Raw genomic sequence first — 57,671 nt, forward strand, 5'->3', positions numbered from 1 at the left:
TGAACCTGTTCTTGCCATGTGTAATAACCGCCTTTTTCTTTAATGTTATCACACTAAAGTATATTTGACAACTAGATGCTACACTAGTATCTACTACGCCGCAGAGACTCATAAATCACACCCCGGATTCGTGTGATGCAGGAAGCTGTCGATACGTAGCGGGTGAGTGGAATGGGGATGGGGGCGATGGATGCATCTACAGGGGCGTGCAGGTCTTAGCCTGTGGGAATCGGTGCTAAGAGTCTGGCGCCTTTGTCTGAACCCAGTAACAAAATTGTTGGATAAGACAAGGCGTGAGTTTGGCAGCCAGACTCTTGTCCAGCGCCGATTCCCACAGGCTTAGACATGCTAGCCCCGCAGCCGTATCCATGGCCCCCATCCCCATTCCACTCACGGACGGATGCACCTTCGCCCTCATCCCACAAATCCTCACCCCTCATAAATACAAAACGCATTCTCATCCAAATTATTCTCAAACAAATACTGCTCGATTGTATTTCCCACCTTTTTAAGTACATCTTTTATCAACACAGCTTTTTCTTCCGTGTCCCGGAAGGCAGGAACGCTGATGGACAGGCTGGCAATGGTTTTCTGGTTGCAGCAGATAGGGACTGCGTAGCAGCAGATGTCCAGGGCGGTTTCCTTTTTTTCGTGGGCGAATTTGCTGGCGTTAATCTCTTCCCACTCTTTTTCCAGTGTTTCAAAATCCGTGATGGTATATTCGGTGAACTTTTCCAGGCCGTTAGGGTATAAGTCCCTTACCTTTTCAAAGGGGAGCTGGTACAGCAGGGCTTTACCAAGGGCAGTACAGTAGAGGGGCAGACGTTTCCCGACGCTGGATACAAGGCGTATGGCTTCCTTTGAGTCCACCTTTGCTATGTAAAGCACGCTGTTATCGGAACGGATTCCGAATTGGCAGATTTCGTTTGTTTCATTGACCGCATATTCCATTTCTGATTTGATGAACTGCATGATGCTCTTTTCACCATAATAGGAACTGCCCGCCAGGTAGGCGCCGATGCCTATGGTGTAAAGGCTGCTGTCCCTGTGGAATGCGATGAAGTTCCGGCTGGCCATGGTGTGCAGGATAGGGGCCACGGTTGTTTTGGGGGAACCGATATGTTTGGCTATATCAGAAAGGCTGAGGCCGGATGGGGTGGTTCCCAGCAGCTCCAGTATGTTTAAAACGCGCTCTGTTGGTTTATGTTCTGTATTTGGCATGGTCTGCTCCTTTTAACTTGCTGAGTCTATTATACCAGACGGGATTTTGAGAAAGCCACTAGTAAAAATATACAATATAAAATGTATTCGTTTGTGTGATATGTCGAAATGTTAAATTAATATTGACTTTTCTTTGAATCAGATATATTCTTTTTATGTGACGTACGAGAATGCGCATATCGTACGAATATACGTACAAAAAGAAAAGAGGGGTAAAACTATGATAATGAATTTCCTAAAAAAGGTTCCTGCCGGAATGATGATTGTACCGCTTCTGATTGGCGCGGTCTTAAACACCTTTTTCCCCCAGGCGCTGCAGCTTGGCTCCCTGACAACAGCAACATTTTCCAATGCAGGCGCCGCAACCGCCATGGGAATCCAGCTTGTATGCCTGGGAACCACGCTGCAGCTGGGCGATATCGGAAGGGTGCTGAAGCGGGGCGGAATCCTGCTGCTTTCAAAGTTTTGTATCGGCTCACTGATTGGAATCGCTGCGGGTAAGATATTCGGTCCGGCCGGGGTCCTGGGATTATCCGCACTGGCAATCATCAGCGCCGTAACCAACAGCAACGGCTCCGTTTACCTGGCCCTGATGCAGACATACGGAGATGATGTGGACGGAGGCGCCATGGCGCTGCTGGCGCTGAATGACGGACCATTCATGACCATGATTGCCATGGGGGTATCCGGTCTTGCCAATATTCCAATCCAGGCACTGATTGCAACCGTGACCCCTATCCTGGTAGGTATGATCCTGGGCAATATGGATAAAAAATTTGCGGATTTCGTTTCCCCTGCAGGGGCTGTGATGATTCCTTTTGTGGGATTGACGCTGGGAGCAGGAATCAATCTTATGAATGTGCTTAAGGGTGGTATACCTGGCGTAATCCTGGGGCTTATCTCTGTATTCGTGGGCGGCGCGTTCATCGTGTTCTGCGACCGTGTGATTGGCAAGCGTCCCGGATATGCCGGATGGGCAGTTGCCACAACCGCAGGCAATGCGGTGGCAGTTCCGGCCGTTGTGGCCATGGCGGACCCGGCTCTTGAGCCGTACGTATCCGGTGCAACCACCCAGGTGGCGGCGGCCGTGGTGGTAACGGCAATCATCGCTCCTTTGATGACAAGCTACTGGGCCAAGAAGTATGGCTGCCCCAAAATGCCGCTGGAAACTGAATAAATAATAGGACAAATGGTGGAGGATGATTAGAATGAGCGAAATAATTACGAATGCAATGATTATTGATGAAAAAGACACGGTAGCCGTTGCCATTGAACCGGTTAAGGCAGGCCAGACAGCGGCCTGGCTGGATAAGAACGGCGGGCTTTGGGAAGTTACGGCTGTTACGGACATACCCATTTACCACAAGTTTGCAATCAGGGACATGCAAAAGGGAGAGCCGGTTGTCAAGTATGGGGAACATATCGGGCTGGCTGCCAGGGATATCCAGGCAGGCGAACACGTACATACGCACAATGTTGAGAACCACAGGGAACAATTATAAAAGGGGGCTGACGCAATGGATAAGAAAGCAATGAAGGAAATGACATTTATGGGATACAGGAGACCGGATGGAAGGGTAGGGATACGCAATAAGGTGTTAATCCTCCCGGCCAGCGTATGTGCTTCGGATACAACAAGGATCATCGCTTCCCAGGTGGAAAATGCTGTTACATTTAACAATCAGAATGGATGCTCCCAGGTCCCCTCGGACCAGCAGTTTACCATGGACGTGATGGCTGGTTATGCAGCCAATCCCAATGTATATGGGACCGTGGTCATTTCCCTGGGATGTGAGAACTGCCAGATGGATCTGGTGCTGGATGCAATCAGGGAACGCACGAACAAGCCACTGGAGCATTTTATCATCCAGGAAAACGGCGGCACCATTGCCACCATCGAGAAGGCGGTGCGCTCCGCCAGGAAAATGACAATGGACGCGTCCATGCTTCCCCGCGAGGAATTCGGCATGTCCGAACTGATCATCGGAACGGAATGCGGCGGTTCGGACCCCACCTCAGGTCTTGCCTCCAATGTCCTTATTGGCGAGATCAGCGACCGCATGGCGGAAATCGGAGGGACCTCCATCCTGTCCGAGACAACCGAGTTCATCGGCGCCGAACACATACTGGCAAAGCGCGGCAAGGATGAGAGGGTCAGCCAGAGGATTTACCAGATCGTACATGATTATGAAAATGCAATCCGCCTTGTGGGCCATGATGTGCGGGAAGGAAACCCGTCCCCCGGCAACATGGAAGGCGGACTGACGACCCTGGAGGAAAAGTCCCTGGGCTGCATCCATAAGGGCGGCCATGTGCCGGTCAACGAGGTTTACGATTATGCAAAACAGGTGGAGAAAAACATGGGCCTGGTCATTATGGACACACCTGGAAATGACCCCTCTTCCGTTGCCGGGATGGCTGCAGGAGGCTGTCAGATATGCCTGTTCTCCACTGGCCGCGGAACCCCTACCGGCAACCCCATTGTCCCTGTCATCAAGATAACGGGCAATAAAGTAACCTATGCGAACATGTCCGACAATATCGACATTGATGCAAGCCCCTATATCTACGGCAAGAAGACCCTGGAGCAATTAGGGGATGAACTGTTTACGGAAATGAAGCAGGTGGCCGACGGAAAACTGACCAAGGCAGAAGCCCTGGGCTACACGGAAATGGCCATTGCCAGGGTATGTAATTATATGTAACCATATAAGGGTGGCACGATATAAAAAGAGGTGTATCATGAAATACATAAGGTTTATTGCCCCTGGAAAGGAAGCAGAGGTTGGCATCCTTTTGGAGGGGGACCGGGTAATCCCGGTGTCATCCCTTGTTCCCGGACTGAAGAAGGGGGATATGATGGATCTCATTAAATATGCCGGTATCTCCGGCGGCTTGCCGGAGCCGCCGGTTTCCGGATGTTTGGGGCAACAGTCATATGACCTGGATTCAGTGAGGCTTCTTGCGCCCATTGAACGGCCAATCCACGATATCCTGTGCGTGGGTGTGAATTATGAAGACCATCTGAGGGAAACAGAGGAACATCTTGGAAAAGAGAGCTTTAAAAAACCGCCCAAGGCAGTATATTTCTCCAAACGGGCACTGCGGCTTATGGGTCCCGGGGGACGGATTGAGGGCAGGCTGGATGTGGATGAAGCGCTGGATTATGAGGTGGAGCTGGCGGTCATCATTGGCAAGGATGGAAAGAAGATACCGCCCTGCCAGGCAGAGGAATATATCTTCGGATATTCTGTATTTAATGACATTTCATCCAGGAACCTGCAGACAGGGCATGGACAGTGGTTTTATGGAAAGAGCCTGGACACATACGCATCCATGGGGCCGGTAATCGTGGGCCGGGAGGAACTGCCGTTCCCCGTGGAGCTGGAAGTAAGTAGCTTTGTCAACGGACAGCTGCGCCAGCACTCCAATACGCGCAATTTCATCCATGACATTCCATGGCTCATATCCGAATTATCCCAGTGCATCACTCTGGAGTGCGGGGACATCATTGCCACGGGAACCCCCTCCGGCGTCGGCATGGGGTATGACCCGCCCCGTTATATGAAAAAGGGCGACCAGGTAACATGCGAGATAGAAAAGATAGGTAAACTGACAAATATAATTGACTAGGGAGGAAACATATGAAAGTAAACTTTTACACTCCGGTTGTAACTGCATTTGATGAGAATGGAGAACTGGATTTACAGGGCAATAAGAACATATACGACCATTTGATTGGAGGCGGCATCGGAGGCCTGCTGATACTTGGGAGCAGCGGTGAATTTTATGCACTGGGCATGGAACAGAAAAAGACGCTGATTGACATGGCGGTCCCATATATTAACAAAAGGGCAAAGGTTTTCTTTGGAACCGCATGCGACAGCATGGAGGAGACCGTGGAGCTGAGCAACTATGCCCTTAAGGCGGGTGCGGACGGCGTGATGTTAATCAGCCCCTACTACTTTACCATTGACGATGCTTCCATTGAAGCGTTTTATGATGAGGCGGCGGAGAAGATTGACGGGCCGCTGTACATCTATAACTTTCCAGCCAGGACCGGATATGACGTGAAACCTGAAATCGTCCTGAACCTGCTGCGCAGACACCGGAATATCGTGGGCCTGAAGGACTCGGTATCGGAGATGGGGCATACCAGGAGCATCCTTACAACGGTGCGGGAAGAATTTCCTGAGTTTGAGGTGTACTGCGGATTTGATGAGAACCTGATCCACAATGCTGCCTGCGGCGGCGCGGGCTGTATCGGCGCCCTGTCCAATGTGTATCCGGAGCTGCTGGTAAGCTGGCAGGATGCCGTGAACCGGAAGGACTGGGATGCTGCCTTCGCACTTCAGAAAAAGGTGGATATATTAATGGGTATCTATGATATCAACCCATTCTTCATAGGCACCATTAAAAAGGCAATGATCCTCAGGGGCGTCCAGATGAAGGACTGCTGCAAGAAACCGGTGCTCAGCGCCACGGAGCCGGAAACCGGGCGTTTAAAGGCAATCATGGAACGTGTGGGATAATTGAAGATAAGTGGATAGATGTTCTGGACAGGGGCTGCGTTTGCGGCCCCTGTTCCTGATTGCTGACAGAAAGCAAAGTGATTTTCAAACACGCCCTAAGGAGCGTACCAGCACCTCCTTTGCATTTTCAGTGCGAAGTGCAATAAGGGTGCCGCGTATGAGATAGGCAGACATGGAATCCCTGTGGCCGCCAAGGATGCAGGTTATATGCTCCTTGAAGGAAAAACCCAGGGAATCCAGCCTGTCAGACATATAGGGGTCGCTGATGATCCAGACCACCTCAGCTGTTTCTCCTGGATTGAGTTCATTTAAAGGATAGACCATAATAAATCACCGGTTCAGGTTTGTTACTATATTATATGCAGGGCGCTTATCCGGGGGGAAGGGGTAGCCTGTCACACATTCTGTACATGCCCATATAATAGAGTACAACCAAATTGAAAGGAGATTTTAAAATATGAATTATAGTGAATGTAGTGAATGCGGGAGCGGGGTTAATTTTGGCGGGGTAGCCGTGAATGCAGGCGCAGCAGGTGCTGCCAACGGTACCTGTTATGAGAATGCAAATTATTATGGAAATGCAGCTTATTATGGGAACACAACCTGTGGAAACACCGCCGGGAACACCGCCAGCACAGCATCTGCTGGTGGCGGCTGTCGCAACTGCAATTTGTACTGGCAGGGATATATGGCAGGTTTCTATGCCAATAACCAGTGCAACCAGTCATCCGTTGCAAGGACGGCCGCCCAGGCGGCAGGACGTACGGCTTCTGCCGCAGCAGCAGGAAACTGCGGATGCAGCTCCTGTAATACCGGCTGTGGATGTAACAGATGCAATACCGGCTGTGGGTGTGGCAGATGCAATACCGGCTGCGGATGCAGCAGATGCAGCTCCGGTTGCGGATGCCGCATGTGAAGGTCTGACTGCAGCACATGTAATTTGAGGTTATGATGCAGTGAATATAATCCGGAGGATATGATTCGAAGGATAGGATTCGGGGAATCCGGATTATATGACCGGGGCTTCCATGGATGTGGAAGCCCCGGCTTCTGCCTGGTGCCAGTCTCCTGTCCGTTTCCAGCCTCCCATCCGTTTCCAGCCTCCAGTCCACGTTCCGTCTCCATACCGCATCCAACCCTATTCATGGCTCAGTTCCCTGGTACCTGAATCATTCCAGGATTACAGCTACCGGAGCATCAACCGTCATGGTATCCGGCGTTATGGTGCAGTCATATGCCAGCACATGGACACCGGCCCTGGCTGCGGCCCGCAGCGCATCGCCAAATGCGGGGTGGGTGGTGTCATTGGGTCTGAATCCGTGGACTCCTTTCATCTGGATGACAAACAGTACATAGGCCTCATAACCTTCCTGCACCGCCTTCGCCAATCCGTGAAGATGCTTAATCCCCCGCTCAGTGGGCGCGTCCGGGAACATGGCCATGCCATCTGTTTCCAGGGTCACCCCCTTTACCTCCATGAAGGCAGGCCGGGTCCCGCTGCCATTTATCTCATTAAGGGTAAATGCCAGGTCAAACCGGGAATCACCGTGGGTCACCTCGCGCTGCAGACTGTCAGGTGCCCAGCCAGGCAGTCCCGGAATGCTTTCCAGCGTATCCAGCCATTCCCAGGCAGCCCGGTTGGGCGCCTGGGAGTCCATGTTAATCAGGATGCCGCCCTTATATACCCCAATCAGGTCATATTCTGTCTTACGTCCGGCGGCCGCGGCATCCGGATGGTATTCAAGGATTACCTTTACGCCGGGAATTAACAGCTCCCTGCACCGCCCTGTATTTTTCACATGGCAGACAACAGTCTGCCCTTCCAGCTCCACATGGGCTATGAAACGGTTGGGGCGGCTTATGAAGGTTCCGTTTTTTATATGTTGGTAAATCATGGAAGGTTCCTCCTGGTCAAAGTGTATGGATAGCCATCCGGATATGGATCAGGATGGATATCAATTCCTGTAATCCACACATATGTGGTAAAACAGGCGATACTCAATTATATAGAAACCAGCCGGAGGAATCAAGCTGAATCTGCATGAAAGCAGCCATGCCTCATATTAATCTTTTGGAATATATTCAGCCAGATACTTCCCGGCTTCCTCCTGGCTCAGGGAAAATCTCTTTACCAGTTTTGCCAGTATCTGTTCCTCTGTCTTATGCTCTTCCAGGTTATCCAGGATGAATGCGGCTATTCCCGCCGCCATTCCCTCTGCTTTCCCTTCTGCCCGTTCCCTATCAAGGATATCACACATAATATCAATTCCCTCCTTCTTCTCCTTCAGCAGCCTGACCCTTGCAGCTAAATGCGGAAATGTCCCAGTCTCATAGTCAGCAGCCGAGTGTACCATATAATCCAGCAGCTCCCTTTGTTCCGGCGTGTCTGCCGCGCCTTCAAAATTAACATATAACTCATGGACCCCATTATTTAAAACGGTTCCGGTTCCATCCACAACCCGGATTATTTCGTTAATTCCTCTGTTCCTTCCAATAAAATCCTTTTTCGTAATATAAATCAGATAAACCTCTGGAATGGATTCAAAATCCGTTCCCTTTTCAAGATAGCTCATGTCAAGGCTGCTTAGGTGATAGCGGACCCGCCGGACATGGTCTTCATCCTCCTGGGGGTGCATTTCCACATTTACCAGACAGCCATTCCTGTCCTCAGCCAGCACATCTAATACCACGGAGCGGTTTTCCACATTGCGGATGGAATATTGGGTTTTCACTGATTTAATCTTCAGCTCCTTCCTGGTAAGGATCTGCACCACTTCCTGGCAGGCATCTATATCCTCTACTGTTTTACCAAAGAATATATCGCTTGTCAGATTGAACTGGCTGACCTTTTGCCGCTTTTCCTCATAGCTTTCCAGCCTGCTTTCACTGCGTCCTACTTTTTCCTGCATAAATTCCTCTCTTTCGTTCTTATGCAGGAACAGGTCTGCCTCCTATCCTGCATGTTTGTCATAAATGGGTTTTAAAGCAAGATACGGGTTTAACCTAGATAGGCCATATAGAATAATTAAGATGTATTGCTTTGGCTTTATTGTAGCATATCTCCCCGATGGCTGCAAGCGTTCCGAATTTCAGTTGCGCCAGCCAGTGAAATGTGTTAATATTTCAATAATAAATGTGAACATAATATAAAAGCGAGGACAAGAGTATGGGATTAACCTATCAGAGTACAAGGGGCGGTGAAGCAGGTGTGCCGGCATCCATGGCCATCCTGAAGGGACTGGCAAAGGACGGCGGCCTGTTCATGCCCACAGAGATACCAAAGCTTGACGTGCCAATGGAGAAGCTTGGGACCATGACCTACCAGGAAACAGCCTACGAGGTCATGAAGCTGTTCCTTACGGATTACAGTCCCGGGGAACTTAAGGACTGCATAGCAAAGGCCTACGACAGCAAATTCGACACAGAAGAGATTGCGCCCCTGGCAAAGGCCGACGGCGCATATTTCCTGGAGCTATATCACGGAAGCACCATAGCCTTTAAGGACATGGCCCTTTCCATCCTGCCCCATCTCATGACAACGGCGGCTAAGAAGAACCAGGTGGACAAGGAAATCGTGATACTGACAGCCACCTCCGGCGACACGGGAAAGGCGGCCATGGCTGGCTTTGCCGACGTGCCTGGCACCCGTATCATTGTATTTTATCCAAAGGACGGGGTCAGCAAGGTACAGGAACTCCAGATGCGCACCCAGAAGGGAGCCAACACCAGCGTGGTGGCAATCCACGGCAACTTTGACGATGCCCAGACCGGTGTGAAGAAGCTGTTTGGGGACAAGTCCCTGGAGGCTTTACTGGATTCCAGGGGCTTCCAGTTCTCGTCCGCCAATTCCATCAATATCGGCAGGCTGGTCCCGCAGATTGTTTATTATGTATATGCTTATGCCAGGCTTCTGGCCAATGAGGAGATTACAGACGGCGAGCAGATTAATGTGGTGGTCCCGACAGGCAACTTCGGCAATATCCTGGCAGCCTACTTTGCAAAACGCATGGGCGTCCCGGTTAAGACACTGATCTGCGCGTCCAATGACAATAAGGTGCTGTATGATTTCTTTACAACGGGAACCTATGACAGGAAGAGGGATTTCATCCTCACCAATTCCCCGTCCATGGATATCCTGATTTCCAGCAATCTGGAGCGCCTGATTTATCTGAGCACCGGCTGTGACGCCGGGGCCAGCGCGGCTTTGATGCAGGATTTATCCGAGAAGGGGAGCTATACCGTCACAGAGGATATGAAGGCATTCATGTCCGATTTCGCAGGCGGCTTTGCAACCCAGGAGGAAAATGCTGCCACCATCAAGAGGATATTTGACAGCACCGGTTACCTGATTGACACCCATACGGGCGTTGCGGCCACGGTATATGAAGCCTACAGGGCGGAAAGCGGCGACACGGCAAAGACCGTCATCGCCTCCACGGCAAGTCCCTACAAGTTCTCTGACAGCGTAATGGAAGCAATTGCCGGACCTGACAGCATCAGGGGCAAAGACGGATTTGAGGTGGTAGACGCCTTAAGCAGCCTGTCCGGAGTGGATGTCCCGGCCGCGGTTGAGGAAATCCGCCACGCGCCGATCCGCCACAACACAGAGTGCGATGTGGATAAAATGGAAGAAGCGGTAAAAGCTATCCTTGGAATCTGATTCATGGTTCCGATGCGGCACGAATCATAAATTACAAAAAAACATCTTCCTTTTTGTTCGCAGCTGCGATATAATAGGTGAGATAGTTAATAAAATAACAAACTTTATAAGGAGGGTATCAAATGTTAGTTTCAGCAAAAGAGATGCTTGACAAGGCTAGGGAAGGCAAGTATGCAGTTGGACAGTTTAACATCAATAACCTTGAGTGGACCAAGTCCGTGCTGCTGACAGCAGAAGAACTCAAATCTCCGGTTATCCTGGGCGTATCCGAGGGCGCAGGAAAGTATATGACAGGCTTTAAGACAGTATCTGCCATGGTGAAGGCCATGATGGAAGAACTGAACATCACGGTTCCGGTTGCCCTGCATCTGGACCACGGCTCATACGAGGGCTGCTATAAATGTATCAAGGCAGGCTTTACCTCCATCATGTTCGATGGCTCCCATTATCCAATTGAGGAGAACATTGAGAAGACCAAGGAACTGGTTAAGATTGCACATAACATGGGACTGTCCCTGGAAGCTGAGGTGGGCTCCATCGGCGGTGAGGAAGACGGCGTTGTGGGTCTTGGCGAGTGCGCGGATCCCAATGAGTGCAAGGCCATTGCTGACCTGGGAATCGACTTCCTGGCAGCAGGCATCGGCAATATCCACGGCAAATATCCGGAGAACTGGCCAGGCCTGCGCTTCGACGTGCTGGAGAATGTGAAAGCGGCTGTAGGCGACATGCCTCTGGTCCTTCACGGCGGAACCGGCATCCCTGAGGATATGATTAAGAAGGCAATCAGCCTGGGCGTTGCCAAGATTAATGTTAACACGGAGTGCCAGTTAACCTTTGCGGCAGCTACCAGGGAGTACATCGAGGCCGGTAAGGACCAGAGCGGCAAGGGCTTTGACCCAAGGAAGCTGCTGGCTCCGGGCGCAGATGCAATCAAGGCAACTGTAAAAGAAAAGATGGAATTATTCGGTTCTGTTGGCAAGGCTTAATTCCTGAGATATTAAGACAGCTTAATAATGCTTATTAGAATAAAAATCATGTTTTCCTGAAAAACTGCTTGCAATTTCAAAGGAAATGGTTTATTTTAATAAAGAACAAAGGTGTTCTCTCTCAAGGGGAGAGCACCTTTTTGTTATATATCCGGCCGGATTGAATAAAATTACGGGAAATGGTATCTGGATTTAGACAGGATGACAGGATTTTGGAAAAAGGAAGCGGAAGCCCGGAAAAAGGAAGAACCCAAAAGGAAGAATCAAAAAGGAAGAATCAAAGAGAGGATGGAAGAATCTATGAGCGATGTATTGAATGTATCTGAGATATTCGGGAAAAATGTGTTCAATGATGCGGTGATGAAGGACCGTCTGCCTAAAAATGTTTATAAGAAGCTGAAAAAGACAGTGGAAGACGGTGCGGAACTGGATCCCAGTATTGCGGATGTGGTGGCGCACGCCATGAAGGACTGGGCAATTGAGAGGGGGGCCACCCACTATACCCACTGGTTCCAGCCTCTGACCGGCGTGACGGCTGAGAAGCATGATTCCTTTATCTCTGCCCCAAGCGATGGCAAGGTAATCATGGAATTCTCCGGCAAGGAGCTGATTAAGGGCGAGCCGGATGCATCCTCCTTCCCATCAGGCGGCCTGCGCGCCACCTTTGAGGCCAGGGGGTACACGGTCTGGGATTGTACCTCCCCTGCGTTCTTAAGGGAAGACGCCATCGGCGTCACCCTTTGCATCCCCACCTCCTTCTGTTCTTATAAAGGCGAGTCCCTGGATAAAAAGACGCCCCTGCTGCGTTCCATGCAGGCGGTGAACGAGCAGGCCTTAAGGATCCTCAGACTTTTTGGCAACACAACCGCCAAAAGGGTTGCGCCGTCCGTGGGAGCGGAGCAGGAATACTTCCTGGTTGACCGTGAAAAATATTTACAGCGCAAGGACCTGATTTACACCGGACGCACCCTGTTCGGCGCCATGCCTCCCAAGGGGCAGGAGCTGGAGGACCATTACTTTGGCGCCATCCGCGAGAGGATCGGTTCCTACATGAACGATGTGAATAAAGAGCTTTGGAAGCTGGGCGTCCCGGCCAAGACGCAGCACAACGAGGTTGCGCCTGCACAGCACGAACTGGCCCCCATATATGAGGGCGTGAACCAGGCAGTGGACCACAACCAGATTGTGATGGAGACACTAAAAAAGGTGGCTGGCCGCCATGGCATGGCATGCCTTCTCCATGAGAAGCCATTTGCAGGCGTCAACGGTTCAGGAAAGCATAACAACTGGTCCCTGACAGCGGATGACGGCACCAACCTTTTAAACCCGGGCGACACGCCTCATGAGAACATCCAGTTCCTTCTGGTGCTGGCATGTATCATCAAGGCAGTGGACCTCCACGCAGACCTTTTGCGGGAATCAGCGGCCGATGTGGGCAATGACCACAGGCTGGGTGCCAACGAAGCGCCGCCTGCCATCATTTCCATCTTCCTGGGAGAGCAGCTGGAGGACGTGATTGACCAGCTGTGCAGCACAGGAGAAGCAACCCACTCCAAGAAGGGCGGCACCTTAAGGACCGGGGTTGACATCCTTCCTGACCTGGATAAGGATGCCACGGACAGGAACAGGACCTCGCCCTTTGCATTTACAGGCAACAAGTTTGAGTTCCGTATGGTGGGTTCCTCGGATTCCATCGCAAGCCCCAACACCGTGCTGAACACCATTGTGGCGGAAGCGTTCAAGGAAGCTGCCGATAAGCTGGAAAAGGCCGATGACTTCGACATGGCGGTCCATGACATGATTAAGGAAATGCTGGCAGCCCACAGAAGGGTCATCTTCAATGGAAACGGCTACTCTGACGAATGGGTTGCAGAGGCAGAGAAGAGAGGACTTCCAAACATCAGGTCCATGGTGGAGGCCATCCCTGCCCTGACAACGGATAAGGCGGTGAAGCTGTTCGAGGCCTTCGGCGTGTTCACCAGGGCGGAGCTTGAATCCAGGGCTGAGGTTGAATATGAGAACTTTTCCAAGGCCATCAACATAGAAGCCAGGACCATGTACGATATGGCAAGCAAGTCCATTATCCCGGCTGTCATCAGGTACACCACACAGCTGGCGGCATCCATTTCAGCGGTCAAGGGCGCCTGCCCAGAGGCGGATGTGAGCACACAGACAGGACTTCTCATGGAGACCTCCGGCCTGCTGTCCGATATGAAGGCGGCGGTATCCAGGCTGGCTGAGGTGACGGAGAAGGCAGCCTGCGCGGATGGCGGGATTGCCCAGGCAACCGCCTATCACAGCGAGGTGGTTCCGGCCATGGAGGCTTTAAGGGCGCCGGTAGATAAGCTGGAGATGATTGTGGATAAGGAACTGTGGCCCATGCCCAGCTACGGCGATCTGATTTTTGAAGTATAGGCTGGCTGCCGCTGCATCCTGTATGTGGCAGATTGGCAGCATAGGCTGGCCGCTGCAGCATCAGGCATGTGACAGATTGGCAGCATAGGCTGGCCGCCGCAGTATCAGATATGTGGCAGATTGGCAGCTGTCAGGTTAAGGGGAAATGAGTATTAGGATATATTATTCATTTGAAAATGGGGTCTTCTGTCATGGAACGGAGGCCCCTTTTTCATGCCCTTTCCATGTAGTCCTGATCCGGCTTGCATTTTCCGGTAGATGTGCTATAATGTTCATATATTTTGATTAAATACATATTTTGAACATAAATGGGACGGAAGCGAGGATTTGTATTGATGGACAGACATGGACTTGTGTGCAGGACAGTGCTGGAGCAGCCGGATATCACCCAGAGGGAGATGGCGCAAAAGCTTAAGGTATCCCTGGGGACCGTTAACGGGCTTATTAAGGAGTGCATCGGAAAGGGATACATTGCGGAGCGCACGGACGGCGGGGGCGGCTCCGGGTGGGAGCTTACAGGGGAAGGACGGCGTCTTTTGGAAGGGTATAAGGTGGACGGTGCATTAATCATAGCGGCCGGGTTTGGCTCCAGGTTCGTTCCCCTGACATTTGAAACCCCCAAGGGGCTTCTGGAGGTATTCGGGGAGCGCATGATAGAACGCCAGATATGCCAGCTCCATGAGGTGGGAATCACGGATATCACCATAGCGGTGGGGTATCTGAAGGAAAAGTTTGAATATCTTATGGATAAATATGATGTAAAGCTTCTATATAATCCTGAGTATTCGGACAAGAACACCTTGGCAACCATCTACAGGTCCAGGAAGGTCTTAAAAGGGCGGAACATATATGTGCTGGCCTCCGACAACTGGATGAGGGAGAACATGTACCACGCATATGAATGCGGGGCATGGTACAGCGCTGCCTATCAGGACGGCGAGACCAAGGAGTGGTGCCTTTCCTTTAACAAGAGGGGGCGCATCACGGACGTGAAGATAGGCGGACGGGACCAGTGGGTCATGTACGGGCCGGCCTATTTTTCCAGGGAGTTCTCCGCGCGGTTCCTTCCTGTGCTGGAGGCCTATTACAAAAGCCCGGGCACGGAACAGTTCTACTGGGAACAGGTATACGTGGACATGCTCTCAGGCGAGGCCAGGCGCCGCCTGGAACAGGAGGATGGGGAGCTGCTTAACGAGGCCGTGAGGGCCAGCGGCCTGTCCCCCGCCCATTGGGATGAGATTGAAATGGATGCAAACCGCCAGCCCGACAATCAGGTGTATGAGTTCGAGAACCTGGAAGAACTGCGCTTATTCGACCCCAGGTATCAGAACCACTCCGACAACGCGGCCATGAAGCTGGTGGCCGAGGTATTTAAGGTGCCTGAATCCCAGATTAAGGATATACGCTGCCTGAAGTCCGGCATGACCAATAAGTCCTTCCTGTTCAAGGTAGGGGAGCGCCACTGTATCTGCCGCATCCCTGGTCCGGGCACAGAGCTTCTTATTAACAGGAAGCAGGAAAAACAGGTTTATGACGCCGTGGCCTGCCTTGGTATTACCGAGCATGTGATTTATATGAACGACCGGACCGGTTACAAGATAGCCGAGTATTACGAGGGGGCCAGGAATGCAGACGCCTCGGACTGGTCCGACATGGACCGGTGCATGGAAATGGTGCGCAGGCTCCATCAGTCAGGCATCACGGTGGGACATGATTTTGACATCCGGGAACGGATTGATTTTTATGAAAAGCTGTGCAGCAGCCATGGCGGCATCCTGTTCGAGGACTACCAGGAGGTGCGGGGGTGGATGGACTGGCTCATGGACCGCATGGACGCCATGGACCGCCCCAAATGCCTGAGCCATATTGACGCCAATGTGGATAACTTCCTGTTCCTCGGGGACGGCGGTGTAAAACTTCTGGACTGGGAGTATGCCGGCATGTGCGATCCCATCATGGATGTGTCCATGTGCGCTATCTACTCTTACTATGATGAGGCGGACATGGAGAAGCTTCTGGCCATTTACCTTCAGAGGGAACCTACAAAAGACGAGTATTTTGCCGTCTATGCATATGCTGCCCTGGGCGGTTTCCTGTGGAGCCTGTGGGCTGTATACAAGAGTGCGCTGGGAGATGAATTCGGAGAGTACACCATCATCATGTACCGGTACGCAAAGAAATATTATAGGAAATTACGGAAATTGTAATAAAAATGTTATCAAAAGCATATGGGATTGTGCTATAATCAAAAATATGTGGAAAACTGGGGAATATTGTCCCCAACTGGATATAAGAGGCGAGGAGGATGACACATGGGACATAAAAGGTACTGGACAGCTGTCGCAGCAGCCGGTATGATTGGGGCCATGGCATTGGGGAGCGCATTTACCAGCTATGCCGCCGGCAGCTGGACAAAATCAAATGACAACTGGACCTATGTCGACAACGGCCAGGTATACACAGGATGGCTGCAGACCAGTGAGGGATGGTATTACATGGACCCGTCCACTGGTTATATGACAAAGGATTTCAAACAGATTGACGGTAAGTGGTATTTCTTTAAGCCCAGCGGCATCATGGCAACGGGCTGGGTGAACCCGGAAGAAGGCAAGTGGTACTACCTGCTGAATGACGGAACCATGGTAACCGGCTGGCTGAAAATCAGCAATGGAACCACCAGCGACTTTTATTTCATGCGCGGTAACGGGACCATGGCAACGGGCTGGCGCGAGATGGACGGGGCCTGGTACTATTTCCAGAGCAACGGCAAGTGCGTCGTGAATTCCTGGGCACAGATTAAGGACAATTGGTACCTGTTCGGCACGGACGGCAAGATGATGACCGGATGGGCCAAGGTGGACAAGGATTATTTCTACCTGAACACGGACGGGCGCATGCTGATTGGATGGCTCAGTGACAGCGACGGCAACAAGTACTACATGGATATGAGTAATGGTAAGATGTCCACGGGCTGGAAGCAGATTGATGGCTCATGGTATTATTTTAACAGCAACGGCCATATGATGACTGGCTGGATTCAGCTGGACGGCAAGTATTACTATCTGAACCCTGCCAATGAAGGAAGGATGATTGCAGGCACCACGGCAACCATCAACGGAACGCAGTACACCTTTGACGCCAGCGGCATATGCCAGAACGCCGGCGGTGTATCGGCCCAGACTCCGGGTACTGTTAACAACAGTTCCATCGGCACAAGCGGCGGTCCGGGCGCGTCAGGCGGTTCCTCAGGCATCAGCAGCAACGGACCTGGCGGCACGTCCGGTGGGACTCCCGGAAGCAGTTCCGGAAATAATTCCACAAGCAACTCGCCTGGCGGAAGCTCCTCAGGGAGCCTGCAGGCCGGAAGGACAGACGGACCAGGCTGACGGTAAATCAGATCATGATACGGGGGATGTCACAGCGGACGGCTGAGCATCCCCCGTATTTTTATATAAGGAGAAATGTATGAAAAACAAGATGCACATGATAAGACGCTGCCAGGCACTTGCCATGGCGGGAATCATAAGCGCGGGCACCATTCTTCCCGCGGGCACCGCACTGGCCATCGGACCGGGCGAGACATCGGCCCCGGTTGTCTCATCACCAGGCCCCGGAGGCCCCGGGCAGCCCGCCGCGGGTACCACCGGAAGCACGGGAAATACGGGAGCGGCTTCCTCAGGCTCTTCCACGACCAACCCCAATGCCTGGAAAAAGGTAAATGGCACATACCAGATGCCGGACGGCACATCCATCAGCAGCGTGTTGTTCAGGGGAATCGACGTATCCAGGTGGCAGGGGGATATTAACTGGGGCCAGGTGGCTGCGGACGATGTGTCCTTTGTCATGCTGGGAACCCGCTCCAAGGGCGCGGTGGACCCATATTTCCACAGGAACATACAGCAGGCCAGCGCGGCAGGGGTTAAGGTGGGGGTCTATATCTATTCCCTTGCCACCACGCCGGAGATGGCGGTGGACGAGGCGAATTTTGTCCTGGACCTGATCCACGATTATCCGGTATCCTATCCGGTTGCATTTGACATGGAGGACTCCACCCAGGGCGCCCTGTCAAAGGATGAACTGGCGGCAATCGCCAATGCGTTCTGCGGGCGTATATCCGAAGCAGGCTATTATCCTATCATTTATGCCAATGACAACTGGCTGGCCAACAAATTAGACATGGGCAAGATGAATTATCCTGTTTGGGTTGCCCGTTACTCCGCAAAACCGGCATATCAGAACCCGGTCATGTGGCAGGCCACCAGTACGGGCGCGGTCAACGGAATCAGCGGGAATGTGGACATTGATTTCCAGTTTAAGGATTTTACAACGGTGATTCCAGGCAATACCTGGAGGACCATCCAGGGAAAGACCTATTATTACCAGAACTACGTAAAACAGAAGAACAGCTGGATTGACGACGGCACGGGCTGGTTCTACATGGATGGGGACGGCCTTGCATCCAGGGGCTGGCTTACCCTTTCAGATAAGAGATATTACCTGGATGACAGTACGGGCCGCATGATAACGGGCTGGAAGTCCGACAACAGCAAGTGGTATTACTTTGGCAGTTCAGGCGCCCTGTCCAAGGGCTGGATAGATGATAAGGGAACCTGGTACTATGCTGACAGCCAGGGCGTGATGCAGACCGGATGGCTGGACGACAACGGAAGAAGATACTTCCTGGAGAACTCAGGAGCCATGGCCAAGGGCTGGACCAACCAGAACGGAACGTGGTATTATCTGGATAACACAGGCGTCCTGTCCAAGGGCTGGATTAACGACAACGGAACCTGGTACTATGCCGACGGTCAGGGGGCCATGCAGACCGGATGGCTGGAGGATGCCGGGGAGAAATACTACCTCAGGGGTTCAGGCGCCATGGCAACCGGCTGGCGCGAGATGGACGGCGCATGGTATTACTTTGAAGGCTCAGGCCGTATGGCAAAGGGCATGATTGATGTAAACGGCCTCCATTACTATATGGATCCATCCACCGGCAGGATGGCGGCAAACACCGTGGTTGACATCAATGGGACCAGCTATCAGGCCGGCCCTGACGGTGTGCTGGGCCAGGTACAGGAAAATGCAGGCGGCCAGGACGGCGCCGGGGGCCAGCCGGGAGATGGTGCCCAGGGCGGCGGAAGCGCCCAGCCGGGAGATAGTGCCCAGGGTGGCAATTCCCAGGCAGGAAGCGCTCAGCCAGGAAGCGCCCAGCCAGGAAGCGTCCAGCCGGGCAGCACACAGCCGGGCAGTGCCCAACCGGGCGGCAGCGCCCAGTCCGGCAATGCCCAGGCCGGTACCGCACCGGGCGAAAGCCAGTCCGGCCAGACGCAGGGCAGTTCCCCCAGCGGGAAATCCGGCGGCCCAGGGGTAGTCATTACTCCGGTGGGATAGGGATACGGTGACATACACATGAAATGACTCGAAAAGCAGTGTCCGTGAAGGACGCCATGACGGGGTGGATTCTTGCTATGATGCAGGAATCCACCCCGTTTCAGAATCCCATGCATTTTTCCTTCCACTCCTGACATATACTGGATAGATAAAGGGCATCAGGTGAAAGAGGGCATAAGGTGAAACTGGGAAATAAAGTAAAACTTCTGGCTGTTGTCTGTGCGGCGGACGTGATTCTTCTTGGGGGACTGTGCCGTACTGTCCTGGGAAACCGGCCGGTCCATGCCGCGGCAGGGAATGGGGCGTGGGTCCAGGAGGGCGGGGAGACCATGGAGCGGGCCAAAGGGCTTGAGGGCAAATGCGTGGCCCTTACATTTGACGACGGTCCCCATAAGGAGTATACCGCCCAGCTGCTGGACGGTCTGAAGGAAAGGGGCGTCAGGGCCACATTTTTCCTGATGGGACAGAACATAGAGGGCAATGAAGAGCTGGTGAAGCGGATGCATGATGACGGCCATCTGATTGGAAACCACAGCTTCAGCCATGTCCAGCTGACCAAGGCCGGGGCCAGGTCCGTGTGCCAGGCCGTGGACAGGACCAGCATGATGATAGAGGACATAACCGGGGAACGGCCGCAATACATGAGGCCGCCCTTTGGGGACTGGAATGAGGAACTGGAGTGCGACGTGGGCATGACCACGGTGCTGTGGTCCGTGGATTCCCTGGACTGGAAACTGAGGAATAAGAATAAGATTGTGAAACGGGTCTTGAAAGATGTGGAGGATGGGGATATTATATTAATGCATGATATTTTTCCCACTTCGGTACAGGCTGCGCTGGAACTGGTTGACACGCTTACCAGGCAGGGATATACTTTTGTTACGGTTGATGAACTGCTGATTGATTGAGATAGGACACGGCAGAAAGGGTAAGACGATGGATTTATTTGATTATATGAGAGAGAACACCATGGAGACAGAATCCCCGCTGGCTTCCAGGCTCAGGCCCAGGACCCTGGATGAGGTGGTGGGGCAGCAGCATATAGTGGGCGTGGATAAACTGCTTTACCGGGCAATCAAGGCGGATAAGCTGGGATCCATTATTTTCTATGGCCCTCCCGGCACGGGAAAGACCACCCTGGCCAAGGTGATTGCCAATACCACCAGCGCGGATTTCAAGCAGATCAATGCCACGGTTGCCGGCAAGAAGGACATGGAGGAAGTGGTTAAGGGCGCCAAGGATAATATGGGCATGTATGGCAGGAAGACCATATTGTTCGTGGATGAGATCCACCGCTTTAATAAGGGGCAGCAGGATTATCTCCTGCCCTTTGTGGAGGACGGCACACTGATCCTTATCGGGGCCACCACGGAGAATCCGTATTTTGAGGTGAATGGGGCCTTGCTGTCGCGTTCCAGGATTTTTGAACTTAAGCCGCTGGAGAAGGAGGATATCAGGGAGCTGATACACAGGGCGGTGTATGATAAGGAACGGGGCATGGGGGCTTACGACCCGGTGATTGATGAGGATGCCGCTGATTTCCTGGCAGATACGGCCAACGGGGACGCCAGGGCGGCGCTTAACGCAGTGGAACTTGGCGTCCTGACAACGGAACGCGCAGAAGACGGTAAGATACATATTAATCTGGCAGTGGCCCAGGAATGCATCCAGAAGCGGGTGGTGCGGTATGATAAGAATGGGGACAACCACTATGACACGGTTTCTGCATTCATCAAGAGCATGCGCGGTTCGGACCCGGATGCGGCTGTCTATTACCTGGCCCGGATGCTCTATGCAGGGGAGGATATCAAATTCATTGCCAGAAGGATAATGATATGCGCGTCAGAGGATGTGGGCAACGCGGATCCCCAGGCATTGGTGGTGGCTGTGAATGCGGCCCAGGCCGTGGAGCGGATCGGGCTTCCGGAAGCCCAGATCATCCTGTCCCAGGCAGTGACCTATGTTGCCACCGCGCCAAAGAGCAATGCGGCCTGCATGGCTGTATTCAAGGCCATGGATGCAATCAGGGACCAGAGGACCATGCCGGTTCCGGTCCATCTGCAGGATAAGCATTATAAGGGAGCTGAGAAGCTGGGGCACGGGGCAGGATATAAGTATGCGCATGATTATCCCAAGCACTATGTAAAACAGCAGTACCTGCCTGACGGTATGGAGGGGGCGGTGTTCTATGAACCTTCAGATAATGGCTATGAAGCCCGTATAAAAACCCATATGAGCTGGCTGACAAACTAAAATTATTTCAATTTTCACTTTACATTCCGTAATATTCGTGTATATAATAGGGCTATACATAGATTGGCTGACAGTTTTCTTATGCTGTCAGCAGTCTGTTAGTCCCAAGCAATTCGCAAATCTGGAATAAACCCCGAATTTGATTGAACATAAGATAATACCCCCGAGTGTTGGAAATAGACCATCAGTCTGTCTTGACGGATGAGTTGATTAATATTGGATAAGGAGAGATACTATGCGGGAAAAATTGCAGACACTTCCTCTTGCAGAATTAAAGGAAATGGCTAGAAACCAGGGTATCAAAGGAATCAGCAGCCTGCGCAAGGCTGAGATCATCGACCTGCTCTGCGAGGCGGCAGAGAAGAACCCGGAAGTAAAGCCAACTGAAATCAGAAAAGAGGAAAGACGCCAGGCGCCGGACAATGCCCAGCCCAGGCAGGAGACTGTGAAGCCCAGACAGGATAATGCCCAGACCAGGCAGGATAACATCCAGTCCAGACAGGACAATGCCCAGTCCAGACAGGACAATGCCCAGTCCAGGCAGGATAACATCCAGCCCAGACAGGATAATACCCAGTCCAGGCAGGACACCATCCAGTCCAGGCCCCAGGAATCCCAGGACAGACAGGAAAGCCGTAACCAGGAGCCAAGACGTAACACCAACCGGTCTTACGAGAATAATAAATATTCAGCTAACAAGTCCCAGCAGAACAGGCCCCATACCAATTACAGCCAGAACCAGGGGGCGAACCAGCAGTCAGAAGGCGGCGAGCGCGCTTCCAGGAATGACTCCAGGACCGATTCCAGGGCGGAGGGCAGGAGCGATACGACGGGTCTGTCCAACCAGGATATGGCAGAACTGGACAGCGGGATTGAAGCCAATGGTATCCTGGAGGTAATGCCTGATGGATTCGGATTCATCCGGTGTGAGAACTTCCTGCCGGGTGAGAACGACGTGTATGTGGCGCCGTCGCAGATCCGCCGCTTTAATTTGAAGACCGGTGATATCATTGCAGGCAACAGAAGGGTCAAATCAGCCACTGAAAAGTTTGCAGCCCTTCTTTATATCAAGACGGTGAACGGATATCCTTTAAGCGCTACGGAGACAAGACCTAATTTTGAGGATTTAACGCCCATCTTCCCTAACCAGCGCCTGCATATGGAGATGCCTGGCGTGAAGACATCCGTTGCCATGCGCGTACTGGACCTTCTGTCACCCATCGGTAAGGGACAGCGCGGAATGATCGTATCCCCGCCAAAGGCAGGTAAGACCACCCTGTTAAAGCAGGTGGCCAAGGCCATTACCACCAACCATCCGGACATGCATCTGATGATCCTCCTGATTGACGAGCGCCCGGAGGAAGTGACGGACATCAGGGAGGCGATTGTAGGCCCCAATGTGGAAGTAATCTACTCCACCTTTGACGAACTGCCAGAGCGCCATAAAAGGGTTTCGGAGATGGTGGCGGAGCGCGCCAAACGCCTGGTGGAACACGGCCGGGATGTCATCATACTCTTAGACAGCATCACACGCCTTGCAAGGGCATATAACCTGACGGTTGCGCCCAGCGGCCGTACCCTTTCCGGCGGTCTTGACCCGGCGGCCCTTCATATGCCCAAGCGGTTTTTCGGCGCTGCCCGCAACATGCGTGAAGGCGGAAGCCTGACCGTGCTGGCAACTGCGCTGGTGGATACCGGAAGCCGTATGGATGATGTTGTATACGAGGAATTTAAGGGAACCGGCAACATGGAGCTGGTCCTGGACAGGAAGCTGTCAGAGAAACGTATCTTCCCTGCCATTGACATCCTTAAGTCAGGTACGAGAAGGGATGACCTTCTGCTGACCAGGGAAGAGGCAGAGGCGGTGGATATCATACACAAAGCAACAAACTCCATGAAGCCCGAGGACGCCGTGGAAAAGATACTGGATCTGTTCGCAAGGACCAGGAACAACAGGGAGTTTGTGGAGAACGCCAAGAGAATCAGGTTTTATTAGGGCGTGTTTGAAAATTCATTCCCGCCATCTGCACGCCCCACTTCGTGGCAAATCTGGCCCCAATTCGGTCAACGTAGCCCGCTACGCCTCCCTCATCGGGACCAGATTTCCCACAAAGTGGGACGTACATCTGACGGAAAGCAATTTTCAAACACACCCGGGCGTATTTGTGCCGCAGCGTCAGGCGGAAGCATTTTTCTCTTTTAACAGGTCGCGGATTTCGGCCAGAAGTTCCTCCTGGGTGGGACCGGCAGGCGCGGGCGCCTCTTCCTTTTTCTCTTCCTCATGGCGAAGGCGTGAACTGATGGCGGCAACGGTCTTGATCATGAAGAACATGCAGGCCCCGATGATAATAAAATCAAGGACATTTTGAAGGAAGCTGCCATACAGTATGGCGGCTTCTGCTTTTACCACCTCGCCGCCAGCCTTTACTTCCGGGCTGAGCACGTATTTGAGCGTATTGAAGCTGGCCCCGCCCGTGAGGGCGCCGAGGATTGGCATCAGGATGTCATTTACAAGGGATGTGACAATCTTGCTGAACGCGCCGCCTATGATGACGCCCACAGCCATGTCGATGATGTTGCCTTTCAGTATGAACGCTTTGAATTCTTTCATTACATTGTTCAGGTTACTCATTTTGTAATCCTCCTATCATTTGTAGTTTCATGTGTTCTATTGTAGTGCTCCATCCAGCCGGCAAATTGTTAATAATTTATCATTCTTAATCCATATCCTTCCCCGTGTAAGGCGCGGTCATTTCTAAAATCCTATGACTCCAGGTCTGACTTGAGAAGTTCGTTGTATTTATCAATAATCCTGTAAAATGCATCCACATCCGCCTGGCCGCATTGTTCAATCAGATAAGATGTGGTCTGGGTGATGTCGGCCACGTCATATGCCTTGTGGACACTGGAAAGCCTCTGGCCTTTATCCGTCACATAGAGGCAGACGGATTTCTCGTTGTTCTCCTTGAAGCGCTTCTCAACGTATCCGGAATCCACCAGCCGTTTGATGACCTGTGAGATGGCGCTTTTGCTTTTGTGCCACAGCTTTGACAGTTCCGTGGCAGTGATTCCCGGGCAGTCGTCGATGTATGTAAGGGTGTGTATCTCCATCATATTAAAATGTTCATTCTCATAGGTGTGATGGGCATAGATGTAATTGTGATATAGAATGACGAATTCATACAATGTATTCGCCCTTACATTCAGCTTCTGGTACGCGCTGTTGATATCTGTAAGATGGCTCATATGGGTATTGGCTCCTGTTCTTATATAATGTCTGTACATGTTATAGTAACATATCTGGAAAAGGGCTTCAATGCTTTATTTTAACCAAAACAGGAAAAATAGTAAAGTTATAGAACAATATTGAAAAAATATAGTCGTTTTAATGTGCAGAATGCCCTTGTTATTAAAAAAAATACAAAGTATATTGACATTATGCACCAAGTATTTTATAATATAGTTTATCAAGTGAACAATATTTAAAAGCTTGCTTACGCTTGGGAAAGGATGGTATGAAAGATGGACTTTGAGAAGTTCTGTAGGGAGAATTGTGTGGAACGCCGGGGTACCGGTACACTGAAGTGGGATTCACTCCAGGAGATTTTTGGGGATGCAGACCTGCTTCCGCTGTGGGTGGCTGATATGGAGATACAGTCCCCGGCTGTTGTCAGGGAGGCGCTGACAGAGCGTGTGAAGCACGGTGTTTTTGGCTATGGGAAGGTGGAGGATGAATACTTTGATTCTTTCTTTGCATGGCAGAAGAAGCATCATAATGTAGAACTTGCCAAGGAGAACGTCCGCTTTGCCACTGGGGTTGTGGGTTCCCTGTACGCGGCGGTAAGGGCCTATACCAAGGAGGAGGCATCTGTAATCATCTGTCCTCCTGTGTATTATCCATTCTATGATGCTATTTTAAATACAGGAAGGAAGCTTGTGACATGCGAGCTTGACAACGACCATGGATATTACAGCCTGGATTTTGAGAAGTTTGAAAAGGAAATCGTTGATAACAAGGTAGAGATGTTCATCCTGTGCTCCCCTCATAACCCGGTAAGCCGCGTATGGTCTGAGGAAGAACTGGATACCATGTTCTCCATCTGCCGTAAGCATGGGGTGCTGGTTGTTTCGGATGAAATCCATCAGGACTTTACATACGAAGGGAAGCCTTTTGTGTCCTCTGCATGTGTGAAGGGCGGGGAATACAAGGATATCCTGATTACCCTGAACTCCGGCTCCAAGACCTTTAACCTGGCCGGACTCATCCATTCCCATGTCATTATTTTTGACGGGAAGCTGATGGAAGCGTATGATGCCTACATTAAGGGTATCGGCTCCCCTGAAGTGAACCTGATGGGTATCACCGGTATGGGCGCTGCTTTCAGGGGCGGGGAAGAGTGGCTTTCGGATGTCAAGGCCCTGATCCTTCACAACTACGATTATATGAAGCAGGAATTTGCCAGGGAACTGCCTGAGGTCATTGTTACGCCTCTGGAGGGAACCTATCTGTCATGGATTGATCTTAAGGGCTATGTGCCGGGAGATGAGACAGCCAGGTTCATCCAGGATAAGTGCAGGCTGGCCTGTGATGTGGGTGAGTGGTTCAGCGTCATGGCACAGGGATACATCCGTATCAACCTTGCCACAGATACAAAGAATATTAAAACTGCAGTTGCAAGCATCATCAATAACATCAAAGAAAGGTTGGGGGAATAAATGGCTGTCACTATCAGTGTAATCTGTTTTTTGGCGTATCTGGGATTCTTGTTTTATTTAGGAAAAAAAGGAAAATCTTTTAATGTGCGTGTTGTGGCCGGTCTGTTCGGCGGTATTATATTTGGCGCAATCTTAAAGTCAGTGGCTGACGATGCGGCTGTTTCCGAGAGCCTGCGCTGGATCAGCCTGGTGGGGACCGCATATACCAAGCTTTTGAAAATGATGGTCATCCCGTTGATTTTCGTATCCATCGTGTGTGCCATCATCAACCAGAAGTCTGGTAAGAACCTTGGTAAGATTACAGCCCTTGTGCTGGTAATCCTTCTGTCAACAGCGGCAGTCGCAGCGGTTGTGGGCGGCGTTACGGCCCAGACCTTCGGCGTCAGCGCAGAGGGACTGGAGATTGGCGAGGCCGAGACACAGAAGACGGCCCAGCTGGAGGAAAAGGCCCAGGAGGGACTTTCCATTGAGAATACCATCATTGATATCATTCCGTCCAACCCAATCTATGCCCTGACCGGACAGGGAAGCAATGCAACCCTTTCCGTGGTGCTGTTCGCGGCATTCCTTGGAATCGGCGTCATCGGGGTGCGGACCTATGCCCCGGAACAGGCGGAGTTCTTCAGTAAAATGATGAACTCGCTAAATACCCTGGTGGTGGAAGTGGTCATGATGATCATCATGCTGACTCCGTTCGGCATCTTCTCATTGATGACCAAGACCATTGCGGGAAGTGATTATACCAGTATACTGCGGCTTGTGACCTTTGTGCTTGCTTCCTACACGGCCATCATCATCATGTTCGTAATCCACGGACTGATACTGGCCTTTGCAGGACTCAGCCCATTTGTATACTTTAAGAAGGCCATGACCACCCTGGTATTTGCATTTACCTCCCGTACCAGCGCCGGCACCCTTCCACTGACCATCCGTACCCTGACCGATGAGATGGGCGTGGACAATGGCGTTTCCAACCTGGCAGGTTCCCTGAGCACCTCCATCGGACAGAACGGATGCGCTGCGATTTATCCGGCCATGCTGGTAGTGATGGTGGCGCCTGCCGTAGGACAGCCCATCACACCATCCTTCTTCATCCTGATGGTGGTTGTCATCACTTTTGCTTCCATCGGTATTGCCGGAGTGGGCGGCGGAGCGACATTTGCCGGAATCACGGTATTATCCGCACTTGGGCTTCCTGTTGGAATCGCAGGACTGTTAGTTGGTATTGAGCCTGTCATCGATATGGCAAGGACCGCGCTGAATGTAAGCGACGGCATGGTTACGGCCCTGGTATCCGCCAAGATGACCAAGAACATTGATATGGATGCATATAATGATAAATCCAGGAATCTGGATAAGAAGCCTGCAGCGAAAGCTTAATGGCAATAGGCCGGAAAAGGCTGAGAGTTAAAATAGACTGTAAAGGATGTGTGAACATGGGAAAACGTGTGCTCATTGTAGGAGGAGTTGCCGGAGGCGCTTCCGCGGCAGCCAGGGTAAGGCGCCTGGATGCGGACGCATCAATCACCATATTTGAACGGGGAGAGCATGTATCATTCTCCAATTGCTCCCTTCCCTATTATTTAAGCAGGACAGTGGAAGATAAGGACTGGCTTGTGCTTATGACGCCGGAGGGATTTAAGGCGTCCTATGATATTGAGGTAAGGGTTAACAATGAGGTGTATGGCATTGACCGGGAGCGCCAGGTCATCCTGGTCCGGGACAGTGTGTCCGGCCGGGAATACGAAGAGGCTTATGATGAGCTGGTCCTTTCACCTGGATCATATCCAATCCGCCCCAGGTCAATCGAGGGAGTATCCCTTCCCCATGTCTTTACGGTGCGCAATGTGAATGACATCGCAAAGCTGGACCAGTACGTGTCCAGGGAGGAAATCCGCAATGTGGTTGTGATCGGCGGAGGCTTCATCGGGCTTGAGGTGGCTGAGAACCTTAAGACAGCCGGGAAACATGTGGCTGTGGCGGAAGCCGCGGACCAGATCATGATGCCATTTGATTATGATATGGCCCAGATCCTGCAGAAGGAACTTCATGACAAGGGCGTACAACTGGCTGTGGGGGATGGCGTAAAGGCAATTGCCGGGGATAAGGTCACCTTGAATTCTGGAAAGGAGCTGCCCTGCGACGCGGTGGTGCTCTCCATCGGCGTGCTGCCTGAGACGGAACTGGCTAGACAGGCAGGGCTGGAACTTGGGGAAACCGGGGCCATCAGGGTTTCGGCTGATTACCGCACAAGCGACCCGCATATCTACGCGGTGGGCGATGCCATTGAAGTTTACAACCAGCTGACCCGCAGGCCGGTGAAGCTGCCCCTGGCCGGCCCGGCCCTGCGCCAGGCAAGGGCTGCCGCCGATGCCATGTACGGCATACCAAACAGGAACAGGGGTGTCATCGGTTCCTGCGCGGTAAGGCTGTTTGAACTGAACGCCGCTGCCACAGGGCTTAACGAGAGGACGGCCCGGGCCAGCAATATCCCATGCGATTCTGTGTACACCATGTCCATGGATAAGGTGGGGCTGATGCCGGGAAGCGCGCCCATGCATTTCAAGCTTGTATTTGAGGTGCCCACGGGAAGGATCCTGGGAGCCCAGGCCATTGGAAAGGGCAATGTGGATAAGAGGATTGACGTGGTTGCAACCCTGATAGCCATGAACGGCACCCTGGAGGACTTAAAGGATCTGGAGCTGTGTTATTCACCTGTGTTCGGAACTGCCAGGGACGTGGTCAATCTGGCGGCCCTGGTGGGACTGAACGTGCTTCACGGCGTGTTTAAGCAGGTCCATGTTGGCGAAGTGCGCGGCCTGGTGGAGGATAAAGCCTGCATCATTGATGTGAGGGGCAGGGATGAGTTTGAGGCAGGCCACCTCATAGGGGCAGTCAATATCCCATTGGGCGAGCTGCGCCAGCGCACGGAGGAGATACCCAGGGACAGACCCGTATACCTGCATTGCAGGACCAGCCAGAGAAGCTATAATGCAATCATGGCGTTAAAGGGCCGCGGTTTTGATAACATCATCAACATTTCCGGCTCATTCCTGGGAATCAGCTGCTATGAATATTTCACGGATGTGACAACGGGCCGGGAGAAGATTGTAACGGAATATAATTTTATGTAAAATGATTTAAAACGGTAAATGCTTCATCGGGCGGCAGACCTTTAAGACAGGTCATGCCGTCCGATTTTCAGATATTTATGGTCCGGCCCGCCCTGTTGTGGGATTATTCGGACAGGCTGAAAAACATCTTGCAATCCCGGACAATTTATGCTATACTGTGTAAGCTGTCTGGATTGACGGCAGTTTTAGCATCTGCGTGAGTCAGAACCTTACGGTGAGGATGCGTTTAACTTGAACAGTGCTGATATCTGTGCGTTCTGGTGACGGCGGGAGCCGGCTGCCTGTAATGTACAGAGGCAGATTGGCATACAGGCCGCGGTCGGAAACCGCAAATATTATCAGAGAGGTGAAAGAAATGAGAGAAGGAATCCATCCAAATTATTACCAGGCAAAGGTTGTCTGCAACTGTGGTAATGAGTTCGTAACAGGATCAACAAAGAAAGACATCCACGTGGAAATCTGTTCCAAGTGCCATTCATTCTATACCGGCCAGCAGAAGGCTGCTCAGGCCCGTGGACGTATTGATAAGTTCAATCGTAAGTATGGCATGAATGCTAACTAATAGGCAAAAAAGATGAGGGTTGGGCTTGGCATCAGGCTCAGCCCTTTCTGGTTTATGCGGCGCGGCGTCAAAACCGCGCGGTACAGCACAGAAAGGTAAGAAAGGATGAAATATTCAGGAATTGGCGGTCAGGCCGTAATTGAAGGCATCATGATGCAGAACGGCAATGATTACGCCATAGCGGTCCGCAAGCCGGACGGGGATATTGAGGTGAAAAAGGATACCTACGTAAGCATTACCAGGAAGCATAAGTTTCTTGGGCTTCCGTTTATCAGGGGTATTTTCAGTTTTATAGATTCCATGGTCGTGGGCATGAGGGCCCTGACCTGGTCCTGCAGTTTTTTCGAGGATGACGAGGAGGCCCAGCCCAGCCGGTTCGAGGCGTGGCTTGACAAGGTCTTTGGGGAAAAGCTTGAGGGCATCCTCATGAGTGTGGTGATGGTATTTTCCTTTGTCATGGCCATCGGTATATTCATGGTGCTGCCGCTTCTCATTGCGCGCTTCTGCAAAAGCTTCATCCACTCAGAGACAGTGATGGCCATACTGGAGGGCGTGATCAGGATTGTCATCTTCATTGCGTACATCAAGCTGGTATCCAGGATGGAGGACATAAAGAGGACCTTCATGTACCATGGTTCGGAGCACAAGTGCATTAACTGCATCGAGCACGGATTAGAGCTGACCGTGGACAATGTAAGGGCCAGTTCCAAGGAGCATAAGCGCTGCGGGACCAGCTTCATCATGATTGTAATGATCATCAGCATCCTGTTCTTCATGGTAATCCGCGTGGATACCATCTGGCTTAGGATTGTCAGCCGTATCGTGCTGATTCCCGTAATCGCAGGCGTGTCCTATGAGTTCCTGCGCTTTGCAGGCAGGCATGATTCCAAGCTGGTGAATATCTTAAGCCGTCCCGGTATGTGGATGCAGGGACTGACCACCACCGAGCCGGATGACAGCATGATTGAGGTTGCGATTGCAGCGGTTGAAACCGTGTTTGACTGGAGGAACTACCTGGATGAGACATTTCCCGGATGGAAGGAAAACAGCGCCGGGATCCAGGTCGGCGGTACAGGCGGTGCCTGTGATGAAAAGAAACACAAAGGAGCGGCAGGACATGACCATGCAGCAGCTGCTATGGCAGGGAACGGAGAAACTGAATAGAAGCAGCGTGCCGGACGCGGGTCTGGATGCAAGGTATCTTCTGCTGGAGGCATTTGGCCAGAGCCTGGCCTCCTTCCTGGCGGTAAAGGACAAGGCCCTTCCTGAGGATGAGGAGACATTTTCAAAGTGCAGGAAGTACGAGGAAATGATTGACCGGAGGGCGGAGCGGATTCCCCTCCAGCACCTGACAGGCGTCCAGGAGTTCATGGGATTTGAGTTTTATGTAAATGAACATGTGCTGATTCCAAGGCAGGACACGGAGACACTGGTGGAGCTGGTGTTAAAGGAGCAGAAGGGAAAGGATGCAGCGCTTCTGGACGTATGCACCGGGTCCGGATGCATTGCAATCAGCCTGGCCCTTATGGGCGGCTACCGGGATGTGACGGCCCTGGACGTGTCAAGGGAAGCCCTGGCAGTTGCGGCCCGGAACGCACAGCGTCTTCTGAAGGAGCATGAGGGTGAGTTCAACCTGATTGAGAGCGACATGTTTGAACGCCTGGAACCTGACCGCAGATATGACATCATTGTCTCCAACCCGCCCTATATACCCAGCCACGACATAGAAGGGCTGGAGCCTGAGGTGAGGGATTACGAGCCAAGGATGGCCCTGGACGGAACCGCTGACGGACTTGCGTTTTACCGGATACTGGCAGAGGGATGCAGGAAGCATCTCTGCCCCGGGGGATGTGTGTATATGGAGATTGGATTTGACCAGGGACAGGCGGTAAGCCGGATGTTTGAGATGCAGGGATATGTGCAGGTGGAAGTGATGAAGGATATGGCCGGGCTGGACCGGGTGGTGCGTGCCGGTTGGAAGGAGACAGGAGGGAATTATGTTTGATAGATTAGATGATATGTTAATCCATTATGAGGAATTGATGCTGATGCTGGGGGACCCGGCTGTGACCCAGGACACCAAGCGGTTTACCCGGCTTATGAAGGAGCAGGCAGACCTGGCGCCCATCGTGGAGGCTTATAAGCAGTATAAGCAGGCCAAGCAGGACGTGGAGGACAGCCTGGCCCTCCTTGAGGAGGAAAACGATGAGGAGATGCGCGAGATGGCCAAGGAAGAACTGTCCGATGCCAAGAAGCGTATCGAGGAACTGGAGCATGAGCTGAAAATCCTCCTGCTTCCCAAGGACCCCAATGACGACAAGAACATCATCCTGGAAATCCGCGCAGGCGCTGGCGGTGATGAGGCGGCCCTGTTCGCCGCGGAGCTGTACCGTATGTACTCCAACTATGCGGACGGCCACAGATGGAAGGTTGAGATCATCAGCCTGAATGAAAATGGAATCGGCGGCTTCAAGGAAGTGGTGGCCATGGTTACCGGCAAGGGAGCCTACTCCAAGCTTAAATACGAAAGCGGCGTACACCGCGTGCAGCGGGTGCCTGAGACAGAATCCGGCGGCCGCATCCATACCTCCACTGCAACGGTTGCCGTCATGCCTGAGGCAGAGGAAGTGGATGTGCAGATTGATATGAACGATATCCGTATCGACGTAATGCGTGCGTCCGGCAATGGCGGCCAGTGCGTCAATACAACGGATTCCGCGGTACGTCTGACCCATATGCCCACCGGAATCGTGATTTACAGCCAGACAGAGAAGTCGCAGCTTCAGAACAAGGAAAAGGCCTTCCGCCTGCTGCGCTCCAAGCTGTACGACATCGAGCTGGAGAAGCGCCAAAGCTCCGAGGCGGAGGAGCGCCGCAGCCAGATCGGCACAGGCGACCGTTCTGAGAAAATCCGCACCTACAATTTCCCTCAGGGCCGTGTGACGGACCACAGGATTAAGCTGACTTTGTATAAGATTGATTCCATTATGAACGGGGATATCCAGGAACTGCTGGATAACCTGATTGCGGCGGATCAGGCGGCGAAGCTGGCTAAGATGAGTGAGATGTAAGAATCCCTGCTTTTTTAGATTGGCTTCGAAGAGAATATTGTCATGTGTTATCGCTCTATTTCGGAAGGAAATGGAGCGATTTTTACATTTATCTGGTTGATATCCCTTGCTTTATATTATCATGTACCGATGCACCTGCAAGATGAATTTTTTGTTTGAAGATGACAAGTTTTGTTTGGGTTTATGCTATACTTGGTTAAGACATGTAAAAAGGGGGAAGGGCTGATGGCAGATGATAAAAAAGTATTTGTATTAGAGGAACATTTGCAGGATAAGGAACTTGATTTGAATGAATACACTCATATTAGAGCGTATCATGCGTGTAGGCCGATTGATATTCAAAAGTATCTTACAGAGGGATTACAAATTATTAGTAGAAAACAAGCATTAAAAGCGTCTTTAGATAGGATTAAGTCAGATTTCATTACTGAGGAAGAGATAAAAAAGAAGTTTAATGAAAACTGGAAAGAATTAGATGATATACATAAAAGGGTTTGGTTGCAAATGAATAAGGAGGAGCTATTATCTTGGTCAGGACATTATTTGATTTATGGCAGTGAATTTATTAATGCGTTGGCAACGGAACTTGGTTGTAAGTCATCTTTAAAGAAAGTGGGGATACCGACAATCTTTCACTGTAATATTCCGCTGAATAATATTAGTTCATTTTCGATTATGGACATTGAAGAGGGGATTGTTTCTGGGGATACAGAAGATATTTCAATTGAAGTGGATGAAGTTGCTTCACAAAATATTATCAATTATGAACATCCTAAAAAAGTGTTAGACCTATATTGTAATATGATGTATAGACCAAATTATGGAGAATTAAAGAAATTGGGTTATATAAGCGATAAACTGTGAGGTCTTGATACAGTGCCTTGTTGCATTTGGATTGAAAATTGGCCAATTTGAACCTGAGTATATTTCTAAAATGAATTTTTATTTAGAAGCACTTGGCAGACAGTATAAACGAGAAAATGAGAATCCAAGTGTAGGGGTTATCCTGTGTGCATCCAAAGATGATGAGGTAGTTGAATATTCATTAAGCCGGAACTTTTCGCCAACCATGGTTTCCGAGTATACGTTAAAATTACCAGATAAAAAAATATTGAGGAAGAAGCTAAGGGAATTGACCATTTTAGCAGAAGCAATGGAGGAGTGATTTGTGTCAACGCTGTTGCCACAAATTTATATATTTTATATTGACTAAAAATGGTTTGAAAAAATTATTTAGCTGGAAGAATTGGTGGCTGAGATGAAAAGCAGTGTCCGATGACGGCTTTGATGGCTGATATCGGGCACTTTTTGTATGAGGGGGTTTTCTGGGATTCTGGGATTGGGAAGCCTGTATTTTGGCTGGTTTCAAAATTTCCTTCCGGCTTTTCTCCATTTATATTGACAGAAAATAAAAGAAATGATAAAAATATTAAAATTTCCCTGTAACGTTCCGCCCCATTCCAACACCAATTAACATAAGGAGGAAATGCATATATGGATTCCATGGAAGAAATCTATTTAAAGCACGGAAAAATGGTATATGGTTTTCTCTTGACCCGGACACAGGACCCGGATCTGGCGGAGGAGCTGACCCAGGAAACATTTTACCGGGCAGTGAAGAATATTGGTAAGTATAAAGGGGAAAGCAGTGTCTCCACCTGGCTGTGCGGCATAGCGAAGAATCTGTGGTATGAGCATGTGCGCAGGCAGAAGAAACATATGCCGCTGGAGGAGGCGGAGGAAATCCCTGTGGATTCCGCCGAAACCCAGCTGTTCCATTCCTGGGACAGCATACAGGTCCTGAGGCTGATTCACAATCTGGAGAATCCCATGCGGGAGGTAATGTATCTCAGGCTGGTGGGTAACCTGACATTTGGTCAGATTGGCGAAATTATGGAAAGAAGTGAGAACTGGGCAAGGGTGACCTATTACCGTGCAAAAGAGCGGATAGTGAAGGAGGCGGAGAAATTATGAGCAGGAAAATACCATGTGAAATCATAAAAGACCTGATGCCTTTGTACGCGGACGGCCTCACATCGGAGGCTACGGGGCAGGAGATTGAGGCGCATCTTAAAGAGTGTGGGGAATGCAGGCGTATGTATCAGCGCATGAAACAGGAGGTGGAAGGCGAGAAGGAAGCTGTGGGCAGCACTGAAGCAGAGGAAATCGATTATCTGAAAAAGGTGAAACGGAGAAACCTGCAAAATGTGCTTCTGGGCGCTGGAGCCGTGTTCCTGGCCATGGCGCTGGCCGTGTTCATTAAGCTGTTTATCATTGGTTATCCATCCGATGCCTATATAATAACCTATACGGATATCAATGGAAGCCAGGTACGGGTAGGAGGCTCGTTTTATAATTCAGCCTCTGTTTTCAGCAGGTATAAAATGGTGAGGAAGGATGATGGGACAGAGGAAATGGTGGTCTATGCATGTCTTGCCTCGCCCTGGAACCGCAACGGCACCTTCAACCTGGAGATGGGCCTTCCGGCAGAGGGCATGCAGATGGATATCAGGGGCATGACCGTTAAAAGCAATGGGGAAGTGGTGGGCAGGCAGGCCAATGAGCTGTTTAAGGCGAAGAACCCGTATATCGGGGATGCGTCTGCCGACGGAAAGCTGGCCGGGCTTGTGGGAATATCAAAATCCCTGGGGGTTTTTAAGAATCAGCTTCAGACCTCTGAAGAGCCATATGGCTGGACCTTGAATTTTGAGGACAGTACATCCAATTCAGCTACGTTTGAGGAAAAGATGAAGGCGTTTTCCTGTATGCTGATTGCGCTTACGGGAAACCTTGGGGAAGTGCAATGGAATTACACAGTGGAGCTTGAGGACGGGCCGGTTCAGAGAAGCGGCAGGATGACAGAGGCGGAGTGTTCCGAATATGTGGGCGCCCCTGTCAAGTCCTTTGCAGACAGCCCGGAGGGCGTGCAGGCGCTTCTGGATTTACTGGAAATCAGTGACAGATAAAAGGGCCAGGCCGGCCGCCACTCCATCAATATCCAAAAGCCAGCGCCCCGCCGTCAACCGCAAAATCCTGCCCCGTAATATAGCTGGCGCCAGGGCCGCACAGGAAGCTTGCCAGGGCGCCTAAGTCCCTGGTGTCACCGTAGGAATGAAGGGGCATGCGGCTGAGGATTTTCTGCTCCCTGGCAGGGTCGGCCACCTCTTTTAACATCTTGCTCTGGAACCAGCCTGGGGCAATGCTGTTGACACAGATATTGTCCTGGGCCCACTCAACGGCCAGGCCCCTGGTCATGGATAATACGGCGCCCTTGCTGGTGCAGTAGGGAACAACTTCGGAGAAACCAAGGTGGGCGCTCATGCTTGTGATATTGATGATGCGGCCTCTTCCGGCGGACTGTTTCAGATATGGGTAACAGAGCTGGCTCATGACAAATACATATTTTACGTTTACGTCCATGACGCGGTCAAACTGGTCTAAGGGGAAGGACTCGGCCCGGCACTTAAAGGTGGCCCCGGCATTGTTCACAAGGAAATCCAGGCAGCCGCCGTTCTTTGCTGCAATCTCATCTATCAATGCTTTCATTGAGGCCATATCGCTGATATCGCCTTTCAGGTGGATGACTCCGGGCGCGCTTTCGCCCATGCCCTCCTTGGGCGCTCCGGTACGGCTGATGGAGTAGACCGTGGCGCCGTCACCGGCCAGCACGTTGGCAATCTGGAATCCGATGCCGCTGCTTCCTCCCGTGACAATACCCACTTTATTCTGTAAATCTGACATTTTTTGTTCCTCCTTGTAAATAAATCCATATTTGTTGTATAATAACAGTGATTGTTTTAGGGCATGGATTTTCAGACAGGCCCCAGGATGATACTTTTTCTTTGAAAGGTGCAGCGCTGTGAATACAAAAGTGACAATCAGGGATGTGGCGGCCAAGGCAGGCGTTTCCATCAGTTCAGTGCATTTTGCCCTCAGCGGAAAGGCGGGGGTAAGCGATGAAACCCGCGAAAAAATCCGCAGGACAGCCGAGGAGATGGGATACCAGCCCAATACCCTTGCCTCCAGTCTGAAACGCAGCACCCAGCGGATTGCAATCCTGCTTCCCAGCGATGCAGGGGATAATAAATATTATTACCAGCCCATGTGGAGAGGGGTCCATGACTATCTGTCCAAGCTCAACGCCAATGTTGAATGCATTGAGCTGCCTTACTATGAGTCTGATAAGAATGAAGTATTTGCAAAGCTGAAACAGCTTGTCATGGAGCGCAGGATTGACGGCATCCTTACGGTGGGGCATGTGGATGGGTTTTCCGCGGCCCAGGACTGGCAGGACATACATGACAGGGATATATCCGTCGTGAGCATTAATTCGGAGAACAAGCTTTGCGACAGCCTATGCTGTATCCAGCCGGAATATGATGTCATAGGCCGGACCATGGCGGAGCTGATCATTGACCGGATTCCGGAATTCGGAAGCATTTTCCTCTGTGCGGGCAATCCGAAATGGGATGCCCACTCCCTGATCGTAAAGGGGTTTGATGATTATCTTGCTGAAAACCGCTGCCCTAATATGGTGTATAAGGACTATTCCTACTCCATCAACCGGCAGAATTATCTTAATATTTTTAACAAGCTTACACGGCCGGACGTGGCGGCGTGCTGCAGCGTCTATTCCCAGGGCACGGTCATGCTGGGACAGGCCCTGGAGGAAAGCAAAAAGGCCGGAAAGGTATATGCGGTAGGCTCCGACCTTCCGGATGTGACGGCAGAACGGCTCCGGCGCTCCGTGCTTAACAATGTGATCCAGAAGAATCCCTATGCCCAGGGATATGTGGGCATACGCACCCTGGCTGAATACCTGATCAGCGGCAAGGTGCCGGAGCAGAAAAGGGTGTTTGTTGGAAGTGAAGTGGTACTTAAGAGCAACCTTGTGATGTATGAGCATGAGCAGTACCGCTACATGTTCCTCTGATTACTGGCTGCTGCCCTTGCCTCCCTTCTGGTCTGCCCTACACAATTACCAATGAATATGATACCCGCTATTTACGCCAGATAGTGCTATCTTCCATACTCCTGGCAGATATAATTATGGCAGGCGGACTGGATCAGATCCCAGTCAAGCTCGGCCCCTACGCCCGGCTTGTCCGGCACGTGGATGATACCGTTTCCGTCAATGGGAAGGTCGCCCTTCATGGGGAAGCGGTAATTGTCCTCGGGCACGAAATATTCAAAATATTCGCAGTTCTTAATCGCACAGCTGACGTGAAGGTTGGCCATATCCATATAGTTCATGGTAGTTGTATGGATTTCGCAGTTCAGGCCAAAGCCTTCCGCCATATGTGCGATTTTCAATGTCCCGGTGATGCCGTCCTTCCAGCTTACGTCGGCCCGGACAATATCGGCAGCCCTCTGCGCAATGACCTGGGCCACGCCCCAGTGACAGCCGCGTGTGGTTTCCGTTGCGGCGATGGGGATGTCCAGGGTACGGCACAGCTCCGTGTATTTGTAAAGCTCAAAATCGCGGAACGGCTCCTCGAACCATTTATAATCCAGCTTTTCAAGCTGCCGCCCTACCCGTATGGCCTCGTCCAGGGTATAGTCGCCCACGGGGTCGGTCATCAGAACAAAATCTTCGCCCACCGCTTCCCTGACAGCTGCGTGGACTTTCATGTCAAATTCCGCAGGCCCGGCTGGATGGGCCTTGTAGCCCTTGATTCCCCTGCTCTTGTAATAGAGGGCCTCGTCCACATAGTCCTGGACGGAACTTAAGAAGTTACTGCTGGCATATACGGGCAGGCTGCTGCGGTAAGCGCCGATGTACTTATATAAGGGAAGCCCGGCTTCCTTGGCGCAGATATCCCACAGGGCCACGTCCACCGGGCCGGGCAGGAATACGGGGAAAAATGCTTCGTGCCGGTCAATGACCCAGAGTTCCTGGAAGATGGCTTCCCGGTCATGGGGGTCCCTTCCCAATACCACAGGGGCAATGCTTTCCTGCAGGTAGGATTCGCTGACAGCCCCGCTTCTCGCCGCCATGCAGGTGGCAATCCCTTCCACGCCTGTGTCGGTGGTAAGCTTGATGACAATCACATCCCAGCCCATTTTCGCACCGCCCTGGCGCCGTTCGTCAAAGAGACATTTTCCTCTTTCTACCCACCAACTCTCAAATCTTGTAATAATCATACAAATATTACCTCCAATATGGATATTTAACGCATAAATAACTAAAAAAACGTTTTAGAAAATTATAGCAACAAGGGGAGGGAAAGTAAAGGAAGGAATAAAGTTTAGTTTCGAACTGTGATTATGTCGAAAATAAATTAGATATTTTGTGCTATTTTTACCAAAATATCAACTAAACAAACTAAAACCTCCTGTGGATTGACAAAGTATTTTAATGGTGGTATGCTAAATCATGAAAATACTATATGCAATAACAAAAACGTTTTTGTAAATTTTAGGAGGGTACAGAACATGAAAAAAACTTTATTTGCAATTACCATGGCAGCTTTCACCGCAATGTCGCTGGCAGCATGCGGTTCCGGTTCAGGAAAGACAGATACCACAGCTGCGGCTGGAACAGAGGCGGCAAAAGAAGCAGGGGATGCTAAGAAGGAAGAGACAGGAGCGCCTGCGGCGGCAAGCGGCGACAGCATCAAGCTTACATGGAGCGAGGTAAACGGCGAGGACTACGGCGCCACTGTGGGAGCAAAGGAGTTTGCAAAGAAGATTGAGGAGCTGTCCGGCGGACAGATCACAGTTGAGCTTTACCTCAACGGTACGCTTGGCAATGAGAAGGAGAGCATGCAGGGAATCCAGATGGGCACCCTGGATATATTCAGAGGAAACGCTTCCTCCCTTTCCAACTACGGCGCTGATAAAATCAGCCTGAGCGGACTTCCTTTCCTGTTTAAGGACATGGATCAGTTCCAGGAGATGGCGGTCAGCAGCCTGGGCCAGGAATTACTGGCATCTGTTGACGAGGCGGACTGCGGCTATGTGGCCCTGGGCTGGCTCACAGAGGGACCGAGACACATGTTCATCACGGAAAATACATATAAGAAGTTAGGCAACCCTTCTGAGTTCTCACTGGATATGATGAACGGCTTAAAGATGAGGGTTCCGGAGACAGACCTGATGGTCAATACCATGACGGCATTAAAGGCATCCGCAACACCCATTGCATACTCCGAGCTTTACACTTCTTTACAGTCAGGCGTTGTTGACGGGGCGGAGAATGACGTGATTAACTACATGGCTAATTCCTATAACGAGGTTGCGCCTTATTTCATTCCGGATGCACATACCTTTGGCTGCGGCGTGATCCTGATGAACAAGGACAGATGGAACTCCATGACAGAAGAGCAGCAGGGCTGGATGAAGGAAGCGGCCGAGGCAGCAGGCAGGACATGTTACGAGTATAACCAGGAGAAGATTCAGGCTACCTTTGACAGCTTTGAGGAAAAGGGCGTGACAAAGCTGGAGGTTGCCGACCTGGACAAGTGGTCAGAGGCGTGTGAGAGCGTCTACTCCTCCTATGATGCGGATTCACAGGCAATCATTGAAAAGCTTAGGAATGCAGAGTATTAATCAGAGATGGTCCTGACGGTACGTGAATAACTGTAAAAGGGTGCTGCGGATAATCCCGGCAGCATCCTTTTCTTTTAAGGAAAAGGAAAATTTATGGACGGATTAAAAAAATTCAAAGAATTATGGGAGTCGGTTGATAAGGTGGTATTCGGCATTGTAAAACATGTCTGCGTCCTTATGCTGGGCGCCCTGGTGGCAATCGTATTTTATATTTTTGTGGGGCGGTATTTCATACATAAATCCCCGATGTGGGGAGAGCCCATGTCCCTGTTCCTGCTGACCTGGATGAGCATCCTTGGTTCTTCCCTGGTGCTGCGCACGGATGAACATCTGAAAGTGACCATGTTTGACGAGAAGATGAGTAAGGGCGCCCTTCTTGTGACGGACCTGCTTGCAACCGCATGTATCTTTGCCTTTGCCGTGTTCATGTTCGTGTACGGCAGACAGCTGATGCAGCAGGCCAGGACCAATACCATGGCAGGCGTTAATATTCCCTATGCGTGGATGTATCTGTCCCTTCCGGTGACAGGGGTCCTGTATGTTCTGGCATTGATTACACAGTGGACAAGGAGGATTGGTGAGTGATGAGTACGACAGTTGCTGCAACATTGTTATTAATAGGTCTGTTCCTTGTTCTGGTATTCCTTCGGGTGCCCATCGTATACGCCATCGGTATCGCGTCCCTGGCTGATTTCTTTTACCTGGGCATCAATCCCATGCAGATGGCCCTTAAGTTTGTGGGAAACCTGAACTCTTATACGCTGCTGGCGGTCCCCTTCTTCATCCTGATGGGGGAACTTATGAGCGCTGGCGGGATTACGGATACCCTGATTGATTTTTCAAAGGAACTGGTAGGCTGGTTCAGGGGCGGCGCGGCCATGGTCAATGTGGTTGCCTCCTTTTTCTTCGGAGGCATCTCCGGATCCTCCTCGGCTGACTGTGCATCCCTTGGACCGATTGAGATTAAGATGATGGAGGACCAGGGATATGACAGGGATTTTGCCACCTGTCTTACCATGGCAAGCTCCGTGGAAGGCATCCTGGTGCCTCCCAGCCAGAACATGGTCATCTTCACCCTGGCTGCTTCCGGCGTCACAAGCGTTTCCATCGGCCAGCTGTTCCTGGCAGGCTATGTTCCCGGCGCGGTGTTGTCCATTGTATTGATGGTCTATTCTTACTATGTGTCTGTTAAGATGAACTATCCTGTAACGGGAAGGTTTGACCTGAGGGCCTGCCTGCGCGCGTTCAGCAGGGCCGTATGGGGTATGCTCTCCGTGCTGTTTGTGGTGGTGGGTGTCATCACCGGTGTGTTTACCACGACGGAATCAGCTGCCTGCGCAGTGGTGTGGTCCATGGTGGTGGGCCTGTTTATTTACAGAGGTTTCAGCTTTAAGGATATTCCCCGTATTTTCAACAATGTCACCATGACGCTTGGAAAGGTGCTGATCCTTCTGGGCGTGTCAGGCGCATTTACATACCTTCTGACCTACCTTAAGGTGCCGTCCATTGTATCCGAAGCCCTGTTCAGCCTGACGGACAATAAGATCCTGATCCTCATCATGCTGAACATCCTGATGCTGTTGCTGGGCTGCATGATTGAGATGGCCTGCCTGATCCTGATGCTGACGCCGGTCATCCTTCCAATCTGGATGTCCCTTGGGTTATCACCCATCCACCTGGGAGTGGTGATGGTGCTGAACCTTGGTATCGGCCTTCTGACGCCTCCGGTAGGTTCCACCCTGTTTATCGGAAGCGCCATCTCGGGGATTAAGATTGAGAAGCTGGCAAAATCAATGATTCCATTTTACATTGTAATGGGCATTGCGCTGGTCATCCTTACTTACTTCCCGCAGAGTTTTATGTGGCTTCCTAATATGGCGATATAATGCGGCGGTATAATGCGGTAACATAATGCGGCGGTATGATATGGCGATATTGATATAACGGTTTAATATAAGGTTTTGAATGGAGGGACATACCATGTCACAATGGAATAATGACGAAGAATTATTTACCCTGATGAAAGAAAAGCTTTACACCCCCGTGGTTGGGGATATCCTGGACCAGATGGGATATAAGCACCAGTTCCTTCCGGCTGCCATCCGGCCCCTGGAGGCCCTGGTACCGGCGGATGCGTTTGTTGACCGCAGCCAGCCGGACAACCGTCTGAAGCTGGCCGGGTATGCGTGTACGGTTCTGGAAAACGATGTATTTGACAGTCCTAAAAAGCCCTTCGGCTATCTGACTGAGGCCCTGGACCAGTTAAGGCCCAATGACATCTACATTGCCACTGGCGCCCATCACAGCGCGCTGTGGGGGGAACTGCTGACAGCGACTGCCAAGGCAAGAGGGGCAGTGGGCGCTGTGCTGGATGGCTACAGCAGGGATACGCCCCAGGTGCTGGAGCAGAATTTCCCTGTATTCTGTACACAGTGCTGGGCACAGGATTCCTCGGTCCGCACCTATGTGTGCGATTACCGATGCACCATCGAGATCGGCCAGGTGACCATCCATGACGGCGACCTTGTATTCGGCGACATTGACGGCGTCCTGATCATTCCGGCTGAGGTTAAGGACGAGGTGATTGAAAAGGCCCTCATTAAGGCGGCTGGAGAGAAGACCGTGCGCCGGGCCATCGAGGGCGGCATGTCGGCTACCGACGCATTTGCGGAATTTGGAATACTGTAAAGGAAATCCGGGGGCATAGGTTTTATATGGAAAAAGAGATTAAGGCGTTTCAGATTGACCTTGGGGATAATGTGGCCACTGCCCTGGCCGGGATTAAGGCGGGGCAGGAGGCCGGGCTGACCGGGGACCACGGTGAGGAATCCATCAAGGCGGCAACGGATATTCCTGCCGGACATAAGATTGCCCTTAAGGATATAGGGGCAGGCGGGCATATTGTAAAATACGGTGTTGTGATTGGGCGCGCCACGGCGGACATACCTAAGGGAAGCTGGGTCCATCTCCACGTGATGCAGAGCATCTATGACGAGCGGTCCAGCCACCTGGACGTCCGGACCGGTGCGCCAAAGGATACTAAATATGAGTAGTGAGGAAAAGAGGATGGAACTGACGGAGTGGTCCTGGCAGGGCTATGGGAGAAAGCACGGGGCGCCCGGGATACGCAACCGGGTGCTGGTCATCTATACGGTCAAATGCTCGGAGTTCGTGGCCAGGAGGATCGTGGAGGAGTCCGGGCATCCGGATGTGGAGCTGGTAGGCTTTGACGGGTGTACCGACAACCAGTATGCGGTGGACCTGCTGATCAGCCTTATAAAGCATCCCAATGTGGGCGCCGTGCTGACCGTGGGACTGGGCTGCGAATACATCCAGCCCCAGTGGCTGGCGGACGTGGCGGTCAAAGAGGGCAAGGAAGCTTCCTGGATGTCCATACAGCAGGAGGGCGGGACGAAACCAACAGTCACAAAAGGCACGGCCTGGGTCGGGGAAACCCTGGAACGGCTTAAGCACACCCCGCGGGTAAGGATGGGGTTCAAGGACCTGGTCATCGGCGCGGAGTGCGGAGGCAGCGATTATACCAGCGGCCTGGCGGGCAATGTCGTGGTTGGGCGTTTCTTTGACCGTCTGGTGGACCTGGGCGGCTGCGCCATATTTGAAGAGATTGTGGAGGCCATCGGACTGGACGGACTTTTGGTGGGCAGGGCGGCAGACCCGGAGGCTGCAAGGGAACTGCGCTACACCTACGACAAGGCCCTGGATTACTGCAGATCCGTGCGCCAGTATTCGGTCAGCCCCGGGAACTTTGCCGGAGGCCTGTCCACCATTGAGGAAAAGAGCATGGGAGCGGTGATTAAAAGCGGTTCCCGCCCCATTGAAGGCGTGTTGAAGGTTTCGGTCCCCCCGAAGCACGGCGGCCTGTGGCTGCTGGATTCCACGCCGGATCCGCATTTCATGCAGTTTGGGATTACCAACCCCAATGACAATGAGGGCCTTATGGACCTGATCAGCTGCGGCGCCCACATCGTGTTCCTGGTAACAGGCAGGGGCAATGTGGTGGGAAGCGCGGTTGCGCCCTGTATCAAGATTACGGGAAACCATGAGACATTCAGCCGCATGGAGGAGGACATGGACTTCGATGCAAGCCCTATCCTGTATGGAGGGATGAGCCAGAAGGAGATGGCCCTTGACCTGGCTGCATATGTGGCTGGAACAGCCGGAGGCACACCCACGAAGAGCGAGGTCCTGGGACATAAGGAATTTTATATCCCTTACAAGTATCAGGAAAAAGAGGTTGCATATAAACGGGCATGTGAAGGGTCTGTATAGATATGGACGTATAAGCGGATATGTGAAGGATTCATATAAGCATATAAACAGGCATGTCTGGACAGGGAACCATTGGCAGACGTGCCTTATGAGACAGGAGAGAGAAAATGGCTGCATTTACTGAAAATGAAATGAAGGATTTTAAAATAACAAACTGGTATGACCTTTCCGGCCAGGTGGCCGTGGTCACAGGCGGTTCCACGGGCCTGGGACTTGCCATTACCAGGTGCCTTGTAAGCGCCGGGGCCAAGGTGTGCGTCGTGAGCTTCGAGTCCCCGGAACAGGCGGCAGAGGCACTGGAAGAATTTGGGGATAAAACGGTGTTCTACCAGTTTGACATTACGGATACAAGCCATGCCCAGGCGCTGGTGGACCGGATCGTAACGGAGCAGGGGCGTGTGGACATCCTGGTTAACAATGCCGGGAACCATTGCAAGAAATTTATCTGGGATATGACGGTGGAGGATTACAAACGGGTCCTGGAGGTCCATCTGGTAGGCTCATTTGCCATGACAAAGGCAGTGGTTCCTTACATGAAGGAACAGAAAAGAGGAAGGATCATCTACCAGGCCAGCATGACCAGCTACATCGGGCAGCCCCAGGTGGCGGGATACTCCACTTCCAAGGCAGGTTTCCTGGGCATGATCCACACCCTGACAGCCGAGCTTGCCGAGTTCGGCGTAACAGTTAACGCCATTGCGCCAGGATGGATTGACACGCCCATGTTCCATCAGGCCGTGGACAACGATCCGCCGCGTCTGGCCAAGATCATGGGAAGGATTCCTGCCAAGACCGTGGGCGACCCCATGGACGTGGGTATGTGCGCGGCATTCCTTTGCAGCGATGCCGCCCGCTACATCAGCGGAAGCTGCATCCCTGTGGACGGCGGCGCCCTGATTGGATTTTAACCGGAGGATAAGAAGATGAACACAAGATTTGACGAGGAGCTGTTCCTTACAAGCAGGACAGGAAGCAGGCTCTACCACGAATATGCTGAAAAACTGCCAATCATAGACTACCATTGCCATCTCCAGACCTCTGAGATATGTGATGACAGGGAATTTGAGGACCTGGGGGAAATGTGGCTGCGGGGTGACCACTACAAGTGGCGCGCCATGCGTACCTTTGGGATTGATGAGAAATACATCACGGGAGAGGCCAGTTACCATGACAAATACCTTGCCTTTGCCTCCGTGTTCCCAATGCTTATCGGAAATCCTGTCTATATCTGGTGCGCCCTGGAACTGAAGCGGTATTTTGACATCGATGAGCCGCTGACAGCGGACAATGCAGAGGAAATCTACCAGAGGACAAAGGAATTAATCGTAAAGCGCCACATGACCAGGCGCTGGTGCATGGAGCACTCCAATGTCAGGCTGGCCAGTACCACCGAGGACCCGGTGGATGACCTGCACTGCCACATTGCCCTTCAGAAGGAGAAGATGTTTACAAGGGTCATCACTGCCTTCCGTCCGGACAAGGCCATGTTCATTGAACAGGATGGGTTTTCGGATTATCTGGAGCAGCTCCAGGAGGTGTCCGGCATTGGGATTGATTCCTTCGAAACCATGCTGGATGCCCTGGAAGCAAGGCTTAAGTTCTTCCAGGAAACAACCAAAACCACGGTCAGCGATGACGGGGTGCCGCATTTTACATGGGCTGATTATACGGATGGGGAGATTGCCGGGATATTTGAAAAGGCGAGGAAGAATGAACCTGTGTCGGCCCATGAGGTGGACCAGTACCAGAGCGCGTTCCTTTATGAGATGGGGCGCAGGTACAGCCGGAATAACTATGTGATGCAGCTCCATATCGGTACCTACCTGGATGCCAACAGGGACGGGGTCAGGCGGACAGGACATTCCACCGGGTTTGACTGTACGGACGACCAGTGCTCCGTGACCAGCGTGGGTGAATTGCTGAACCGGCTGACCATAGCAGGGGAACTGCCTAAGACCATCCTGTACCCTCTTGACGGCATGAAGATTGAGACATGGGCCGTGCTTGCAGCCGGCTTCTGCGACGGCAGCGTGAGGGGAAAGGTGCAGTTAGGCGCGCCCTGGTGGTTCAATGACCAGGCATTTGGCATCAAGCGCCAGTTTGAGGCATGCGCCAACCTGTATCCGGTTAGCCTGTCCGTGGGCATGCTGACGGACAGCAGAAGCTTCATATCCTATCCGCGCCATGAACTTTACAGACGGGTACTGTGCAATTATCTTGGGGAGCTGGTGGACAGAGGGGAATATTTCTCCGGCGAGGCAGCCTTAAAACAGGTGATTGAGGATGTGTGCTTCAACAATGTGAATGAATTCTTTGGCTTTCATGTAAATGAAGGATAGAGGTGGATGGATTGAGGCAGACGATTAACTTGACAGAGGCAGGATTGGATTCCACGGTCCGTCTGGCAGAGGTAAAGCTGGATGGCAGCGATACTGGTTCGGAATGTGGTCCGGAATACGGTCCGGAATGCATCAAGGGAAATGTGATTATCTGCCCGGGGGGCGCGTACCGGTGGCACTCCCCAAGGGAGGCCCTTCCCGTGGCAAAGGCATTTGCCGCACAGGGATGGAAACCATGGATTCTGTACTACAAGGTATCGGTCCATGGCGAGGTCCTTGGTACGGCGCCTCTTTGCCAGGCAGCCGCGGCAGTGCGCAAGGTGCGCGCTGCCAGCCCCGGCAGGCCCGTTATCCTCTGTGGTTTTTCCGCAGGAGGCCACGTGGCTGCCAGCCTTGGCGTGCACTGGAACGATGAACATCTTTTTGCTTGGGAAGATTGTTCTGTAATCCGCCCGGATGGACTGATCCTGGGATACCCGGTCATCACGGCAGGGAAATACGCCCACAGGGAGAGTATGGAAATGCTTGCGGGGCCGAATCCTGCGGCGGTAGAGGGGGATCCTGCGGGGTCAGATCCTGCGGCGGCAGAAGGGAATCCTGCAGGGCCGGATTCTGCGGCGGCAGAGGGGAATCCTGCGGGGCCGGGATACTATAGTCTGGAAGCGTACGTAGATGTGCAGACACCGCCTGCTTTCATATGGCACACTGCCGGGGATTCCACGGTCGCGGTCCAGAATTCCCTGTGCTTTGCCGAAAGCCTGGCTGCAAAAGGCGTCCCCTTTGAGCTTCACATCTATCCCTACGGTGAGCACGGGCTGTCCCTGGCCACCAGGGAGGTAGAGGAAGCTGAAAAACAGCGGTACGCGGACCCCCATGTGGCCGGATGGTTTGACCAGTGCGCCCAATGGCTGGACCTGGTATTCTTACATCCTCATGCCTCCGCATGAAAATACTCCATACAGAACTGTAAAAACAGCTGTCCCGCATTGGACATACGGCGCCTGGAATCATAGGTCAGGCTGATGGTGCGCTCTATGACAGGATAGGTAAGGGGGATGCATACAATATCCTCTGGAAGCACGGAACCCAGGGTTATCTCGGGAACCACGGATATTCCCACCCCATTGCGCAGGAAGGTCTCATAGGTGGTCCCGTTGTCGCATTCCGCAATGATGTTGGGCCGGAACCCGGCCTTCAGACAGTAGAATTCCAGGTCTTCCCTGCGGTTGGAGGCCACGAAGGGATAGGGGGCTGCCTCCTTCAGGTGGATGGACTCCCGCCCGGCCAGGGGATGCTGCTTCTGGACTGCCAGGACAAACCGTTCCGTCAGGATGGGAATCACGCTGTTTCCGGCCAGCGGGGTGAAGCCGGCGTCCGCGGTGATACAGAAATCGCAGTCATACATGAACATGTGCTCATAACGTATGTAATTGCTTAGCTGGAGCTTGATGAAGGGATAGCGCTGGTGGAAGGCGATGTAAAAGCCCGGCATATAAGAGGAGGCGGACAGGACCAGGAGCCTGACATTGCCAAAGGGTTCATTAGACAGTTCCCTGACCTCCGAGACCGTGTCGTCAATCAGGTTGATGCTCTGGTCTATTTTCTGATAAAATATCTCCCCTGCCCGGTTCAGGAAGATGGAACGGTTGCGCCTTACGAACAGGGGCGTGCCAAGTTCCTTTTCCAGGGCAGAGATTGTCTTGCTGAGGGCGGGCTGGGAAATCATCAGTTCGGCAGCCGCCTTTGTCATATTCTGATGTTTCGCCACCACGCAGAAGTAGCGGAGCTGCAGCAATTCCATGTTCATACCCTCCTTTTAGAATCCATAACCTGAAGGTCATGGAAAACATGAGTAAACATATATTAGACATAATCATAAAAATAGTATATACTACTTTTCATAAACTGAAAAGTGGATTTTTGGAAGAGTTGCAGAGAGGCAAGGCAGCCTTCCTTTTTTTAAATCCTGCAATTTTAGTGAGTTAAAGCGGTAAAATAATTATGTGGAGGAGGAGCAATAATGAGTGTTGAGAATCTGCGCAGCGTGATGCACATTGATCCTAAGGAAGATGTGCTGTATTCCATTCCGGACAGCGACAACCACGGTGACCTGCTGATCCGCCCTCAGGGCGGGCGTATGATAAACGAACTGGGGGATACGGTGTACATCAAAGATGCGTTCGTGCCGTATCACGACCATGAGAATGGATATGAGACATTCCTGATTGACGGGGGTTCTGCCGAGGTATGCATCAACAAGAAGAAATGCATCATCGAGAGAGGCGATATCGTACATATCCGTCCCTATGTGAACCACGGCTACCGCTACCTGGAGGAGAACACTATCTGGAGGGAAATGTTCCAGGACATGGACATGTATAACTGTGTGGAGGACAAGCATGTCATCCGCACCTACAGCCCTGAATACTGGGAGGACGAGGAGTTCAAGGCCAGGAGGTACACCCTTCTCGGAACCCTGTACCGGGATGACCCGGTGCCGGAGCCTGCCAGCAAGTATGATATCCCGGCCGTGCGTCCAAAAGGATGGGCCATCGCAGGCTTTGAGATAGACGGCATGAAGCTGAACCTGAAGGTGGGCCGCTGGGAGACTGACGGGGTAAAGGAAATCTGGGAACTGCTTCCTGAGAAGGGCCTTCAGATTGAGTGGAACTATCCATATGCGGGCAACGATGTGTACCTGGTCATGGAAGGAGCGGTCCATGTAAAGGCGGACGGCCATGATTTTACAGCCAGGAAGCGGGATGTGATCAACATTCCTCCTTACTACAAGCACACGCTGACTGTATTGGAGGAGGGGACGGTCATTTACGCCTACAACGTGCAGTCCTGTCTGATGCATGCCATGGAACGGCTGAAGGCAGAGAAGATACGCACGCCGGAAAACCTGAAGGACTGGGGCTACGTGGAGAAGATACTGCGTGAAAACAACTGCTGGGTTACCGGAATCCGCAAAATAACTGTGTAAAGGATGGGAAGGGTATGTTCGATTATAAAATACATATAACACCGGATGATTATATCCACGAGCTGGAAGAAAAGGACTGTAAGGACTATCTGTTCATTGCCCCTGTGGGGGAGACCCTGAACAATGAGATGAGCGATGTGTACTATCAGGAAAATGCCTTTGTGCCCTATCATGAACATTCAAAGGGATATGAGACATTTGCCATTGACAGGGGCAGCGTGGAGGTTACCATCAATGGAAAACGCGCCATAGCCGAGGCTGGGGATATGATCCACATCGAGCCATATATGTCCCATGGATTCCGTTTCCTGGAGGAAGGGACCATATGGAGGGAAATGTTCCTGGGCATGGACATGTACGGCGGAATCCTGGAAAAACAGCTCATTGACAGGAGCTGTCCTGAAAAACTCCAGGATGACGCATTCATGGCAGGATACCGCTTAAAGCACCATACCAAACGCCTTGGGGAACCCGAGCCTGAGGTGGTACCCAAGGAAGGGATGCCGCAGATCCGCCCAAAGGGAAAGAGCATTGCCCACTTTGCGTTTGACGGCATTGTGTGCAACCAGAAGGTTGGACGCCATGAGACAGGCGGGGTAAAGGAAGTCTGGGAATTTGTCATGGATGAGGGAGTCTGCGTGGAGTGGGACGCACTCCATCCTGACTGGGATTTATATGTGGTTAAGGAAGGACGGGTGGAGGTATCCGTACTGGGCAGGACTTTTGTGGCCAATGCCAGGGACATCCTGCACATTCCGCCATATACCGGTTATTCCATGAAAATACTGGATGACCAGACCGTTGTACACGCTTATAATGTAAAGGCGCTGGGACTGCGCCTGGCGGAAATCGTGGAGAAAAAGCTGGAGACAGGGCCTGACCTGGCAAAGCGCTGGGATGAGGTAAGGGATATTTTCCGGCAAAACAAAAGCTGCATTACGAAAATCAGCAGGGCTTAGGTATTAGTATGACCCGCAGGGCCGCTGCTGCCAGTGAAAAAAGGGGAAGCCTGTATGGGAAAGTATGTTATAAAACGTTTATTGCTGCTGATACCCATTTTGTTGGGGGTAAGCTTTATTATCTTTACAATCATGAATATGATTCCGGGGGACGTGGCTTCCCTGGTCCTGGGGGATAACGCGCCCCTGTCCGCAAGACAGGAGCTGACCCGGGAACTGGGACTGGACAAGCCGTTCTGGCTACGCTATGTGGATTATGTGTGGAACGCGCTCCACGGCAATTTTGGCCTGTCCTACCGGACAAGGACACCTGTGTTTACCGAGATATTCTCCAGATTCCCAACCACCATGAAGCTGGCCGCGGGCGCCATGCTGCTGTCGGTTGCAATCGGGGTTCCCCTTGGAATCCTGTCGGCGGTTAAGCAGTATTCGGCGCTGGATGTAATCAACTCGGTCACGGCCATGTTCTTTTCATCCATCCCCGCCTTCTGGCTGGGGCTTCTGTCCATCCTTCTGTTCGCGCTGAAGCTGGGATGGCTGCCCTCCAATGGGGCGGATTCGGTGAAGAGCTTCATCCTTCCTATCGTAACCCTGGCCCTGCCGGGCGCAGCGGAAATCCTCCGTCTGACCCGTTCCACCATGCTGGAGGTCATAAGGCAGGACTATATCCGCACCGCAAGGGCAAAGGGCGCGTCCAGCATGGTGGTCATATGGAAGCACGCCTTAAAGAATGCGCTTTTGCCGGTCATCACGGTGGCGGGCATGCATTTCGGGGCATTGCTTGGCGGTTCCGTGATTACGGAATCCGTATTCGCAATGCCGGGGGTGGGAACCCTTGCCATTGACGCCATCCGGAGCAAGGATACGCCTCAGGTAATGGCTGCGGTACTGATGCTGGCTGCCCTGTTTTGTATCATTATGCTGATTGTGGACCTGCTGTATGCGTTCATTGATCCGCGTATCCGTTCAAGATACAGTAAGTGAGGGCCGAAGATATGAGTGAAAGAGATAAAACGGCGGCTGTTAAGAGAAACAGTCCTGCCAGGGAGATTTGGAGAAGGTTTAAGAAGAACAAGGCAGCCATGCTGGGGCTGGGTATATTTTCAGTCATGGTCCTGCTGGCCGTGTTCGCGGATGTCATATGCGATTACGACACCCAGGTCATTGCCCAGGATGTGGCGAACCGGCTGAAGGCGCCCAGCAGCGCCCACTGGTTTGGCACGGATGCATATGGGCGGGATATCTTCGCAAGGGTGGTGCATGGGGCCAGGATTTCCATCATCATCGGCCTTGCCGCCACGGTGGGCAGCGTGTGCATCAGCGGGATACTGGGTTCCATTGCCGGATATTACGGCGGACGCATTGACAATGTCATCATGCGGGTGCTGGATACGTTCCTGGCAATCCCGGGCGAGCTTTTAGCCATGGCCATCGTGGCTTCCCTGGGACCGAGCATGACCAACCTGCTGATTGCCGTGACCATTGCAAGGATTCCTCCATTTACAAGGGTCATCCGCTCCTCCATCCTGACCGTGATTGACCAGGATTACATAGAGTCGGCCATAGCCAGCGGGGCCAGGGATTCCTATATCATCGTGAAACATATCCTTCCCAATGCAATGGGGCCGATCATCATCCAGGCCACCATGGGCGTGGGCAGGATGATACTGACAGCTGCCGGTATGAGTTTTATCGGAATGGGCGTGCAGCCACCGCTTCCCGAGTGGGGTTCCATGCTGGCCGAGGGACGGGATTTCATGCGGTATTCCCCGTATATTACCTTGTTCCCGGGCCTGGCAATCATTCTGACCTCCCTGGCGCTCAATCTTTTAGGCGACGGATTAAGGGATGCCCTGGATCCGAAGCTTAAGAATTAAGGGGGGACAGCCATGACGGACGCATTATTGGAAATCAAAGATTTGGAAATAGTATACCAGACAGACGAAGAGACGGTTCATGCAGTGAACCGGATCAGCCTGAATGTGAACACCAAGGAAACCCTTGGGCTGGTGGGCGAGACAGGCGCGGGTAAGACCACCACGGCGCTGGCCATCATGCGCCTCCTGCCGGACCGGATTGGGAAGGTGGGCCAGGGGGAAATCCTGTTTGAGGGAGAAAACCTCCTTGATTTGAAAGAAAGTGAAATGCTTGGGGTACGGGGAGAGAAGATAGCCATGATATTCCAGGACCCCATGACCAGCCTGAACCCGGTGCTCACGGTGGAGGACCAGATACAGGAGGTGCTTCAGTTCCATAACCACAGCAGCCTGACCAGGGCGCAGATGGGGAAAAAGGTAGAGGAAATGCTGGAGCTGGTGGGTATTCCCGCGGCCAGGAAGACCTGCTACCCCCATGAGTTTTCCGGCGGCATGAAGCAGAGGGTGGTCATTGCCATGGCATTGGCCTGCAATCCCAGGCTTCTTATTGCAGACGAGCCAACCACTGCGCTGGATGTGACAATCCAGGCCCAGGTGCTGGGGATGATGGAAGAGTTAAAGGAACGGTTCGGCACCTCCATGCTTCTGATCACACATGACCTGGGGGTGGTTGCCCAGACCTGTGACCGCGTGGCCATCATGTATGCGGGCGAGATTGTGGAGCATGGAACCATAGAAGATATATTCACCGGGAAGGAACATCACCCGTATACCCAGGGACTGTTCGGTTCCATTCCCAGTATGACAGGGGATGCCAGGCGGCTGAACCCCATCGCGGGCCTGATGCCGGACCCCACCAATCTGCCCCATGGATGTAAATTCCATACCAGATGCCCCCACTGCATGGAAGTATGCAGGCAGCGCCTGCCGCAGGTTTACAGGGAAGGCACGCATGAGATTGCATGTCACCTTTATGGGGGAGATGGGAAACCGGGCAGCGAAGCTTCCTGTGGGGAGGATGTGAAACTGGGCAGCGAAGCTTCCTGTAGGGAGGATGTGAAACCGGGCAGCGAAGGTTTTGGTGGAGAAAGTGGGAAAATGGGCAGCGAAACAGAAGGCGCGGGCGCCGCAGGGTCTGCCGGAAAGGAGGCGGGACGCGTATGAATCAGATAAAACAGGATGTGCCGTTAATAGAAACCGTCCATCTGAAGAAGTATTTTGACACGGGTTCCGGCGTGCTCCACGCGGTCGATGATGTGAACCTGACCATCCAGCCAAGGAAGACCCTGGGAGTGGTAGGGGAATCCGGGTGCGGTAAATCCACGCTGGGCAGGACCATCCTCAGGCTGACGCCGGCCACGGAAGGGCAGATCCTTTACAACGGCAGGGACATCCTTTCTTACAACCCGCATCAGCTCCGGGAACTGCGCAGGGAAATGCAGATTATTTTCCAGGATCCATACTCCAGCCTGAATCCGCGTATGACGGTAAGCGAGCTGATTGCAGAACCCCTGGTAGTGAACAAGGTCATGAAGAATAAGAACCAGCTGAAGGAACGTGTCAAGGAACTGATGGAGACAGTTGGACTGGCGCCGCGTCTGGAAAATGCATATCCCCATGAACTGGATGGCGGAAGGCGCCAGAGGATAGGCGTTGCCAGGGCACTTTCCGTAAATCCCAAGTTCATTGTCTGCGACGAGCCGGTATCCGCTTTGGACGTGTCCATCCAGGCGCAGATACTGAACCTGCTTATGGACCTGCAGGACAACATGGGACTTACCTACATGTTCATCACCCATGACCTGTCCGTGGTACGCCATATCTCCGATGAGATAGCTGTCATGTATCTGGGACAGTGTGTGGAGCGGTGCGGTTCAAAGGAGCTGTTCGATAATCCGCTGCACCCGTATACAAAGGCGCTTTTAGATGCCATCCAGGTCCCTGACATTTCCCTCAGGGGAAAGAAGAAGCCGATTATCCGCGGGGAGGTCACAAGCCCCATTGACCCCAAGCCGGGATGCCGCTTCGCAGCCAGGTGCCCCCAGGCAACGGACGCGTGCTGGGGCAGCCAGATCCCGTTAAGAGAGGTAAGCGCAGGCCATTATGCTGCCTGTAATCTTATATAACACAAGGAGGAGTAGTTATGAAAAAGAGAATGTTAAACTGTATGGTCGCAGCAGCAGTGCTGGCCCTGGCCCTTACCGGGTGCGGCGGCGGACAGAAATCAGGGGATGCTCCGGCTGCTTCTGAGAACACGCAGGGAAGCGGCGCAGGCGAGGCAAAGGATTCCCTGACCATTGCCCTGACCAACGAGCCAACGACCCTGGATCCCCAGCTGGCAGCTGATTCCATCGGCGGCATGATTATCCTAAACCTGCATGACCCGCTGGTGCGCAGGGACGCGGACGGCAATGTGGTGCCAGGTCTGGCCGAGACATGGGAAGTGGCGGAGGACGGTTTGTCCATCACCTTCCATCTGCAGCAGGGAGTGAAGTTCCAGGATGGCTCCGATCTGACGGCAGAGGACGTGGCATTTTCCCTGAACAGGGCCATTGACAAGCCGCAGTCCGAGTTATATACGTCCTTTATGGACAGCGCCGAAGCGGTGGGCGAGGGCACGGTAAAGGTGAACCTTAAGTATAAGGAACTGGCAGCGCTCCAGTATCTGACCCAGACCAACAGCGCCATTGTGTCCAAGGCATATGTGGAATCCGTGGGGGATGAGAACTATGCGGCAAAGCCATGCGGGACCGGCCCATATAAACTGGTGGAGTGGCAGAAGGGAAACAAGATCATCCTTGAATCCAACGAGGATTACTATAAGGGCGCGCCGGCCATCAAGCACATTGAACTTCGTGTCCTCAAGGAAGCCACAACTGCCATGGTTGCCCTGGAGAGCGGTGACGTGGACCTGGTTTACAACATCGGCGGTCTGGATGCCATGACGGTCCAGTCCAATGACAAGCTGGGATACCAGGAGACCAACGGAACATCTATCTGGAACCTGGCGTTTAATGTGAATGTGGAGCCGTTTAATGATGTGAAGGTAAGAAGGGCCCTGGCAATGGCTGTGAAACGCGATGATATCATAGCCGGAGCAATGGACGGCGCCGGAATGCCGGCGGAAATCATCCTGACAGACCAGACCACCCCCAATCCGGGAGCGGATGCCATTGACACGCCCAAGTACGATTTGGAAGGCGCCAAAGCCCTTTTGGCAGAGGCGGGATATCCCGATGGATTTAAGACCACCATCTATGTAAGGGAAGATTACACCAAGAAGATTGCAAGCATTGTGCAGAGCGAGTGGAAGGAAATCGGCGTGGACGCTGAAATCCAGGTGATGGAGCGTGCCGCCCTGCTGTCTGATATCAAGGCAGGCAAGCTGGGATGCTACACCGTGGGCAATGTGAGCATGACCCTGGATTCCACCTTCCTTCTGGGAACCCTGTCAACGGACAATATCCCGGATTCCAACATGACCTTCTACTCCAATCCGGAGTATGACAAGATCGTGGAGGAGCAGGCCAACACGGATGACGGAGCAAAACGTCTGGAACTGATTACCGAAGCCCTGAAGATTGAGGCGGAGGACGTTCCGAGAATCAACCTGTTCTATATGATTTCCAATATTGCCCATAACAAAGATTTAAACTGTAAGGTATGTCCGGCAATGGAGAGTTATAACTGGTCGGAGTTTTCCTGGAATTAAATATCATAGGTGTTATCCTGTCGGGAGGGGACACAGCAGAGGAATTAACTGCTGTGTCCTCTTTTGGCGTATTTCCCCTGAACGGGATGTTAAATCGGGATTCTTTGTGGTAGAATTATTTTGAGAAGGAAACCTGGGGTATAATCCATTAGAAATGAGATACTATACAGGGATGGATCCGGCGGGAACAGCGGGGAAGTGTATTATATTAAGTCTTCCTGAATAATAACGAAATATTTATCAGTTTATTTGAAAAATCGGAGATAGTATGGTATATTGGACAAAGAAAAATGAGAGCGTATAGGTATGGGCACAGGGATGGCAGGATGCATGCGCTGCATGTAAGGAACCAGGATACGGCTTCTGACTGCCCATAGCGAAGGAGGAAGAATGAAAGGGATTATACTTGCCGGAGGAAGCGGGACACGCCTGTACCCGTTGACGAAGGTGACATCGAAGCAGCTGCTTCCAATTTATGATAAACCGATGATATACTACCCGCTGTCCGTGCTGATGAATGCAGGTATCAGGGATATACTGATTATCTCCACTCCGGACGATACACCGCGGTTTGAGGCACTTTTAGGTGACGGGCACCAGTTTGGCATTCATCTGAGCTACGCCGTACAGCCAAGCCCGGACGGCCTGGCCCAGGCGTTCATCATTGGCGAGGAATTCATAGGAAATGATTCAGTGGCCATGGTTCTGGGCGACAACATTTTCCATGGACAGGGGCTGGCAAAGCGCCTGAGGGCAGCGGCAGCCAAAGAGACAGGCGCCACTGTGTTCGGTTATTATGTGGACGACCCGGAGCGGTTTGGCATCGTGGAGTTTGACAAGGATGGGAAGGCTGTCTCAATCGAGGAAAAGCCGGAGAAGCCAAAGTCCAATTACTGTGTCACCGGACTGTATTTCTATGACAACCGTGTGGTGGAGTATGCCAGGAACCTGAAACCATCAGCCAGGGGCGAATTGGAGATAACGGACCTGAACCGCATTTACCTGGAGAATGG

Annotated in this window: 55 protein-coding genes (1 of these 55 running past the window's edge); 44 read left to right on the top strand and 11 right to left on the bottom strand. The window is 52.1% G+C overall.

The annotated features are described in order from the left end of the window. Positions 1 to 429 precede the first annotated feature (429 nt). Positions 430 to 1,221, bottom strand: coding sequence for an IclR family transcriptional regulator (locus tag LK536_RS55745; protein WP_227797142.1), 792 nt, complete (start codon positions 1,219 to 1,221; stop codon positions 430 to 432). A gap of 220 nt (positions 1,222 to 1,441) precedes the next feature. On the opposite strand from LK536_RS55745, the gene LK536_RS55750 reads away from it, so the two are divergent. From LK536_RS55750 to LK536_RS55770, 5 genes are read left to right on the top strand one after another with little or no spacing between them, the layout of a single operon-like run. Further along, positions 1,442 to 2,398, top strand: a complete 957-nt coding sequence (locus LK536_RS55750; RefSeq protein ID WP_025485364.1) for a 2-keto-3-deoxygluconate permease — start codon at positions 1,442 to 1,444, stop codon at positions 2,396 to 2,398. A gap of 31 nt (positions 2,399 to 2,429) precedes the next feature. After that, a complete protein-coding gene (locus LK536_RS55755; protein WP_227797141.1) occupies positions 2,430 to 2,723 on the top strand; it encodes a UxaA family hydrolase in 294 nt (97 codons plus the stop codon). 39 nt (positions 2,724 to 2,762) lie between these two features. Then, positions 2,763 to 3,926, top strand: a complete 1,164-nt coding sequence (locus LK536_RS55760) for a UxaA family hydrolase (protein ID WP_120055621.1) — start codon at positions 2,763 to 2,765, stop codon at positions 3,924 to 3,926. Between the two features lie 37 nt (positions 3,927 to 3,963). Further along, on the top strand, positions 3,964 to 4,854 hold the full coding sequence (locus LK536_RS55765) for a fumarylacetoacetate hydrolase family protein (protein ID WP_227797140.1): 891 nt from the start codon (positions 3,964 to 3,966) through the stop codon (positions 4,852 to 4,854). 11 nt (positions 4,855 to 4,865) lie between these two features. After that, a complete protein-coding gene (locus tag LK536_RS55770; RefSeq protein WP_227797139.1) occupies positions 4,866 to 5,753 on the top strand; it encodes a dihydrodipicolinate synthase family protein in 888 nt (295 codons plus the stop codon). A gap of 84 nt (positions 5,754 to 5,837) precedes the next feature. Here LK536_RS55770 and LK536_RS55775 read toward each other — a convergent pair whose 3' ends face one another. Further along, complete coding sequence (locus LK536_RS55775; protein ID WP_008720073.1) at positions 5,838 to 6,077, bottom strand: FeoA family protein; 240 nt, start codon at positions 6,075 to 6,077, stop codon at positions 5,838 to 5,840. Positions 6,078 to 6,210: 133 nt separating this feature from the next. Between LK536_RS55775 and LK536_RS55780 the strand changes: the two genes are divergently transcribed. Beyond that, on the top strand, positions 6,211 to 6,669 hold the full coding sequence (locus tag LK536_RS55780; protein WP_227797138.1) for a hypothetical protein: 459 nt from the start codon (positions 6,211 to 6,213) through the stop codon (positions 6,667 to 6,669). Positions 6,670 to 6,922: 253 nt separating this feature from the next. Here LK536_RS55780 and sfsA read toward each other — a convergent pair whose 3' ends face one another. Together sfsA and LK536_RS55790 are read right to left on the bottom strand one after the other, a co-directional pair. Further along, positions 6,923 to 7,648 (bottom strand): DNA/RNA nuclease SfsA, encoded by a 726-nt coding sequence (gene sfsA / locus LK536_RS55785; RefSeq protein WP_227797137.1) that lies wholly within the window; start codon positions 7,646 to 7,648, stop codon positions 6,923 to 6,925. 168 nt (positions 7,649 to 7,816) lie between these two features. After that, positions 7,817 to 8,662, bottom strand: a complete 846-nt coding sequence (locus LK536_RS55790) for a PD-(D/E)XK nuclease family transposase (RefSeq protein WP_227797136.1) — start codon at positions 8,660 to 8,662, stop codon at positions 7,817 to 7,819. Between the two features lie 257 nt (positions 8,663 to 8,919). Here LK536_RS55790 and thrC point away from each other — a divergent pair, with 257 nt between their 5' ends. The 9 genes from thrC to rho all read left to right on the top strand — a co-directional run bounded on the left by thrC (position 8,920) and on the right by rho (position 23,457). Next, positions 8,920 to 10,413, top strand: a complete 1,494-nt coding sequence (gene thrC / locus LK536_RS55795) for a threonine synthase (RefSeq protein WP_227797135.1) — start codon at positions 8,920 to 8,922, stop codon at positions 10,411 to 10,413. A gap of 122 nt (positions 10,414 to 10,535) precedes the next feature. Continuing rightward, positions 10,536 to 11,399, top strand: a complete 864-nt coding sequence (fba, locus tag LK536_RS55800) for a class II fructose-1,6-bisphosphate aldolase (RefSeq protein ID WP_008720067.1) — start codon at positions 10,536 to 10,538, stop codon at positions 11,397 to 11,399. Between the two features lie 300 nt (positions 11,400 to 11,699). Next, positions 11,700 to 13,814, top strand: a complete 2,115-nt coding sequence (locus LK536_RS55805) for a glutamine synthetase III family protein (RefSeq protein WP_025485373.1) — start codon at positions 11,700 to 11,702, stop codon at positions 13,812 to 13,814. Positions 13,815 to 14,149: 335 nt separating this feature from the next. Further along, a complete protein-coding gene (locus LK536_RS55810) occupies positions 14,150 to 16,021 on the top strand; it encodes a phosphotransferase (RefSeq protein ID WP_227797134.1) in 1,872 nt (623 codons plus the stop codon). Positions 16,022 to 16,126: 105 nt separating this feature from the next. Next, positions 16,127 to 17,200, top strand: coding sequence for a PspC-like choline-binding domain-containing protein (locus LK536_RS55815; RefSeq protein WP_227797133.1), 1,074 nt, complete (start codon positions 16,127 to 16,129; stop codon positions 17,198 to 17,200). Between the two features lie 79 nt (positions 17,201 to 17,279). Further along, the gene (locus LK536_RS55820; protein WP_227797132.1) at positions 17,280 to 19,208 is read left to right on the top strand and encodes a GH25 family lysozyme; all 1,929 of its coding nucleotides are present in this window, start codon (positions 17,280 to 17,282) and stop codon (positions 19,206 to 19,208) included. A 179-nt stretch (positions 19,209 to 19,387) separates the two neighbouring features. Next, positions 19,388 to 20,116 carry a polysaccharide deacetylase family protein gene (locus tag LK536_RS55825; RefSeq protein ID WP_227797131.1) on the top strand — a complete coding sequence of 243 codons (729 nt, stop codon included), beginning with the start codon at positions 19,388 to 19,390 and terminating at the stop codon, positions 20,114 to 20,116. Between the two features lie 28 nt (positions 20,117 to 20,144). Then, positions 20,145 to 21,461 (top strand): AAA family ATPase, encoded by a 1,317-nt coding sequence (locus LK536_RS55830; protein ID WP_008720060.1) that lies wholly within the window; start codon positions 20,145 to 20,147, stop codon positions 21,459 to 21,461. A 235-nt stretch (positions 21,462 to 21,696) separates the two neighbouring features. After that, positions 21,697 to 23,457 (top strand): transcription termination factor Rho, encoded by a 1,761-nt coding sequence (rho, locus tag LK536_RS55835; protein WP_227797130.1) that lies wholly within the window; start codon positions 21,697 to 21,699, stop codon positions 23,455 to 23,457. Here rho and LK536_RS55840 read toward each other — a convergent pair. The 3 genes from LK536_RS55840 to LK536_RS55850 form a co-directional block, all read right to left on the bottom strand. Next, complete coding sequence (locus tag LK536_RS55840) at positions 23,444 to 23,587, bottom strand: DUF6783 domain-containing protein (protein WP_474913579.1); 144 nt, start codon at positions 23,585 to 23,587, stop codon at positions 23,444 to 23,446. The genes rho and LK536_RS55840 overlap by 14 nt on opposite strands. Positions 23,588 to 23,637: 50 nt before the next feature. Then, positions 23,638 to 24,093: a large-conductance mechanosensitive channel protein MscL gene (gene mscL / locus LK536_RS55845; RefSeq protein WP_227797129.1), complete on the bottom strand. Its 456-nt coding sequence runs from the start codon at positions 24,091 to 24,093 to the stop codon at positions 23,638 to 23,640. A gap of 131 nt (positions 24,094 to 24,224) precedes the next feature. Continuing rightward, on the bottom strand, positions 24,225 to 24,707 hold the full coding sequence (locus LK536_RS55850) for a MarR family winged helix-turn-helix transcriptional regulator (protein ID WP_025485382.1): 483 nt from the start codon (positions 24,705 to 24,707) through the stop codon (positions 24,225 to 24,227). Between the two features lie 276 nt (positions 24,708 to 24,983). On the opposite strand from LK536_RS55850, the gene LK536_RS55855 reads away from it, so the two are divergent. From LK536_RS55855 to LK536_RS55895, 9 genes are all read left to right on the top strand, one after another. Further along, positions 24,984 to 26,177: a MalY/PatB family protein gene (locus LK536_RS55855; RefSeq protein WP_008720052.1), complete on the top strand. Its 1,194-nt coding sequence runs from the start codon at positions 24,984 to 24,986 to the stop codon at positions 26,175 to 26,177. A 48-nt stretch (positions 26,178 to 26,225) separates the two neighbouring features. Continuing rightward, positions 26,226 to 27,557, top strand: a complete 1,332-nt coding sequence (locus LK536_RS55860; protein WP_506092256.1) for a cation:dicarboxylate symporter family transporter — start codon at positions 26,226 to 26,228, stop codon at positions 27,555 to 27,557. 56 nt (positions 27,558 to 27,613) lie between these two features. Beyond that, positions 27,614 to 29,311 carry an FAD-dependent oxidoreductase gene (locus LK536_RS55865; RefSeq protein WP_227797128.1) on the top strand — a complete coding sequence of 566 codons (1,698 nt, stop codon included), beginning with the start codon at positions 27,614 to 27,616 and terminating at the stop codon, positions 29,309 to 29,311. Positions 29,312 to 29,666: 355 nt separating this feature from the next. Beyond that, positions 29,667 to 29,873, top strand: coding sequence for a 50S ribosomal protein L31 (gene rpmE, locus LK536_RS55870; RefSeq protein WP_025485384.1), 207 nt, complete (start codon positions 29,667 to 29,669; stop codon positions 29,871 to 29,873). 105 nt (positions 29,874 to 29,978) lie between these two features. Next, positions 29,979 to 31,037: a DUF1385 domain-containing protein gene (locus LK536_RS55875; RefSeq protein ID WP_227797127.1), complete on the top strand. Its 1,059-nt coding sequence runs from the start codon at positions 29,979 to 29,981 to the stop codon at positions 31,035 to 31,037. Continuing rightward, positions 30,961 to 31,878, top strand: coding sequence for a peptide chain release factor N(5)-glutamine methyltransferase (prmC, locus tag LK536_RS55880; protein ID WP_331472302.1), 918 nt, complete (start codon positions 30,961 to 30,963; stop codon positions 31,876 to 31,878). The genes LK536_RS55875 and prmC overlap by 77 nt, the downstream gene beginning before the upstream one ends. Then, entirely contained in the window at positions 31,871 to 32,944 is a 1,074-nt protein-coding gene (prfA, locus tag LK536_RS55885) for a peptide chain release factor 1 (RefSeq protein WP_227797126.1), read from the top strand. The genes prmC and prfA overlap by 8 nt, the downstream gene beginning before the upstream one ends. A gap of 225 nt (positions 32,945 to 33,169) precedes the next feature. After that, positions 33,170 to 33,808 (top strand): hypothetical protein, encoded by a 639-nt coding sequence (locus LK536_RS55890; protein ID WP_227797125.1) that lies wholly within the window; start codon positions 33,170 to 33,172, stop codon positions 33,806 to 33,808. Positions 33,809 to 33,812: 4 nt separating this feature from the next. Continuing rightward, on the top strand, positions 33,813 to 34,109 hold the full coding sequence (locus LK536_RS55895; RefSeq protein ID WP_331472301.1) for a PDDEXK nuclease domain-containing protein: 297 nt from the start codon (positions 33,813 to 33,815) through the stop codon (positions 34,107 to 34,109). Between the two features lie 64 nt (positions 34,110 to 34,173). On the opposite strand, the gene LK536_RS55900 is transcribed toward LK536_RS55895, so the two are convergent. After that, a complete protein-coding gene (locus LK536_RS55900; RefSeq protein ID WP_506092257.1) occupies positions 34,174 to 34,449 on the bottom strand; it encodes a hypothetical protein in 276 nt (91 codons plus the stop codon). On the opposite strand from LK536_RS55900, the gene LK536_RS55905 reads away from it, so the two are divergent. Together LK536_RS55905 and LK536_RS55910 are read left to right on the top strand one after the other, a co-directional pair. Next, entirely contained in the window at positions 34,439 to 34,918 is a 480-nt protein-coding gene (locus LK536_RS55905; RefSeq protein WP_025485388.1) for an RNA polymerase sigma factor, read from the top strand. The genes LK536_RS55900 and LK536_RS55905 overlap by 11 nt on opposite strands. Further along, entirely contained in the window at positions 34,915 to 35,910 is a 996-nt protein-coding gene (locus tag LK536_RS55910) for a zf-HC2 domain-containing protein (protein ID WP_227797124.1), read from the top strand. The genes LK536_RS55905 and LK536_RS55910 overlap by 4 nt, the downstream gene beginning before the upstream one ends. Before the next feature lie 25 nt (positions 35,911 to 35,935). Here the strand turns inward: LK536_RS55910 and LK536_RS55915 are convergent, their stop codons facing one another. After that, a complete protein-coding gene (locus tag LK536_RS55915) occupies positions 35,936 to 36,685 on the bottom strand; it encodes an SDR family NAD(P)-dependent oxidoreductase (protein WP_227797123.1) in 750 nt (249 codons plus the stop codon). Positions 36,686 to 36,803: 118 nt separating this feature from the next. On the opposite strand from LK536_RS55915, the gene LK536_RS55920 reads away from it, so the two are divergent. Continuing rightward, entirely contained in the window at positions 36,804 to 37,877 is a 1,074-nt protein-coding gene (locus tag LK536_RS55920; protein ID WP_008720042.1) for a LacI family DNA-binding transcriptional regulator, read from the top strand. 86 nt (positions 37,878 to 37,963) lie between these two features. Here the strand turns inward: LK536_RS55920 and LK536_RS55925 are convergent, their stop codons facing one another. After that, on the bottom strand, positions 37,964 to 39,088 hold the full coding sequence (locus tag LK536_RS55925; RefSeq protein WP_008720040.1) for an enolase C-terminal domain-like protein: 1,125 nt from the start codon (positions 39,086 to 39,088) through the stop codon (positions 37,964 to 37,966). A gap of 291 nt (positions 39,089 to 39,379) precedes the next feature. Between LK536_RS55925 and LK536_RS55930 the strand changes: the two genes are divergently transcribed. The 9 genes from LK536_RS55930 (at position 39,380) to LK536_RS55970 (ending at position 48,071) form a co-directional block, all read left to right on the top strand. Further along, positions 39,380 to 40,495 (top strand): TRAP transporter substrate-binding protein, encoded by a 1,116-nt coding sequence (locus tag LK536_RS55930; RefSeq protein WP_227797122.1) that lies wholly within the window; start codon positions 39,380 to 39,382, stop codon positions 40,493 to 40,495. Positions 40,496 to 40,588: 93 nt separating this feature from the next. Then, positions 40,589 to 41,080, top strand: a complete 492-nt coding sequence (locus tag LK536_RS55935; protein WP_008720035.1) for a TRAP transporter small permease — start codon at positions 40,589 to 40,591, stop codon at positions 41,078 to 41,080. Beyond that, entirely contained in the window at positions 41,080 to 42,381 is a 1,302-nt protein-coding gene (locus LK536_RS55940) for a TRAP transporter large permease (protein WP_025485394.1), read from the top strand. The genes LK536_RS55935 and LK536_RS55940 overlap by 1 nt, the downstream gene beginning before the upstream one ends. 94 nt (positions 42,382 to 42,475) lie before the next feature. Beyond that, positions 42,476 to 43,183, top strand: a complete 708-nt coding sequence (locus LK536_RS55945; protein ID WP_008720031.1) for an RraA family protein — start codon at positions 42,476 to 42,478, stop codon at positions 43,181 to 43,183. A 26-nt stretch (positions 43,184 to 43,209) separates the two neighbouring features. After that, positions 43,210 to 43,548, top strand: a complete 339-nt coding sequence (locus LK536_RS55950; RefSeq protein ID WP_008720029.1) for a UxaA family hydrolase — start codon at positions 43,210 to 43,212, stop codon at positions 43,546 to 43,548. Then, positions 43,541 to 44,785, top strand: a complete 1,245-nt coding sequence (locus LK536_RS55955; RefSeq protein WP_227797121.1) for a UxaA family hydrolase — start codon at positions 43,541 to 43,543, stop codon at positions 44,783 to 44,785. Before LK536_RS55950 ends, LK536_RS55955 begins: the two co-directional genes overlap by 8 nt. Positions 44,786 to 44,892: 107 nt before the next feature. Beyond that, positions 44,893 to 45,693: an SDR family NAD(P)-dependent oxidoreductase gene (locus LK536_RS55960; RefSeq protein ID WP_008720025.1), complete on the top strand. Its 801-nt coding sequence runs from the start codon at positions 44,893 to 44,895 to the stop codon at positions 45,691 to 45,693. 15 nt (positions 45,694 to 45,708) lie between these two features. Further along, positions 45,709 to 47,124 carry a glucuronate isomerase gene (gene uxaC / locus LK536_RS55965; RefSeq protein WP_227797120.1) on the top strand — a complete coding sequence of 472 codons (1,416 nt, stop codon included), beginning with the start codon at positions 45,709 to 45,711 and terminating at the stop codon, positions 47,122 to 47,124. A gap of 11 nt (positions 47,125 to 47,135) precedes the next feature. Further along, positions 47,136 to 48,071, top strand: a complete 936-nt coding sequence (locus LK536_RS55970) for an alpha/beta hydrolase (RefSeq protein ID WP_227797119.1) — start codon at positions 47,136 to 47,138, stop codon at positions 48,069 to 48,071. Here the strand turns inward: LK536_RS55970 and LK536_RS55975 are convergent. Then, positions 48,056 to 48,925 (bottom strand): LysR family transcriptional regulator, encoded by an 870-nt coding sequence (locus LK536_RS55975; protein ID WP_227797118.1) that lies wholly within the window; start codon positions 48,923 to 48,925, stop codon positions 48,056 to 48,058. The genes LK536_RS55970 and LK536_RS55975 overlap by 16 nt on opposite strands. Before the next feature lie 219 nt (positions 48,926 to 49,144). Between LK536_RS55975 and LK536_RS55980 the strand changes: the two genes are divergently transcribed. The 8 genes from LK536_RS55980 to rfbA form a co-directional block, all read left to right on the top strand. Then, positions 49,145 to 50,110 carry a cupin domain-containing protein gene (locus LK536_RS55980; protein ID WP_008720019.1) on the top strand — a complete coding sequence of 322 codons (966 nt, stop codon included), beginning with the start codon at positions 49,145 to 49,147 and terminating at the stop codon, positions 50,108 to 50,110. A 14-nt stretch (positions 50,111 to 50,124) separates the two neighbouring features. Then, on the top strand, positions 50,125 to 51,069 hold the full coding sequence (locus LK536_RS55985) for a cupin domain-containing protein (protein ID WP_120055078.1): 945 nt from the start codon (positions 50,125 to 50,127) through the stop codon (positions 51,067 to 51,069). A gap of 54 nt (positions 51,070 to 51,123) precedes the next feature. Continuing rightward, on the top strand, positions 51,124 to 52,053 hold the full coding sequence (locus LK536_RS55990) for an ABC transporter permease (protein WP_008720017.1): 930 nt from the start codon (positions 51,124 to 51,126) through the stop codon (positions 52,051 to 52,053). An 11-nt stretch (positions 52,054 to 52,064) separates the two neighbouring features. Beyond that, on the top strand, positions 52,065 to 52,946 hold the full coding sequence (locus tag LK536_RS55995) for an ABC transporter permease (protein ID WP_025485401.1): 882 nt from the start codon (positions 52,065 to 52,067) through the stop codon (positions 52,944 to 52,946). 12 nt (positions 52,947 to 52,958) lie between these two features. Continuing rightward, a complete protein-coding gene (locus LK536_RS56000; protein ID WP_227797117.1) occupies positions 52,959 to 54,110 on the top strand; it encodes an ABC transporter ATP-binding protein in 1,152 nt (383 codons plus the stop codon). Continuing rightward, positions 54,107 to 55,072 carry an ABC transporter ATP-binding protein gene (locus LK536_RS56005; protein ID WP_008720015.1) on the top strand — a complete coding sequence of 322 codons (966 nt, stop codon included), beginning with the start codon at positions 54,107 to 54,109 and terminating at the stop codon, positions 55,070 to 55,072. Before LK536_RS56000 ends, LK536_RS56005 begins: the two co-directional genes overlap by 4 nt. A 17-nt stretch (positions 55,073 to 55,089) precedes the next feature. Then, on the top strand, positions 55,090 to 56,658 hold the full coding sequence (locus tag LK536_RS56010) for an ABC transporter substrate-binding protein (RefSeq protein ID WP_227797116.1): 1,569 nt from the start codon (positions 55,090 to 55,092) through the stop codon (positions 56,656 to 56,658). A 390-nt stretch (positions 56,659 to 57,048) separates the two neighbouring features. Continuing rightward, positions 57,049 to 57,671 carry the 5' portion of a glucose-1-phosphate thymidylyltransferase RfbA gene (gene rfbA / locus LK536_RS56015; protein WP_008720012.1) on the top strand. It continues 277 nt past the right edge of the window, so only the first 623 of its 900 coding nucleotides appear in the window; its start codon is at positions 57,049 to 57,051; the stop codon falls past the right edge of the window.

Origin of the sequence: Clostridium pacaense (assembly GCF_020709765.2) — a bacterium.
Taxonomy (GTDB): Bacteria; Bacillota; Clostridia; order Lachnospirales; family Lachnospiraceae; genus Enterocloster; species Enterocloster hominis.

What these genes read in the sequence shown, in the direction of transcription:
- LK536_RS55745 (WP_227797142.1), bottom strand. Translation starts at nt 1,221, where the DNA reads ATGCCAAATACAGAACATAAACCAACAGAGCGCGTTTTAAACATACTG.
- LK536_RS55750 (WP_025485364.1), top strand. Translation starts at nt 1,442, where the DNA reads ATGATAATGAATTTCCTAAAAAAGGTTCCTGCCGGAATGATGATTGTA.
- LK536_RS55755 (WP_227797141.1), top strand. Translation starts at nt 2,430, where the DNA reads ATGAGCGAAATAATTACGAATGCAATGATTATTGATGAAAAAGACACG.
- LK536_RS55760 (WP_120055621.1), top strand. Translation starts at nt 2,763, where the DNA reads ATGACATTTATGGGATACAGGAGACCGGATGGAAGGGTAGGGATACGC.
- LK536_RS55765 (WP_227797140.1), top strand. Translation starts at nt 3,964, where the DNA reads ATGAAATACATAAGGTTTATTGCCCCTGGAAAGGAAGCAGAGGTTGGC.
- LK536_RS55770 (WP_227797139.1), top strand. Translation starts at nt 4,866, where the DNA reads ATGAAAGTAAACTTTTACACTCCGGTTGTAACTGCATTTGATGAGAAT.
- LK536_RS55775 (WP_008720073.1), bottom strand. Translation starts at nt 6,077, where the DNA reads ATGGTCTATCCTTTAAATGAACTCAATCCAGGAGAAACAGCTGAGGTG.
- LK536_RS55780 (WP_227797138.1), top strand. Translation starts at nt 6,211, where the DNA reads ATGAATTATAGTGAATGTAGTGAATGCGGGAGCGGGGTTAATTTTGGC.
- sfsA (WP_227797137.1), bottom strand. Translation starts at nt 7,648, where the DNA reads ATGATTTACCAACATATAAAAAACGGAACCTTCATAAGCCGCCCCAAC.
- LK536_RS55790 (WP_227797136.1), bottom strand. Translation starts at nt 8,662, where the DNA reads ATGCAGGAAAAAGTAGGACGCAGTGAAAGCAGGCTGGAAAGCTATGAG.
- thrC (WP_227797135.1), top strand. Translation starts at nt 8,920, where the DNA reads ATGGGATTAACCTATCAGAGTACAAGGGGCGGTGAAGCAGGTGTGCCG.
- fba (WP_008720067.1), top strand. Translation starts at nt 10,536, where the DNA reads ATGTTAGTTTCAGCAAAAGAGATGCTTGACAAGGCTAGGGAAGGCAAG.
- LK536_RS55805 (WP_025485373.1), top strand. Translation starts at nt 11,700, where the DNA reads ATGAGCGATGTATTGAATGTATCTGAGATATTCGGGAAAAATGTGTTC.
- LK536_RS55810 (WP_227797134.1), top strand. Translation starts at nt 14,150, where the DNA reads ATGGACAGACATGGACTTGTGTGCAGGACAGTGCTGGAGCAGCCGGAT.
- LK536_RS55815 (WP_227797133.1), top strand. Translation starts at nt 16,127, where the DNA reads ATGGGACATAAAAGGTACTGGACAGCTGTCGCAGCAGCCGGTATGATT.
- LK536_RS55820 (WP_227797132.1), top strand. Translation starts at nt 17,280, where the DNA reads ATGAAAAACAAGATGCACATGATAAGACGCTGCCAGGCACTTGCCATG.
- LK536_RS55830 (WP_008720060.1), top strand. Translation starts at nt 20,145, where the DNA reads ATGGATTTATTTGATTATATGAGAGAGAACACCATGGAGACAGAATCC.
- rho (WP_227797130.1), top strand. Translation starts at nt 21,697, where the DNA reads ATGCGGGAAAAATTGCAGACACTTCCTCTTGCAGAATTAAAGGAAATG.
- LK536_RS55840 (WP_474913579.1), bottom strand. Translation starts at nt 23,587, where the DNA reads ATGTACGTCCCACTTTGTGGGAAATCTGGTCCCGATGAGGGAGGCGTA.
- mscL (WP_227797129.1), bottom strand. Translation starts at nt 24,093, where the DNA reads ATGAGTAACCTGAACAATGTAATGAAAGAATTCAAAGCGTTCATACTG.
- LK536_RS55850 (WP_025485382.1), bottom strand. Translation starts at nt 24,707, where the DNA reads ATGAGCCATCTTACAGATATCAACAGCGCGTACCAGAAGCTGAATGTA.
- LK536_RS55855 (WP_008720052.1), top strand. Translation starts at nt 24,984, where the DNA reads ATGGACTTTGAGAAGTTCTGTAGGGAGAATTGTGTGGAACGCCGGGGT.
- LK536_RS55865 (WP_227797128.1), top strand. Translation starts at nt 27,614, where the DNA reads ATGGGAAAACGTGTGCTCATTGTAGGAGGAGTTGCCGGAGGCGCTTCC.
- rpmE (WP_025485384.1), top strand. Translation starts at nt 29,667, where the DNA reads ATGAGAGAAGGAATCCATCCAAATTATTACCAGGCAAAGGTTGTCTGC.
- LK536_RS55875 (WP_227797127.1), top strand. Translation starts at nt 29,979, where the DNA reads ATGAAATATTCAGGAATTGGCGGTCAGGCCGTAATTGAAGGCATCATG.
- prmC (WP_331472302.1), top strand. Translation starts at nt 30,961, where the DNA reads ATGAAAAGAAACACAAAGGAGCGGCAGGACATGACCATGCAGCAGCTG.
- prfA (WP_227797126.1), top strand. Translation starts at nt 31,871, where the DNA reads ATGTTTGATAGATTAGATGATATGTTAATCCATTATGAGGAATTGATG.
- LK536_RS55890 (WP_227797125.1), top strand. Translation starts at nt 33,170, where the DNA reads ATGGCAGATGATAAAAAAGTATTTGTATTAGAGGAACATTTGCAGGAT.
- LK536_RS55905 (WP_025485388.1), top strand. Translation starts at nt 34,439, where the DNA reads ATGGATTCCATGGAAGAAATCTATTTAAAGCACGGAAAAATGGTATAT.
- LK536_RS55900 (WP_506092257.1), bottom strand. Translation starts at nt 34,449, where the DNA reads ATGGAATCCATATATGCATTTCCTCCTTATGTTAATTGGTGTTGGAAT.
- LK536_RS55910 (WP_227797124.1), top strand. Translation starts at nt 34,915, where the DNA reads ATGAGCAGGAAAATACCATGTGAAATCATAAAAGACCTGATGCCTTTG.
- LK536_RS55915 (WP_227797123.1), bottom strand. Translation starts at nt 36,685, where the DNA reads ATGTCAGATTTACAGAATAAAGTGGGTATTGTCACGGGAGGAAGCAGC.
- LK536_RS55925 (WP_008720040.1), bottom strand. Translation starts at nt 39,088, where the DNA reads ATGATTATTACAAGATTTGAGAGTTGGTGGGTAGAAAGAGGAAAATGT.
- LK536_RS55930 (WP_227797122.1), top strand. Translation starts at nt 39,380, where the DNA reads ATGAAAAAAACTTTATTTGCAATTACCATGGCAGCTTTCACCGCAATG.
- LK536_RS55935 (WP_008720035.1), top strand. Translation starts at nt 40,589, where the DNA reads ATGGACGGATTAAAAAAATTCAAAGAATTATGGGAGTCGGTTGATAAG.
- LK536_RS55940 (WP_025485394.1), top strand. Translation starts at nt 41,080, where the DNA reads ATGAGTACGACAGTTGCTGCAACATTGTTATTAATAGGTCTGTTCCTT.
- LK536_RS55945 (WP_008720031.1), top strand. Translation starts at nt 42,476, where the DNA reads ATGTCACAATGGAATAATGACGAAGAATTATTTACCCTGATGAAAGAA.
- LK536_RS55950 (WP_008720029.1), top strand. Translation starts at nt 43,210, where the DNA reads ATGGAAAAAGAGATTAAGGCGTTTCAGATTGACCTTGGGGATAATGTG.
- LK536_RS55955 (WP_227797121.1), top strand. Translation starts at nt 43,541, where the DNA reads ATGAGTAGTGAGGAAAAGAGGATGGAACTGACGGAGTGGTCCTGGCAG.
- LK536_RS55960 (WP_008720025.1), top strand. Translation starts at nt 44,893, where the DNA reads ATGGCTGCATTTACTGAAAATGAAATGAAGGATTTTAAAATAACAAAC.
- uxaC (WP_227797120.1), top strand. Translation starts at nt 45,709, where the DNA reads ATGAACACAAGATTTGACGAGGAGCTGTTCCTTACAAGCAGGACAGGA.
- LK536_RS55975 (WP_227797118.1), bottom strand. Translation starts at nt 48,925, where the DNA reads ATGGAATTGCTGCAGCTCCGCTACTTCTGCGTGGTGGCGAAACATCAG.
- LK536_RS55980 (WP_008720019.1), top strand. Translation starts at nt 49,145, where the DNA reads ATGAGTGTTGAGAATCTGCGCAGCGTGATGCACATTGATCCTAAGGAA.
- LK536_RS55985 (WP_120055078.1), top strand. Translation starts at nt 50,125, where the DNA reads ATGTTCGATTATAAAATACATATAACACCGGATGATTATATCCACGAG.
- LK536_RS55990 (WP_008720017.1), top strand. Translation starts at nt 51,124, where the DNA reads ATGGGAAAGTATGTTATAAAACGTTTATTGCTGCTGATACCCATTTTG.
- LK536_RS55995 (WP_025485401.1), top strand. Translation starts at nt 52,065, where the DNA reads ATGAGTGAAAGAGATAAAACGGCGGCTGTTAAGAGAAACAGTCCTGCC.
- LK536_RS56000 (WP_227797117.1), top strand. Translation starts at nt 52,959, where the DNA reads ATGACGGACGCATTATTGGAAATCAAAGATTTGGAAATAGTATACCAG.
- LK536_RS56005 (WP_008720015.1), top strand. Translation starts at nt 54,107, where the DNA reads ATGAATCAGATAAAACAGGATGTGCCGTTAATAGAAACCGTCCATCTG.
- LK536_RS56010 (WP_227797116.1), top strand. Translation starts at nt 55,090, where the DNA reads ATGAAAAAGAGAATGTTAAACTGTATGGTCGCAGCAGCAGTGCTGGCC.